General features: G+C 30.7%; 46 protein-coding genes and 3 tRNA genes (1 of these 49 running past the window's edge). 23 read left to right on the top strand and 26 right to left on the bottom strand.

The features are described from left to right. The 5 genes from DIS07_RS11430 to DIS07_RS11410 all read left to right on the top strand — a co-directional run. Positions 1 to 189, top strand: partial view of a SusC/RagA family TonB-linked outer membrane protein gene (locus DIS07_RS11430; protein WP_109405392.1) — the 3' portion only. The gene continues 2826 nt to the left of window position 1, outside the view; 189 of the gene's 3015 nt are visible here — the last part of the coding sequence; its start codon lies beyond the left edge, outside the window; it ends in the stop codon at positions 187 to 189. Between the two features lie 33 nt (positions 190 to 222). Beyond that, positions 223 to 1731 carry a RagB/SusD family nutrient uptake outer membrane protein gene (locus DIS07_RS11425; protein WP_109405391.1) on the top strand — a complete coding sequence of 503 codons (1509 nt, stop codon included), beginning with the start codon at positions 223 to 225 and terminating at the stop codon, positions 1729 to 1731. A 208-nt stretch (positions 1732 to 1939) separates the two neighbouring features. Continuing rightward, positions 1940 to 3103 (top strand): glycoside hydrolase family 88 protein, encoded by a 1164-nt coding sequence (locus DIS07_RS11420; RefSeq protein WP_109405390.1) that lies wholly within the window; start codon positions 1940 to 1942, stop codon positions 3101 to 3103. A 2-nt stretch (positions 3104 to 3105) separates the two neighbouring features. Next, on the top strand, positions 3106 to 5529 hold the full coding sequence (locus DIS07_RS11415) for a glycoside hydrolase family 2 protein (RefSeq protein ID WP_109405389.1): 2424 nt from the start codon (positions 3106 to 3108) through the stop codon (positions 5527 to 5529). Positions 5530 to 5577: 48 nt separating this feature from the next. After that, positions 5578 to 6735, top strand: coding sequence for an alginate lyase family protein (locus tag DIS07_RS11410; RefSeq protein WP_109405388.1), 1158 nt, complete (start codon positions 5578 to 5580; stop codon positions 6733 to 6735). Between the two features lie 6 nt (positions 6736 to 6741). On the opposite strand, the gene DIS07_RS11405 is transcribed toward DIS07_RS11410, so the two are convergent. Further along, positions 6742 to 9129, bottom strand: a complete 2388-nt coding sequence (locus tag DIS07_RS11405) for a polysaccharide lyase 6 family protein (RefSeq protein ID WP_109405387.1) — start codon at positions 9127 to 9129, stop codon at positions 6742 to 6744. A gap of 307 nt (positions 9130 to 9436) precedes the next feature. On the opposite strand from DIS07_RS11405, the gene DIS07_RS11400 reads away from it, so the two are divergent. The 4 genes from DIS07_RS11400 to DIS07_RS11385 all read left to right on the top strand — a co-directional run bounded on the left by DIS07_RS11400 (position 9437) and on the right by DIS07_RS11385 (position 12416). Beyond that, positions 9437 to 9508, top strand: a tRNA-Gly gene (locus DIS07_RS11400). 19 nt (positions 9509 to 9527) lie between these two features. Next, positions 9528 to 9613 (top strand) — tRNA-Leu (locus tag DIS07_RS11395). A gap of 208 nt (positions 9614 to 9821) precedes the next feature. Continuing rightward, positions 9822 to 11213, top strand: a complete 1392-nt coding sequence (locus tag DIS07_RS11390) for a DUF1800 domain-containing protein (RefSeq protein ID WP_109405386.1) — start codon at positions 9822 to 9824, stop codon at positions 11211 to 11213. Between the two features lie 12 nt (positions 11214 to 11225). After that, on the top strand, positions 11226 to 12416 hold the full coding sequence (locus DIS07_RS11385; RefSeq protein ID WP_109405385.1) for a DUF1501 domain-containing protein: 1191 nt from the start codon (positions 11226 to 11228) through the stop codon (positions 12414 to 12416). A 206-nt stretch (positions 12417 to 12622) separates the two neighbouring features. Here DIS07_RS11385 and DIS07_RS11380 read toward each other — a convergent pair whose 3' ends face one another. The 10 genes from DIS07_RS11380 to pdxA all read right to left on the bottom strand — a co-directional run bounded on the left by DIS07_RS11380 (position 12623) and on the right by pdxA (position 19665). Next, positions 12623 to 13327, bottom strand: a complete 705-nt coding sequence (locus DIS07_RS11380) for a LytR/AlgR family response regulator transcription factor (RefSeq protein ID WP_109405384.1) — start codon at positions 13325 to 13327, stop codon at positions 12623 to 12625. A gap of 18 nt (positions 13328 to 13345) precedes the next feature. After that, on the bottom strand, positions 13346 to 13660 hold the full coding sequence (locus DIS07_RS11375; protein ID WP_109405383.1) for an Hpt domain-containing protein: 315 nt from the start codon (positions 13658 to 13660) through the stop codon (positions 13346 to 13348). Positions 13661 to 13680: 20 nt separating this feature from the next. Continuing rightward, entirely contained in the window at positions 13681 to 14088 is a 408-nt protein-coding gene (locus DIS07_RS11370; RefSeq protein WP_109405382.1) for a response regulator, read from the bottom strand. Positions 14089 to 14211: 123 nt separating this feature from the next. Continuing rightward, on the bottom strand, positions 14212 to 14661 hold the full coding sequence (locus DIS07_RS11365) for an Lrp/AsnC family transcriptional regulator (RefSeq protein ID WP_109405381.1): 450 nt from the start codon (positions 14659 to 14661) through the stop codon (positions 14212 to 14214). Positions 14662 to 14750: 89 nt separating this feature from the next. Then, a complete protein-coding gene (gene accC, locus DIS07_RS11360; RefSeq protein WP_109405380.1) occupies positions 14751 to 16091 on the bottom strand; it encodes an acetyl-CoA carboxylase biotin carboxylase subunit in 1341 nt (446 codons plus the stop codon). Between the two features lie 81 nt (positions 16092 to 16172). Continuing rightward, on the bottom strand, positions 16173 to 16652 hold the full coding sequence (gene accB / locus DIS07_RS11355) for an acetyl-CoA carboxylase biotin carboxyl carrier protein (protein WP_109405379.1): 480 nt from the start codon (positions 16650 to 16652) through the stop codon (positions 16173 to 16175). Positions 16653 to 16677: 25 nt separating this feature from the next. Then, complete coding sequence (locus tag DIS07_RS11350) at positions 16678 to 17673, bottom strand: beta-ketoacyl-ACP synthase III (protein WP_109405378.1); 996 nt, start codon at positions 17671 to 17673, stop codon at positions 16678 to 16680. A 153-nt stretch (positions 17674 to 17826) separates the two neighbouring features. Next, positions 17827 to 18021: a 50S ribosomal protein L32 gene (gene rpmF / locus DIS07_RS11345; protein WP_068361688.1), complete on the bottom strand. Its 195-nt coding sequence runs from the start codon at positions 18019 to 18021 to the stop codon at positions 17827 to 17829. 1 nt (position 18022) lies between these two features. After that, entirely contained in the window at positions 18023 to 18559 is a 537-nt protein-coding gene (locus DIS07_RS11340; RefSeq protein WP_109405377.1) for a YceD family protein, read from the bottom strand. A 71-nt stretch (positions 18560 to 18630) separates the two neighbouring features. After that, a complete protein-coding gene (gene pdxA, locus DIS07_RS11335; RefSeq protein ID WP_109405376.1) occupies positions 18631 to 19665 on the bottom strand; it encodes a 4-hydroxythreonine-4-phosphate dehydrogenase PdxA in 1035 nt (344 codons plus the stop codon). Positions 19666 to 19724: 59 nt separating this feature from the next. On the opposite strand from pdxA, the gene DIS07_RS11330 reads away from it, so the two are divergent. After that, the gene (locus DIS07_RS11330) at positions 19725 to 20309 is read left to right on the top strand and encodes a riboflavin synthase (RefSeq protein ID WP_109405375.1); all 585 of its coding nucleotides are present in this window, start codon (positions 19725 to 19727) and stop codon (positions 20307 to 20309) included. Here DIS07_RS11330 and DIS07_RS15215 read toward each other — a convergent pair. From DIS07_RS15215 to DIS07_RS11315, 3 genes are all read right to left on the bottom strand, one after another. Beyond that, entirely contained in the window at positions 20295 to 20423 is a 129-nt protein-coding gene (locus tag DIS07_RS15215) for a PID-CTERM protein-sorting domain-containing protein (protein ID WP_262503139.1), read from the bottom strand. The genes DIS07_RS11330 and DIS07_RS15215 overlap by 15 nt on opposite strands. Before the next feature lie 316 nt (positions 20424 to 20739). Beyond that, a tRNA-Ile gene (locus DIS07_RS11320) sits at positions 20740 to 20813 on the bottom strand. A 97-nt stretch (positions 20814 to 20910) separates the two neighbouring features. Beyond that, complete coding sequence (locus DIS07_RS11315) at positions 20911 to 21882, bottom strand: polyprenyl synthetase family protein (protein ID WP_109405577.1); 972 nt, start codon at positions 21880 to 21882, stop codon at positions 20911 to 20913. A gap of 127 nt (positions 21883 to 22009) precedes the next feature. Between DIS07_RS11315 and DIS07_RS11310 the strand changes: the two genes are divergently transcribed. The 5 genes from DIS07_RS11310 (at position 22010) to DIS07_RS11290 (ending at position 29194) form a co-directional block, all read left to right on the top strand. Beyond that, positions 22010 to 22606, top strand: coding sequence for a TetR/AcrR family transcriptional regulator (locus DIS07_RS11310; RefSeq protein WP_109405373.1), 597 nt, complete (start codon positions 22010 to 22012; stop codon positions 22604 to 22606). Then, positions 22607 to 23938: a TolC family protein gene (locus DIS07_RS11305; protein ID WP_109405372.1), complete on the top strand. Its 1332-nt coding sequence runs from the start codon at positions 22607 to 22609 to the stop codon at positions 23936 to 23938. It abuts the gene before it with no gap. A 9-nt stretch (positions 23939 to 23947) separates the two neighbouring features. Beyond that, positions 23948 to 25120 (top strand): efflux RND transporter periplasmic adaptor subunit, encoded by a 1173-nt coding sequence (locus DIS07_RS11300; RefSeq protein ID WP_109405371.1) that lies wholly within the window; start codon positions 23948 to 23950, stop codon positions 25118 to 25120. Between the two features lie 8 nt (positions 25121 to 25128). Continuing rightward, entirely contained in the window at positions 25129 to 28656 is a 3528-nt protein-coding gene (locus tag DIS07_RS11295; protein WP_109405370.1) for an efflux RND transporter permease subunit, read from the top strand. Between the two features lie 64 nt (positions 28657 to 28720). Then, a complete protein-coding gene (locus DIS07_RS11290; protein ID WP_109405369.1) occupies positions 28721 to 29194 on the top strand; it encodes a regulatory protein RecX in 474 nt (157 codons plus the stop codon). Position 29195: 1 nt separating this feature from the next. Here DIS07_RS11290 and DIS07_RS11285 read toward each other — a convergent pair whose 3' ends face one another. Continuing rightward, on the bottom strand, positions 29196 to 29714 hold the full coding sequence (locus DIS07_RS11285) for a nuclear transport factor 2 family protein (RefSeq protein WP_109405368.1): 519 nt from the start codon (positions 29712 to 29714) through the stop codon (positions 29196 to 29198). Next, positions 29715 to 30314, bottom strand: a complete 600-nt coding sequence (locus DIS07_RS11280) for a hypothetical protein (protein ID WP_146190729.1) — start codon at positions 30312 to 30314, stop codon at positions 29715 to 29717. It abuts the gene before it with no gap. A gap of 205 nt (positions 30315 to 30519) precedes the next feature. Between DIS07_RS11280 and DIS07_RS11275 the strand changes: the two genes are divergently transcribed. From DIS07_RS11275 to DIS07_RS11260, 4 genes are all read left to right on the top strand, one after another. Beyond that, entirely contained in the window at positions 30520 to 31482 is a 963-nt protein-coding gene (locus DIS07_RS11275; RefSeq protein ID WP_109405366.1) for an NAD-dependent epimerase/dehydratase family protein, read from the top strand. A 108-nt stretch (positions 31483 to 31590) separates the two neighbouring features. Next, positions 31591 to 32202, top strand: a complete 612-nt coding sequence (locus DIS07_RS11270) for a thioredoxin family protein (RefSeq protein WP_109405365.1) — start codon at positions 31591 to 31593, stop codon at positions 32200 to 32202. A 94-nt stretch (positions 32203 to 32296) separates the two neighbouring features. After that, the gene (locus DIS07_RS11265; RefSeq protein WP_109405364.1) at positions 32297 to 32779 is read left to right on the top strand and encodes an ABC transporter ATPase; all 483 of its coding nucleotides are present in this window, start codon (positions 32297 to 32299) and stop codon (positions 32777 to 32779) included. A gap of 20 nt (positions 32780 to 32799) precedes the next feature. Then, on the top strand, positions 32800 to 34470 hold the full coding sequence (locus DIS07_RS11260; RefSeq protein WP_109405576.1) for an RluA family pseudouridine synthase: 1671 nt from the start codon (positions 32800 to 32802) through the stop codon (positions 34468 to 34470). Here DIS07_RS11260 and DIS07_RS11255 read toward each other — a convergent pair whose 3' ends face one another. From DIS07_RS11255 to DIS07_RS11215, 9 genes are all read right to left on the bottom strand, one after another. Further along, positions 34471 to 35007 carry a hypothetical protein gene (locus DIS07_RS11255; protein ID WP_109405363.1) on the bottom strand — a complete coding sequence of 179 codons (537 nt, stop codon included), beginning with the start codon at positions 35005 to 35007 and terminating at the stop codon, positions 34471 to 34473. A gap of 110 nt (positions 35008 to 35117) precedes the next feature. Next, positions 35118 to 36710 (bottom strand): NADP-dependent glyceraldehyde-3-phosphate dehydrogenase, encoded by a 1593-nt coding sequence (locus tag DIS07_RS11250; RefSeq protein WP_109405362.1) that lies wholly within the window; start codon positions 36708 to 36710, stop codon positions 35118 to 35120. Between the two features lie 125 nt (positions 36711 to 36835). Then, entirely contained in the window at positions 36836 to 38095 is a 1260-nt protein-coding gene (gene ilvA / locus DIS07_RS11245; protein ID WP_109405361.1) for a threonine ammonia-lyase IlvA, read from the bottom strand. A 72-nt stretch (positions 38096 to 38167) separates the two neighbouring features. Beyond that, positions 38168 to 39643 (bottom strand): ketol-acid reductoisomerase, encoded by a 1476-nt coding sequence (gene ilvC, locus DIS07_RS11240; protein ID WP_109405360.1) that lies wholly within the window; start codon positions 39641 to 39643, stop codon positions 38168 to 38170. Positions 39644 to 39653: 10 nt separating this feature from the next. Continuing rightward, entirely contained in the window at positions 39654 to 40184 is a 531-nt protein-coding gene (gene ilvN / locus DIS07_RS11235) for an acetolactate synthase small subunit (protein ID WP_109405359.1), read from the bottom strand. Further along, the gene (ilvB, locus tag DIS07_RS11230; RefSeq protein ID WP_109405358.1) at positions 40184 to 41917 is read right to left on the bottom strand and encodes a biosynthetic-type acetolactate synthase large subunit; all 1734 of its coding nucleotides are present in this window, start codon (positions 41915 to 41917) and stop codon (positions 40184 to 40186) included. The genes ilvN and ilvB overlap by 1 nt, the downstream gene beginning before the upstream one ends. Positions 41918 to 41929: 12 nt before the next feature. Next, positions 41930 to 43606: a dihydroxy-acid dehydratase gene (gene ilvD, locus DIS07_RS11225; protein WP_109405357.1), complete on the bottom strand. Its 1677-nt coding sequence runs from the start codon at positions 43604 to 43606 to the stop codon at positions 41930 to 41932. Positions 43607 to 43953: 347 nt separating this feature from the next. Continuing rightward, on the bottom strand, positions 43954 to 45075 hold the full coding sequence (gene leuB / locus DIS07_RS11220; RefSeq protein WP_109405356.1) for a 3-isopropylmalate dehydrogenase: 1122 nt from the start codon (positions 45073 to 45075) through the stop codon (positions 43954 to 43956). A gap of 110 nt (positions 45076 to 45185) precedes the next feature. Beyond that, positions 45186 to 46361, bottom strand: coding sequence for a 2-isopropylmalate synthase (locus tag DIS07_RS11215; protein WP_109405355.1), 1176 nt, complete (start codon positions 46359 to 46361; stop codon positions 45186 to 45188). Between the two features lie 132 nt (positions 46362 to 46493). Here DIS07_RS11215 and DIS07_RS11210 point away from each other — a divergent pair, with 132 nt between their 5' ends. The 4 genes from DIS07_RS11210 to thrC all read left to right on the top strand — a co-directional run bounded on the left by DIS07_RS11210 (position 46494) and on the right by thrC (position 53024). After that, on the top strand, positions 46494 to 48053 hold the full coding sequence (locus tag DIS07_RS11210; protein ID WP_109405354.1) for a hypothetical protein: 1560 nt from the start codon (positions 46494 to 46496) through the stop codon (positions 48051 to 48053). Positions 48054 to 48371: 318 nt separating this feature from the next. Continuing rightward, the gene (gene thrA, locus DIS07_RS11205; protein WP_109405353.1) at positions 48372 to 50813 is read left to right on the top strand and encodes a bifunctional aspartate kinase/homoserine dehydrogenase I; all 2442 of its coding nucleotides are present in this window, start codon (positions 48372 to 48374) and stop codon (positions 50811 to 50813) included. Positions 50814 to 50817: 4 nt separating this feature from the next. After that, positions 50818 to 51741 (top strand): homoserine kinase, encoded by a 924-nt coding sequence (locus DIS07_RS11200; protein WP_109405352.1) that lies wholly within the window; start codon positions 50818 to 50820, stop codon positions 51739 to 51741. Continuing rightward, complete coding sequence (gene thrC / locus DIS07_RS11195; protein ID WP_109405351.1) at positions 51741 to 53024, top strand: threonine synthase; 1284 nt, start codon at positions 51741 to 51743, stop codon at positions 53022 to 53024. Before DIS07_RS11200 ends, thrC begins: the two co-directional genes overlap by 1 nt. A 147-nt stretch (positions 53025 to 53171) precedes the next feature. On the opposite strand, the gene DIS07_RS11190 is transcribed toward thrC, so the two are convergent. Further along, positions 53172 to 57671: T9SS type A sorting domain-containing protein (locus DIS07_RS11190; RefSeq protein WP_146190728.1), on the bottom strand; the 4500-nt coding region annotated here is incomplete at its 5' end.

Raw genomic sequence — 57671 nt, 5'->3', positions numbered from 1 at the left:
AATGTTAGGCTTTCTATAAGTGGTCAAAACTTATTAACTTTTACAAACTATTCTGGATTAGACCCTGAAGTTAGCTATTTTGGTTCAGGTGGAGGAAACAGCTCTGATAATAATACTTTTAATGGATTTGACTTTGGTAATTACCCTACAGTAAAATCTGTTAACTTTAGTCTTAATATTAGATTCTAAAAATTTAAGTAAACAAAATAAAAATACAAAACGATGAAAAAATATAAATATTTGTTTTTATTAGTTATAACATCTATAATTGGATGTTCTAATTTAGAAGAACAACCTATTGGATTATTAGCTCCTGAAGGCTTTTTCCAAACCACAAAAGATATTCAAACAGCAGTTAATGGTGCTTATGGACATATGACTCATGAAGATTTTTGGGGAAGAAAAATGTCACTAACCCTTTTACTAAGAAGTGATATGGTTGATATCGGAGATCCAACTACTTCTTCTCGTAGAATTGAGCATAATGATTTTAATGTTCCTGCAGATAATGGTATGATTTCAGGATATTGGAATAGAGTTTATCAGATTATTGCAGCGGCTAATCAAGCCATTGCAGGAGCTGAATTGGTAAATGTTCCAGATAACCAAAAAAACCCGATAACTGCGCAAGCATATTTTGTAAGAGCTTTTGCTTATTTCCATTTGGTAAGACAGTTTGGTGACATTCCATACTTAGACAAACCTGTAACTGATGCAGCCGCAGCAGGTTCAATTAGTAAAACTTCGACAGCAGATGTATACACAAAAATCATTGCAGATTTAGAGTTTGCAAAAGAATGGCTACCAAATACACAAGATTCAAGAACGATTCCTGCTAAATCTGCCGCTCATTCATACTTAGCCTTAGTACATCTTACATTAGGCGATTATCAAAAAGCATATAACGAAGCTAAAGGTGTAATTGATAATGAAGGAGTTTACAAACTTGGTTTAGAGTCTGATTACCAAAATTTATTTAATGCAGGAAAAATAGACAGTTCTTTAGAGCCAATTTTTGCATTAGATTTTAATGGCTTTAGAGATGGTGATAATGGACAAGATTACCAAGCGGCATTAACTGGTATTAGAGCTGATGAACAATATGGAATCGGTGGTGGTTGGTCTGTTGCTGTTCCTTCTTTAGCGGTTTATAATTCTTGGGATAATAGAGATTATAGAAAAGATGTTAGTTTTGATGCAACAGGAGTTTTTAAAGGTAATGTAGAACCTTTTACAAAATTTAGAACTTTCCATAGTAGAGCTGTAAATAGACCACATATTGCAAAATATACAAGATTTACTGGAGTAACTGCTAATAATAATGGTAGAGCATCTCAACACAATCATAGTATGATGCGTTATGCAGAAGTTTTACTTATAGCTGCTGAAGCACTAAACGAAATACAAGCAAACTCTGCAGAAGCTCATGGCTATGTAAACAGAGTAAGAGGTAGAGCAAGAAATGGGACTGCTTTTCCTGCAGATATTTCTGGCTTATCGCAAGATGCTTTTAGAACTCAAGTTTTAGAAGAACGTAAATGGGAACTTGCTTTTGAGTTTAAAAGATGGTATGACATTGCAAGAAGAAAACTTGGTAATCAAGTATTTAATGCTTCTGGTTTAGAAGGAGCTAAAACTAATTTTGATCCAAATCAAGATTATTTATTTCCTTTACCTGCTGATGAGTTGGCAAGAAACCCTAATTTATTACCACAAAACCCCGGATATTAAAAATTTATTTTTGAATTAGTTTTTTATTTATTATTGGGTTTACAACAATTATTAGTTTGTAAACCCAATTTTAATAAAATAAAGAAACAATTTAAGCTCATATTATATATTGCTTATCCAGTTTACTTATTCAAGTGTAAATACAAATTATTTAAATAATTAAAATTTTAAATAAAAGTTATTTCTATAACTAAAGAACTTAAAATTTATGCGTAATATTTTTAAATCATTCTTACTTTTTTCCCTTTTTTTCTTAGGATGTAAATCAGAAAAAAAGGAACAATTTAACCCTGATAAAGCTTTAGAAAAAAGATTTTCTAATTTATTAGAATATCAAGCAGATTCTTTAAGTTTTCCTAGAAGTTACTCTTTTGAAAAAAAACAGGTAAACAAAGTTCCGTCTAAGGATTGGACTAGCGGTTTTTATGCTGGTAATTTATGGCAACTCTTTGAAATCACAAATAATACTAAATACAAAGATTTGGCAAAAAAATGGACTTCTTTTATAGAAAAAGAAAAGTACAATAATAGAACACATGATATGGGTTTTAAAGTCTTTTGCAGTTTTGGACAAGGATTAAAACATATAGAAAATCAAAATTATAAAGACATTATTATTAAGAGTTCTCAAACCTTAATTACAAGATATAATGATACAATAAAAAGTATTCGTTCTTGGGATTTTAATAAAGAGATATGGAAATTCCCTGTTATAATAGACAATATGATGAACCTAGAAATGTTATTCGAAGCTACAAAAATTTCTGGCGACAGTGTGTATCATAAAATTGCGGTAACTCATGCTAATACAACACTAAAAAATCATTTTAGAAAAGATAATAGCACTTTTCATGTTTTAGATTACAGTCCAAAAACTGGTAAAGTTAGAATGAAAGTTACGCACCAAGGGTATAACGATAATTCTGTTTGGGCAAGAGGTCAAGGTTGGGCTATTTACGGTTATACGATGGCATATAGATACACCAAAGACAAAAAGTATTTAAACCAAGCAGAAGCAACAGCAAACTTTTATTTGAGTCATAAAAATTTACCTGAAGATGGAATTCCTTTTTGGGATTTTAATGCTCCCAATATACCTAATGAGCCAAGAGATGTTTCTGCCGGAACAGTAATATCTTCTGCTTTAGTAGAACTTTACAAACACACAAATAATACAAAATATTTAGAGTACAGCAAAAAGGTTATCAACACTTTAAAAAGTGAAAATTATATCTTACCAGAAAGCTTAAATGCTCCTTTTATTCTAAATCATAGCACAGGAAATTGGCCTAAAAATGATGAAATAGATGAACCTATTGTTTATGGAGATTATTACTTTTTAGAAACACTATTACGCCTAAAATCACTTTAAATATGAAAAAACCAACTTTAAATCTATCAATTATAAACACAATTTTTGTAGGTTTTTTACTTGTTATAATCACTTCATGCGATTCAAATAATAAAACAACTGGAACAAGAACAAAAATAAACATCAATAAAAATTGGAAGTATTTAGAAAATGATACTCAAAAAATTTCTGATGCTCTAACTCAAAAAGATTGGCAAGAGGTTAACTTACCCCATTCTTGGAATAGCTTAGATGCTACAGATACACAACCTGGATACAGAAGAAGTGGAAGTTGGTATAAAAAAAAGATAGATGTTTCTTTTAATCCAAACCTAATTTATGAGATATATTTTGAAGGTGTAAACATTACATCAGAAGTTTATGTTAATGGAATCAAAGTAGGTGGCCATATTGGTGGTTATATTGGTTTTACCATTGATATTTCTAATGCAATAAAAGATGGAAAAAACGAAATTATAGTAAGAGCAGATAATAGTTATAATCCAGAAGTTATTCCTTCACAAAAAAGTGATTTCTTTATTTTTGGAGGTATTACACGAGATGTTTTCTTACAAACAAAACCTAAAACTTATTTAGCAAACTTAAAATACACAACTCCTAACGTTTCAAAAAAAAATGCAACATTAGAAGGGTCTGTTTCTGTAATAAATGCAAATTCTGAATCAAAAGTAAACGTTTCGCTAATAGATGCTGATGGGAAAACAGTAATAGAAAATGATTTTAATATTGTAAATAAATCAGCAAAAATCACTTTTGATAAAATTGCAAACCCAAAATTGTGGGATACTGAAAATCCAAATTTATACACTATAAAAGTTTCTTTAGTAAACGAAGATATTAAAATCGATGAAATTTCTGATAGAGTAGGTTTTAGATGGTTTGAGTTTAAAGATTATGGAGCTTTCTTTTTAAATGGAAAAAGAGTATTGCTTAGAGGAACTCACAGGCATGAAGAACATGCTGGTGTTGGTGCGGCAATGAGCAATAAACAGCATAGAGCAGACATGGAATTGATTAAAGAAATGGGAGCTAATTTTGTGCGTCTAGCGCACTACCCACAAGATCCTGAAATTTACAAAGCATGTGACGAGTTAGGATTATTAGTTTGGGATGAATTGCCTTGGTGTAGAGGTGGCGTAGGTAATGATAATTGGAAAAAGAACACCAAAAATATGCTATCAGAAATTATTGAACAAAACTACAATCATCCTAGTATTGTTATTTGGTCTTTAGGAAATGAAATGTACTGGTTACCAGATTTTGAAGATGGTGGAAGCGAAGAAAAAATGACAGGATTTTTATCAGAAATTAACGATTTAGCACACCAATTAGATCCAACAAGAAAAACTGCCATCAGAAAGTATTATGAAGGTGCAGATATCGTAGATGTTTTTTCGCCATCAATTTGGTCTGGTTGGTATTCTGGTAGTTACAAAAGTTATCAAAAAGCAGTAAATAAATATAAAAAAGAATACAAATCTTTTTTACATGCGGAGTATGGAGGCTCGAGCCATTTAGGACGTCACACAGAAAATCCGATTACGGGCGAAGGTAAAATTCAATCTGACGGTTGGGAAGAAGCAATTGTACAAACAGGTGTTGCTAATATTGCTCAAATTGGAGACTGGAGTGAAAACTACATTGTAGATTTATTTGATTGGCACTTAAGAATATCTGAAAACGATCCAAACTTTGTAGGTAACATACAATGGGCTTTTAAAGATTTTGGAACACCCTTAAGACCTGAAAACGCAATCCCATATATGAATCAAAAAGGTTTGGTTGACAGATCAGGGAACAAAAAAGATGCATTTTATGTATTTAAAAGCTATTGGAGTAAAAAACCTTTTACTTACATCGAATCACATACTTGGACCGAAAGACAAGGCCCAAAAGGGTTAGCAAGAAATATTAGCGTTTATAGTAATTGCCCTGAAGTAGAATTATCTGTAAACGGAAAAAGTCTAGGCACAAAAACCAGAAACACCAAAGCATTTCCTGCTTCAGGTTTAAATTGGTCTATTAAATTTAAAGAAGGGGAAAATATATTAGTTTCTAAAGGGAAAACAGTTGATGGAAAAATAGTTAAAGACCAACTAAAAGTTAACTATAGATTTACTAAAAACAGTAAAGCAAAAAGCCTTAAATTATCTTATACTAAACTAGAAAACAGTAATTATTTAGTTACTGCAATTGCTCAAGACGCTAAAGGATTAAGATGTTTAGATTATGAAAATAGAGTTTATTTTCAATGTATGTCTGGTGGAAAAACTATGAAAAGCTTAGGAACACCAACAGGAAGCGAATCTATTCAAATGGCCAATGGTAAAGCATCTATTGAGGTAGAAAGAAATAATAAAGAAAAACCAATAGTTATGATGGTATTAAACCAAAATTTTAAGGGTACATACTTAACAATAGAATAATAACACATATCTAATTTAAAAAAAATAGGATTATTAAAAAATTTCATAATGAACAAAAAAATATTTCTATTCAGTTTTATTTTGATAGGATTTTGTTGTAAAAAAACTAATACTTTTAATTTAATCGATTTAGAAAAAGATACTATTTTAACAAAAGCGACCTCATCATTAAATAAAAACCCAATTACTGTTACTTCTTACATTGCAGAAAGAAGTGCTGGTAGTAAACATGACTTTTATTCAGAAGGTGATTATTGGTGGCCAAATCCTAATGATAAAGAGGGAGCTTATATTAGAAAAGATGGATTATCTAACCCTGGTAATTTTATTGCCCATAGAAAAGCTATGATTCGCTTATGTGAAATATCTGGGAACTTGGCGTCTGCGTACAAGATTACTAAAGATGAAAAATATATTACTGCACTTTTACCTCATTTAAATGCTTGGTTTGTAAATGATAGTACTAAAATGAATCCTAGCTTATTGTATGCTCAGGCAATTAAAGGTAAAGTTACAGGACGTGGAATTGGAATTATAGATACACTCCATTTAATTGAAGTAGCCCTAGGCATAAAAGCTATCGAAAATTCTACAACTATAAATAAAAGTGAGTTATTCATCATAAAAAAATGGTTTTCAGATTATTTAAATTGGTTAATCACACATCCTTTTGGAAAAAAAGAAAAAAATAATGGTAATAACCATAGCACCTGTTGGGCATTGCAAGTAGCGGCATTTGCTTATTTGGTTGATAATAAAATTCAATTAAAAAAATGTCAAGACTTTTACAAAAATACTCTATTACCTGATCAAATGGCAACAGATGGGAGTTTCCCAAAAGAAACAGCAAGAACGAAACCTTATGGATACTCTTTGTTTAATCTAGACGCTATGGTTAGCTTGTGTCAAATTCTATCAAAAGATGATGATAATCTTTATAACTACAAGACTAAAGATGGCAAAAGTATACAATTAGGAATGGAATTTTTATATCCCTACATCAAAAATAAAAAGGATTGGAAATTTCAAAAAGATGTAATGTACTGGAATAATTGGCCAATAAAACAAGCTTCTCTATTATTTATTGGACTAGAATCAAATGATCAAAGATATTTGGATTTATGGAAAACGTTATCTTACAATAATACTCCAGAAATTATTAGAAACACCATTGTTAAAAATCCTGTTTTATGGATTTCTAATTAAAAAACATCACTGTTTTAAACCAATATTTCCAACACCATTTTTTTCTTTTAACAGTGGTGACTTTTTACTTGGTATAAATAGGTCGTCGTCTTGCCATTTCGGGTTTTTAAAAAGTATATTATCTTGTTTAGCTCCTTGAGATACTTTTATAAATCCACTAGCGTAAACCAAACAATTCGATATAAAATTAAACCTACCTTTTAGGTCTACAAAATTTTTTATATCATAACTATTACTAAAGACAGAATTTGTTATTTCAACAGCATGAATTCCTGTTGTTCTTAAAACCTTTCCTTTTTCAGTATTGTAAACATTACTGAATATACAATTTTTAACAACTAATTTTCCTCCAGGTAAATCTACAGCTGGAGTTTTACGAATATAATTAACTGCTGCCTCCTTTATATCTTTAAATACAGAGTTTTCTAAAACAATTACATTTGCATTGAAAAAACCCATTACATCTTTATCATATGACAAATTTAGACCTCTATAACTATTCATAAACCTTGAGTTTTTGAAACTTAAAGTATCTGCTTTTGTACCATTATATGCTTTAAAAATTGAACCTCCATCGGTATTATTAAAATTTTTAAATATTACATTATCAACAAATAAATCATAGACCCCAATTTTATTTTTATCAGGTGATACAATTGCATATTTAGGTTTTGAATTTTCACCATCGATGATAAGGTGTTTTAAATTAAGTTTAGATCCTTCATTTAATCTAAATATATACGTAAAATATTTTTTAAGATCTTTCTTAACCGTTAAAATAGATGCTCCACCCTTATCTCCAATTATGGTGATGTTTTTTGAAATTTTTATACTTTTTTCTAAAATATATTCTCCAGTTTTTAATCGAAGTATAGATCCCGATGCAGCTTTATCAATAGCTTTTCTCAAAGTCTCTAACCCGGGTTCTACTGTAACATCGGATGGTTTAATAATTGGAGCAATTATTTTTGGTTTCCAACCTGGTCCTGCTCTTAAGGTTAACGCTTTTGGCAACTTATTAGCATCTAAGTTAAACGCCCCAGCATTAAAAATTTGTCTGACAACTTTATTTATATCTGTTTTAGGACTATTTACATTCTTAGAAACAAATAATAAATCTGGATTTTGAGCTGTTGGAATAGGAAAAGATTTTATCTCTTTCCAATTAATTATTGTGCTCTTAAATCCTTTTTCAGTTGATGCATTTGCATCAATATAATTACTATTAAATTTAATATCAGAGGCTTCATCAACAAAAATAAGATTTTTTGTAGATGAATTATGATAAACTAAATTGTTTGAAAAATTAACATTTTTTGGCGCCAAACTTTTTTCAGTATCTTTTCCTTCTCCAAAAGAGATTGGTCCAGAATTAATAATGGTATTGTTTTGAATATCTACATTTCTAACTTGCTCATATCTATTTAAAGGAGAATTTGGAACTCCATTCATTAACACAATAGCCCCCCTGTAACCGTCTCCCTGTAAACCTATCATTAAATTATTTCTGATAATATGACCAGAATTAATTACTCTAATCCCACCTGTTTTAGAAACTCCATTTCCTAAAAAAACATTTCTTTCTACTAGAGCATTATCTCCATGCCTTAAGGTTAATGCACCTTTACTACCAACAAATAAATTGTCTCTGAAAATATTATCTCCAGATTTATTTGAAATTATTTCTATTTCTCCATTACATCCTGCAAAAACATTTCTTTCTACAAGCGTTTTAGAAGTTTTTTTAGAATTTGTACTTGTTCCTATTCTAATAGTCTCCCCTCCATTTTTACCTAAATCTGGTCTTTGTCCAAAGATATTATTATCAATGCTATGGTTATTATTTATATGCTTATCCCCTTTTAACCAAACCACAAGAGTTGTTCCTTCACTAGTTTTTCCTGTAAAATTATTATGATCTACTCTATTATTTTTACCCCAAATATCAACCCAATGATCTTTTATGCCATTCTTTACATTGTAATAAGAGATTGTAGAATTGGTAAAACGACAATGATTAGCAAAAGTTTTAGAATCTTTTCTAAACTGAACAACCGATTTATAAGACGATTCTCCATCTTTAAACCACAAGCCACTTACTATAATATGTTCTCCGTAAATGTTTAATGTTGAATTTCCTGAAACTATAACTTTACCAGCTGTTTCTGCTTTTACAATTATAGGATTCCCTTCTTCACCTTTACCATAGGCGTTCAATTTAACATCTTTCCAAATACCATTTTTTAATACAATAACATCTCCTGGATTAGCTTTTTTAATATATGAATTATACTCTGTAATGTTGCTTGCGATCTTTTCTTGAGATAAAATACTATTCATAGATAACAAGAAAATTAATGATATAAATAATCTAAAAAAAAGGAAATTTTTCATTGATTTAAAAAATTGGTTTACCAGTTTGGTTTACCAAAAATAGAAAAGATTTTTAACATAAAAAAACATTTGAAATATAAATATTGAAATACTATTTAAATTATTAACCACATAACTTACTGATTTTCATAAATAATTACTGTAATAATAAATCAATAGACATAACAAAATGGTCTTTATTTTTTTCTTTAAAAAAGAGCAAAAGTATTTGTTGAATAAACAAATCTTTATATATTTGCACCGCTCTAATAATTAGATATTGTTTTTAATATATCTAAAAGCATAAAAGTTCATACAAATAATGACTGCGAAAGTAGCTCAGGGGTAGAGCATCACCTTGCCAAGGTGAGGGTCGCGGGTTCAAATCCCGTCTTTCGCTCTATTTTTATAATACCAATGCTGAAGTGGTGGAATTGGTAGACACGCTGGACTTAAAATCCAGTGGGCAGTAATGCCCGTATGGGTTCAAGTCCCATCTTCAGTACAAAAACCGTAACATTTATTTGTTACGGTTTTTTTTATGAATGTTCTCTAGATTTTAAACAACATCTTCTTATAAAAATCTATCCTAAACTTTTAATTTACAGAACACTAAATTTACATATAAATTAAATCTTAATTTTATATTTTTTTAAACCTTTTCTTTAAAAAATTGTCAAATAATAAACTTTAGAGTTTGGAAAAATAATCTTATGAAAAAAATACACTTACAACATCTATATTGGCGCTCTGGTTTTGGATTAAGCAATAAAGAATTTCAAGAGATAAAATCTTTTTCAAAGTCCAAGCTAATACTTCAATTATTTAAACAAGCAAGCCATTATAACCCTTTAGAGTTAGATTTATCTGAATTTTTAATATTTTTAGATCAACCTACAAAAAGTATAAAAAAAGAATTAGGAGAAAAACAATATAGAGAACTTAAGAGAAAAAGTCAGAGAAAGGTTAGAGATTTAAACCAAGCCTGGATAGAAAGATTATGTGAGCACAACAATACCTTTAGAGAGAAAATGACTCTTTTTTGGGCAAATGTTTTTGTGTGTAGAGACAATAATATTTTTTTTATCCAACAATATAACAATACATTAAGAAAACATGCCTTAGGAAATTTTAGAGAATTTGTAAAAGCTATTGCCAAAGAGCCTTCTATGAGCAAATACCTGAACAATAGACAGAATAAAAAAAAGAGTCCTAATGAAAATTTTGCGAGAGAATTAATGGAGTTATTTACCTTAGGAGTTGGAAATTATACAGAAAAAGATATAAAAGAGTCAGCTAGAGCTTTTACAGGTTGGTCGTTTAATAAGAAAGGAAAATTTTATCTTAGAAAAAAACATCATGATTATGGTAAAAAAACTTTTTTTGGGAAAACGGGTAATTTTGATGGTGACGAAATAATAGATATTATTCTGAATCAAAAGCAATGTGCTAAATATATATGTGAAAAAATATACACCTATTTTATAAATCCTAGAATTGATAAAAAAAGATTAGAAGAAATCACAACAATCTTTTATAAAGATTATGATATAGAAAAAGTAATGAAGCACATTTTTTTATCAAAGTGGTTTTATGATGATAAAAATATTGGTGTAAAAATTAAATCACCAATAGAGTTGATTGTAGGTATTAACACTATTGTGCCTGTAACTTTTCAAAAGAAAAAACAATTAAACTATTTACAGAAAATGATGGGACAGGTATTACTCTACCCAAATAATGTTTCTGGCTGGAAAGGCGGTAGATTTTGGATAGACTCTAACACACTAATGTTTAGAATGAAATTACCCTCGTTAATTCTAAATAATGCAATTATTAATTTAGAGGAAAAAGGTGAGTTTGAAGATGATTTTAATATGTACTACAAGCAAGTAAAAAAAAGAACTAGGTATCTTAAAATTTCGAAAAACTGGAATTTTTTTTTAAGTGAATATAGTAACCTAACTTATACAGAGTTAAAAGAACAATTAATTATTTCTAAAATTGATGAGGATACAAATCAGTTTTTAAATAACTTGAATATCAAATCGAAAAAAAATTATTGTATTCAGTTAATGTCAATTCCAGAATATCAATTATGCTAAACATCTTTTAAAATGAAAAGAAGAGATTTTTTAAAACATAGTACACTAGCTAGTAGTTTATTTTTTGTACCTAATTTTGTGAAAGCTTTTGAAAATGTAACTAAAAATAGTTTAGGTCATAAAAAATTAGTTATCATACAATTATCAGGTGGAAATGATGGATTAAATTCTATTATACCTTACACAAATGACTTATATTATAAAAATAGGCCTCAAATATCTATCAAGCAAAACAACCTTATAAAAGCAACAAGTGAATTAGGTTTTCATAAAAATTTAGCTCCACTTAAAAATTTATATGACCAAGGGTATTTATCTATTATTAATAATGTAGGATACCCAAACCCTAATAGATCACATTTTAGATCTACAGATATTTGGCATACCGCAAGTAATTCTGAAGAATATTTAAGTTCTGGTTGGTTAGGTAGATTTATAGAAGCTTACGGAAAAAATTCTTATTCAGGAATTGAAATTGATGATAGCTTATCCTTAATAATGAAAGGAAAATCAATTAACGGCATTGCAACTAAAAATGCTAAAATTTTATACAATAATGTAAGAACCCCTTATTTTAAAAAAATTTTACAGAAACAAACAAATGAACATCTAAGCGAGCATAACCTAGGGTATTTATACAAAACAATGATAGAGGCAAATTCATCAGCCAAATATATTTACGATACTTCTAAAACATATCAAAGCAAATCTAACTATCCGAATAACCCTTTTGGAAAGCAGTTAAAAACTATAGCAGAATTTATAAACTCTCATCTAGACACAAAAGTTTACTATGTTTCTATGGGTGGTTTTGATACTCATGCTGGACAAATAAATAGGCAAAAAGCCCTTTTAAAAACATATTCCGAATCTTTAGAGATCTTTGTTAAAGACTTACAGAAAAATGATACTTTTAAAGATACCTTAATTCTTACTTTTTCTGAATTTGGGAGAAGAGTAAAACAAAATGCTGCTGGAGGTACTGATCATGGAGCTGCTAATAATGTTTTTATAGTTGGAAAAAACTTAAATAAAAAAGGATTTTATAACGATGCTCCTAACCTTTCTAATTTAGATAAAAATGGAGATTTAATACATACTGTAGATTTTAGATCTATTTATGCAACTATTTTAGACAAATGGCTAAAAGTAGAAGACGCTTCTATTTTAAACAAATCATACAGTAAACTTCATTTTATATAAAAAAAGAGTTGGTAGTTTCTACCAACTCTTTCTATTCAATCTATAAATCCCCCAACTTATGATTGTAATATAATTAACCTAAACTTTAATTAACTATTACCATTAATTATATATCAAAGATACTACGCTAATAGAAGTAATTTTAATAAGTTTCGACGAATGGGATTTTAATAAAGGTGAATGGGATTTTTCTGTCGGTGAAGGTTTTATAAAAGATTTAATCTTTTCATTAATTCTCCCTTATTAGATCTGCTAATAGGGATAACACTTTTCTGAATTACAACACTGTTATCTTCTATATCTACGATTTCTGAAATATTAATCACAAAAGAACGGTGAATTCTAATAAATAAAGAAGAAGGTAATTTATCTTCAATTTTTTTTAGTGTCGAGTGAACAATGTAATTTTTCTGTGCAGTTTTAATGCTAATATAATCTCCTTTAGCTTCTATATAATAAATATCAGGTATATTAATTTTAACTAGCCTTCTATCTACACTCACATAGATAAAACTATTCTCATCTTTAGAAGTAGTTTCTTTAGCAGAAACTTTAACTGTCTCAAAATTTGATAGTTTGTGTAGTGATTTTTCAAACCTTTCCTTAGTAATAGGTTTCACTAAATAATCAACTACACATTCATACTCAAAAGCTTCTAAGGCAAAGTTTTTGTCAGATGTAGTAAGTACTATTTTAGGTGGAGATTTTAGGGTCTGAATAAAATCGAAACCAGAAAAACTTGGCATATGAATATCTAAAAATATAACATCGATATCATTAGAATTTAAATATTTAATTGCATTAATTGCAGATTCAAATTCCTCTATAACAGTAACCTGATTAGAGTTATTACATAACTGCCTTATAATTAGTCTAGCAGTAGCATCATCATCTATTATTATACAATCCATAGTAATTTAGAGGTAAATTTAACTCCCTAAATATACATGAATTTTATCAAGAATATTTAAAAAGTTAGAATTTAGTTTGGTTTTTCCATTTCTTAACTCTTTTTCAAATGCAGAAGCTACTTTTAAGCTTTTAGTCATTCCAAGAATGCTAATTTTATGTTTTATTTTATGAACATTATTAGCCGCTTCTTGGTAGTTTTTGGCTTGAAAGTTATTTTTAAAGAGGGTGAACTCTTCTGGAAACTCTTTTTTTAAAACCAATAAAATACTTTCTTCAAAAGCTAAATCACCTCCTGAGAGTTCTTTTATGTAATTTAAATTAGGAGATTCCATCTTAGTAAATCGAATATAAATTATGAAATAAGTTCATTTCTTTTCCAATATTTAAGCAATGATACAACTTTCTTCGAATATTTAGAAAAACTAGCTGGTTTTGTAAAGTAACCAGAAATTCCATATTCGTAACATTTTTTTAAATGATTTTTGTCTTGAGAGTTAGACATAATAATCATTGGAATATTTTTTATCCTATTGATATTTCTAACACTTTTAAGAAGCTCTAAACCATCCATTTTTGGCATTTGCAAATCTGATATTACTATATCAAAAGAATTTTCAGTGTTATTTAAAAACTCTAAGGCTTCATTACCATTTTCGGCTTCCAAAATAGAACAAGAAAAATTATTCTTTTCACAAACCTGTTTAAACTTCATTCTTTCTATAGCATCATCATCAATTAGTAAAATAGAGAGGGATTTCATTTATTACAACAATTATTTCTTTTACAATGTAAAAATGAACTAAAAAAAAGAAGTAGAGATAAAACTTAGTTTATCTGTTTAAAAAACTCGTTAAACGGTAAAATAATTATGGTTAACTTTATTTTATATATGTATTTGTCTATCAATTTGTTGCTCTAAAGAAATAAAAGTTTCAATTTTAGATACTCCTTTTATCTGTTGAATTTTAGTTTCTAAAATGCGTATTAAATCTTGATTATTCTTACACATTATTTTTATAAAAATTGAATAATCACCAGTGGTATAATGACTTTCAAGTACTTCTGGAATTTCTTTTAGCCTTTTAATTATTGATGATAAAACTGCTACTGGCTCTAAATGAATCCCTACAAAAGAAGTTGTATCATAACCAATTGATGAATGATTAATTTTCATATGATACCCATGAATCAACTTTGCTTTCTCTAATTTTCTTAACCTCTGATGAATTGCAGCCCCAGATATACCCACTTCTCTAGCAATTGTTAAAATAGGAATTCTAGCATCTTTTACTAAACTTCTGATTATTTTCTTGTCGATTCCGTCTATTTTCATCTTTCTATCTTTAACCTTAAAGATAAAAAAAATAGAGAACACTTAACGTATTCTCTATTTTTAATATAATTTTAAAACTAAATCTTTACTTAAGATTGCATTTCGAAATCTTCCATAAACTTAGTCGTATAATTTCCAGAAACATAATCTGGGTGATCCATTAATTGTCTATGAAAAGGTATAGTTGTTTTTATTCCTTCAATTACAAATTCATCTAAAGCTCGTTTCATTTTATTAATTGCTTCTTCTCTAGTTTGAGCAGTAGTAATCAATTTAGCAATCATAGAATCATAATTTGGAGGTATCATATATCCTGCATAAACATGCGTATCTATTCTAACTCCATGACCTCCTGGGGCATGAAAAGTAGTTATTTTTCCAGGTGCTGGTCTAAAATTATTATAAGGATCTTCTGCATTAATTCTACATTCTATAGAGTGCATTTGCGGGTAATAATTCTTTCCTGAAATTGGAACTCCAGCAGCAACTAGAATTTGCTCTCTAATCAAATCATAGTTTACAACTTCTTCTGTAATTGGGTGCTCTACTTGAATACGAGTATTCATTTCCATAAAGTAGAAGTTTCTATGTTTATCAACTAAAAACTCTACTGTTCCAGCACCTTCATATTTAATATATTCAGCAGCTTTTACAGCAGCTTCTCCCATTTTATCTCTTAGATTATCCGTCATAAAAGGAGAAGGTGTTTCTTCTGTTAATTTTTGATGACGTCTCTGAACAGAACAATCTCTTTCTGATAAATGGCAAGCTTTTCCGAATGAATCCCCTACAATTTGAATCTCAATATGTCTAGGCTCTTCAATCAGCTTTTCCATATACATATCATTATTACCAAAAGCAGCTTTACTCTCTTGTCTTGCAGATTCCCATGCATCTTTTAAATCTTCTGGCTTCCATACAGCACGCATTCCTTTACCACCACCACCAGCAGAAGCTTTTAACATCACAGGATAACCTGTTTCTATTGCTAATTTTTCACATTCTTCAAAATCGGCAATAACACCTTCAGACCCTGGTACACATGGCACTCCAGCTGCAATCATAGTAGATTTTGCATTGGCTTTGTCTCCCATTTGGTCTATCATTTTTCCGGATGCACCAATAAATTTAATATTATGCTCTTCACACAAATTAGAAAATTTAGCATTTTCAGATAAAAATCCGTAACCAGGATGAATTGCATCTGCATTAGTAATTTCTGCAGCGGCAATAATATTAGGCATTTTCAAATACGATTCAGAACTTGGAGCGGGGCCAATACAAACCGCTTCGTCTGCAAATCTAACATGCAAACTTTCTTCATCTGCTTTAGAATAAACAGCTACAGTTTTTATGCCCATTTCTCTACAGGTTCTAATAACACGAAGTGCTATTTCACCTCTATTGGCAATTAATATTTTTTTGAACATAATTTAAGAGTATTAAATGATGAGTTTTGAGTTTTGAGCTAGAAAATCTAAAATCTGAACTCTAAAAATATAAACTCTTTATTATGAAGGATCAACTAAAAATAAAGGTTGATCAAACTCTACTGGAGAAGAATCATCTACTAAAACTTTAACAATTTTACCAGAAACTTCAGATTCTATCTCATTAAATAATTTCATTGCTTCGATAACACATACTGTATCACCAACACTAATATCTGAACCTACTTCTACAAAATTTGGTTTATCTGGAGATGGTTTTCTATAAAAAGTACCAATGATTGGAGACTTTACAGTAATATACTTAGAATCATCATTCTCTACTTTTGGAGCAGCTGGCTCAACCGGAGTTGCTACTTGTGTAGGTGCTACAGGTGCTGCTTGTGGCATATTAGCTATTGGTGCAGCTTGAACAATAGTTGTTTCTGTTTTTCCAGAACCCGTTCTAATTGTAATTTTTACATCTTCCATTTCTAACTTAACCTCGCTTGCGCCAGATTTTGCTACAAATTTTATAAGATTTTGAATTTCTTTAATATCCATGTTTCTTATTATTTAGTTGTTGAATTTATGAATTATATGCCCATTTAACGAAAGCAGCTCCCCAAGTAAAACCACCGCCAAATGCAGCAAAAATTAAATTATCTCCTTTTTTTAATTGATTTTCGTAATCTGCCAATAAAAGTGGTAAAGTTGCTGAAGTTGTATTTCCATATTTATGGATATTCATCATTACTTTTTCACCAGAAACTCCTACTCTATTTGCGGTAGCTTCAATTATTCTTTTATTTGCCTGATGGGCTACTAACCATTGTATGTCTGCTTCTGTAAGATTATTTCTAGTTAACATTTTTTCTGCAACATCCGCCATATTAGAAACCGCATATTTAAATACTGTTCTACCTTCTTGGTAAACATAATGCTTTTTCTGCTCAACAGTTTTAATGGTTGGTGGCATTAAAGAACCTCCAGCTTCTATTCTTAAAAAATCTCTACCAATTCCATCACTTCTTAAAAATTCATCTTGCAAACCTAAACCTTCTGTATTAGGTTCAAATAATGCAGCTCCTGCTCCATCTCCAAAAATAATACAAGTTGCTCTATCTTTATAATCGATAATTGATGACATTTTATCGGCACCAATTAACAACACTTTCTTATATCTACCTGACTCAATATAGCTTGCTGCCGTAGACATTCCATACAAAAAGCTTGAACATGCAGCTTGTAAATCATAACCAAAAGCATTTGTAGCTCCTATTTCCGATGCTACATAAGCTGCTGTAGAAGCAACTGGTAAATCAGGCGTTGCAGTAGCAACTATTACCAAATCTATTTCTGATGCTTGTGTTGAAGATTTCTGAAGCAATTCTTCAGCTGCTTTAATAGCCATATAAGAAGTACCTAAACCTTCTCCTTTTAAAATTCTTCTTTCTTTGATCCCTGTTCTTGTGGTAATCCACTCATCATTTGTATCTACAAAGGTTTCCAACTCTTTGTTGGTTAATACATACTCAGGAACATATTTCCCTACTGCTGTAATTGCTGCAGTGATTTTAGTCATAATAGTGGTTTAATATCTAAAAATTTAGAATAGTCAAAAGTAATGAAAATTATTTCACCTTTTACGGCAAAATTAACCTATTCGTGTAAGTTTTGCCTAAAAAACGCAAAAAAACCCTCAAAAATGAGGGTTTTTTACAATCTTTTTAATTGTTTATGCTTCTGCTGCTGCTGATTCTAATACTACCTGACCTCTGTAGTATAATTTACCTTCATGCCAGTGAGCTCTGTGGTATAAATGCGCTTCTCCTGTAGTTGGATCTGTAGCAATTTGTTGAGCTGATGCTTTATAATGTGTTCTCCTTTTATCTCTTCTTGTTTTAGATATCTTTCTTTTAGGATGTGCCATTTTATGTCTTTTTTTCTGTTATTAAATTCTTTAATTTATCCCATCTAGGGTCTGTTTCTTCAACAGCTTTTTTTTCTTTTATTTCTAATTCTTTTAACTTATTTAATGCTTTCGACTCCATTGTCCCATCTAATACACCTGGATGAACTCTTTTATTTGGTACTGATAAAACTATCATTTCATAAATAAACTGAGCCACATTAAATTCATAAGCTTCATGAGGTAAAATTAAAATTTCCTCATTATCATCATTAAATTCTGGTCCAAATTTTACAACTAAAGGTAAATTTGAATCTATTTCTTGATTATAAAATTCACTAGTAACATCACATGGCACTTCTACAAAACCTTTAGCTGTAAAAGTTAACTCGAATAATGTACTCTTTTTTATAAAATCTAATGATACTTTAATTGATGAACTATTATACTCATCAAAATTGTAAGTTTCAAAGAACGCATTGTCAATTTCATATTCAAATAAATGACTTCCTTCTTTTAATCCTACAAACTGTATGTTGAATTGCTTTAAGTCTTTCATTACCAAACATCAATTGAGCGTGCAAAGATATAAAAAAATATTATTTTACAATCTTTTCTTTAAAAAGAATTTTACTTCACTAAAAGCCGATTTTTTGTGAGTTCTATATATTCTTTTCTAACATTAAAAACTTGAATAGCAGTAAATAATGCTTCTTTAAAAGATGATGGGTTTGCTAAGTTTTTACCAGCAATATCAAAACCAGTTCCATGATCTGGAGAAGTTCTAACCTCTTTAAGTCCTGCGGTATAATTTACACCGTTTCCAAAAGACAAAGCCTTAAAAGGTGCTAAACCTTGATCGTGATAAGTTGCTAAAACACCATCAAACTGTTTGTATGTTTCTGAACCAAAAAAACCATCAGCCGCGTAAGGTCCATACACTAACTTACCTGATGCTGCAATTTCTTCTATTGTTGGTTTTATTATTTCATCGTCCTCTTTACCAATTACCCCCTTATCTCCACAGTGAGGATTCAAAGCTAAAACAGCAATTTTTGGTTTATTAATTCCAAAATCTTGACACAATGAATTATGCATTGTAAATACTTTTTCCTTGATTAACTCTGGAGTTATAGATTCTGCAACTTTAGAAATAGGAATATGACCTGTTATTAAACCAATTCTTAATTTATTAGTCATTAAAATCATTAAGCTTTTTCCTTCTAAATTTGCTTCTAAGTACTCGGTATGTCCTGGAAAATTAAAATCCTCTGATTGGATTGTTTCTTTATTAATTGGCCCCGTTAATAAAACATCTACTTTACCCTCTTTTAGACTCTTAACTGAAGAAGTTAAAGATTTAGCTGCATATAATCCAGATACTTTAGTGGCTTTCCCTAAGTCTATTTCAACTTCTTCTTTCCAAATATTCATAATATTTATTTTATTACGATTTATTTGATTAAGAGAAGTAATCCCATGTACAGGAACCTCTAATTTTAAGGCTTTTTTATGATATGAAACTACTTTAGTACTTCCAAATATAACAGGAGTACAAAAATCCAACATTCTCTTATCTTGGAAGGTTTTAAGAATTACCTCTACTCCAATTCCATTTAAATCTCCAATTGAAATACCAACTATAATTTTATCAGATTTATCCATAGTAACTCTTGTATTATTCTTATTTTTGAATAGCACAAAAGTAATTAAAATTTACACATATGTTTACTGGAATTATAGAAACGATTGGGACAATAACAAATATTATAAAAGAAGATAGTAATATACATTTAACTGTTAAAAGTAATTTTACAAACGAGTTAAAAATAGATCAAAGTATTGCGCACAATGGCGTCTGTTTAACAGTTGTTAATATTAAAAATGACAAATACACTGTTACGGCAATAAAAGAGACAATTGACAAGACTAATATTGGAAATCTTTCTATTTCAAATTCTATAAATTTAGAAAGAGGAATGAAATTAGGAGATCGTTTGGACGGCCATATTGTCCAAGGACATGTAGATCAAACTGCAGTTTGTACAGAAATTTCCCCACAAAATGGAAGTACTTTTTTTACTTTTAAATACGATTTTTCGCACAAGAATATCACGATAGAAAAAGGATCAATTACGGTTAACGGAGTAAGCTTAACTGTAGTAAACTCGAAAATTAACGAATTTAGTGTAGCTATAATACCTTATACTTTAGAAAATACAACATTCAAAAACATCAAAGTGGGAGATAATGTTAATTTAGAATTCGATGTAATTGGTAAATATGTTAGCAGATTAGCTACTCTTTAATTTTCTGTAACCGTAAAGAATTCCTGAAAATAACAACAAAGCTATTCCCCCGTCAATAGGAAGACCAGGTGGTGGTGGTGGTGGTACAGGTGGTGGTACCACTTGACTACTCATAACACTAGTAAATATAAGCATTATAAAAAATGCTAAATAATTTCTTTTCTTCATTTTATATCCCCCCAGATTAAAATTTTGAAATCTTTTTTATTTATTTTTGCAAATATAAGGTTATTATATTAAAAATAAATATCTATTTTGGTAAAGCAGTACAAAATTCGCTTCAGTTTACAAATATAGAGTAAAAAGCCTTTACGTTAAAAAATTAATCCTTTTTTAATAAAAAATGTTCTCAATTTAGAACAGATTTATCCAAATGCAGTTTTTAAATAATTAAAAAAACCTTGATAATTTTAAATTATCAAGGTTTTAGTGGTCCCACATGGACTCGAACCATGGACCACCTGATTATGAGTCAGGTGCTCTAACCAACTGAGCTATAGGACCTTTATTAATTAATAATTCTATAAAAAATTATAATTAATATTGTGGCTGCAAATGTACTATTTATTTTAAATTATTTGCAAATAAATTATAACAATAATTACACCGATCTATTCATTAACCAAAGTCCAAAGTTTTTTAAACCTGCTTTGTTTTCTTTTGATAGATTCATGGTTGAAAGTGTATCAAAAGCTTTTTCAGTATAAATTTTAATTTGTTCTTTTATTAAAAGAGGAATATCGTTTAACTCAAAAATTCGAGTTACTTCAGAAACTTTAACAGAGTTATCTTCTAATTTTTGATTGTAAAAAAATTGCAACTTTTCTTTATCATCTTTATTAGCAACCTCTAAAGCCTTTATATATAAAAATGTTTTTTTATTTTCAATAATATCTCCTCCTACTTGTTTTCCAAAGGTTTCTGGGTTTCCAAAAGTATCTAAATAGTCATCTTGTAATTGAAATGCCAAACCTAAATTTAAGCCAAAATCATAAATTAAATTTGCATTTTCATCAGATGTTTTTGCTACTATTGCTCCCATCTTTAATGCTGCTGCTACTAAAACTGATGTTTTTAAGCGAATCATATTAATATATTCATCAATAGTAACATCTTTTCTAGTTTCAAAATCGACATCTAGCTGTTGACCATCACATACTTCTAAAGCTGTCTTACTAAATAATTGTGCTAATTTTTGAAAAACCTTTGGCTCATAGTTCTCAAAATATTGGTATGCTAAAATCAACATAGCGTCGCCAGAGAGAATACCGGTATTTATGTCCCATTTTTCATGCACAGTTTCTTTCCCTCTCCTTAAAGGAGCATCATCCATAATATCATCATGGATTAAAGTGAAATTATGAAAAACTTCAATAGCAAGTGCTGCTGGCATCGCTTTGCTATAATCATCAGAAAAAATATCTGATGCCATTAAAGTTAAAATAGGTCGCATTCGCTTACCTCCTAATTTAATAATATAATCAATAGGTTGGTACAAGTTTTTAGGTTCGCGCACCCATTTCTTTGATTCTAAATAGTCTATAAAGTCCTTTTGATAATTTAAAATGTCCAAATCTGTATTTTTTTGTAAAAATAATGCAATACTTTTTCTCTTTTTCAAAGAAATGTTAAAAAATCGATAAAACTATGGAAACTTTTATTGTTTCTTGAGTTTCCGTTTGTACATTTGCATTATAATTATGAAAGAAAAAATAATAAAAAAGGCAAGCGAGTTATTCTTAAACTTAGGTTTTAAGAGTGTAACAATGGATGATATTGCAAAAGAATTAGGTATTTCAAAAAAAACATTGTACAAGTATTTTAATAACAAACAGAGTTTAGTAGAGGAAACTACATCAACAATCCATAACTCTTGTTTTTTAGCTATAGAAACAATTACTGAACAAGGTTTTAACGCTATTAAAGAAAATTTTGAAATTAAAAAAATGTTTAGAGAAATGTTTCAAAATGCATCATCATCACCAATTTATCAGTTAAAAAAATATTACCCAAAGATTCATGAAAAAACAATGCAAAAAGAAATGGTGATGTTTTCAGAATGCTTAAAAAAAAATGTTGAAAAAGGGATAGTTGAAGGATATTATAGAAATGACATTAATATTGAGTTAGTGACAAAATTTTATTTTTCACTAGTATTTAGCATTCATGAAAACACTATAGAAAACTACAAAATTCCAAAATTAGAACAAGATGTTTTGGCTTACCATACTAGAGCAATTGCTACTAAAAGAGGATTATTAGAATTAGAAAAACAATTAAAAAACAACCAAATATAAATGAATAAATATTTATACTTTTTTTGTTTTTTCTTAATATCTGCTAAAATTACTGCACAAGAAAAAACAATTAAACTCTCGCTAAAAGAAGCTATAAATTATGCCCTTGAGAACAGTTACAATACCAAAGCAGCTAGAAAAGATATTTCTTCTGCAAAAGAGAAAGTTTGGGAAACTACCACTATTGGCTTACCTCAAATAAATGCTAAAGTAGATTACCAAAACTTCTTAAAACAACCAATAAGTGTTGCAGACATTAATGGAGATGGTATTGATGAAGAGTTTGTTTTTGGAACAAAACAAAACCTAAATGCTTCTATTACTTTAAGTCAATTATTATTTGATGGTTCTTACCTAGTAGGTTTACAAGCCTCTAGAACATATCTGAAGATTTCTAAGCAAGCTCAAGAAAAAACAGAACTATTAACTCGAGAGGCTGTTATTAATGCATATGGTAATGTTCTCGTATCAGAAAACAGTATAGCAATACTTGAAGGGAACGTTAAAATACTTCAAAAAAATTATAATGATGCTAAGAAAATTTATGAGAATGGATTGAATGAAGAAGAAGATGTAGAACAGTTAGAAATTACATTAGGAAATTTAAAAAGTCAATTAAATAGCGTAAAGCGAATGAAAGATATTGCATATCAAATGTTAAATCTCGCTTTAGGAAACCCTATCAATACTAAATTAATTTTAACAGATTCGTTAGATTCGTTAGCTATTGGAAATATTAATTTGAATTTAATTTCAACTGCTTTTAATGTAGACAATCATATTGATTACAAAATCGCTGAAAACGATAGAGAGTCTAAAAGGTTAATGATGCGTTTGGAGCAAAGTAAAGCGTTACCAAGTTTAACCGCTTTTATCAACTATGGAACGCAGGCTTTCTCTAATTCATTTACTTTTTTTGAAAACGAACAACGTTGGTTTCAGTCTTCTCTTTTTGGTGTAAGTCTAAATGTTCCTATTTTTAGTAGCTTAGGAAGAACTGCAAAAACAACACAAGCAAAAATTGCTCTTGAAACAGCAGATTTACGCTTAGAAGAAACCAAACAAAGACTAAATCTTCAAGTAAAAAAGGCTAAAAGCGATTATCAATTAAGTATTGAAAATTATAACACAGCAAAGAAAAATGTAAAACTTGCTGAGCGTATCGAAAAAAAGCAACGAATAAAGTTTTTTGAAGGAATTTCATCAAGCTTCGATTTATTACAAGCTCAAAACCAATTATACACACAGCAGCAAAGTTATATTCAATCTATGTTAGATGTTATTGCAAAAAAAGCTGCTTTAGAAAACGCACTAAACCTACCAATTAAATAATCAACAACAATGAGAACATTATATTCAATATTAATCATCACCCTAGTTTTTATCTCATGTGGAGAGAAAAAAGAAACTTCTCTAGAAGATTTAGTGATTTCTGGAACCCTGAAAGAGCTAAATGCTAAAAAGAAAGAAATTAGTAAAAAACTAGAAACTATTACTAAAGATTTAGAAACTATTAACCAAGCAATCTCTAAAAAAGACACCGTTAAGAAACTTCCACTGATTACAACTTTTACAGCTAAATCAGAAGTTTTTACACATTTTTTAGAAGTACAAGGAAATGTGAAAACGAAACAAAATATCTTAATTTATCCTGAAATGCCGGGGGTTTTGCAAAGCATTTATGTAAAAGAAGGGCAAAAAGTAAATAAAGGACAATTGTTAGCTACTATCGATGATGGTGGCTTAAGCAATCAAGTAGCACAATTAGAAGCAACTTCTCAATTAGCAAAAACCACTTACGAACGCCAAAAACGTTTGTGGGAACAAAAAATTGGTTCAGAAATTCAATTTTTACAAGCAAAAACCAATTACGAAGCACAAAAAAACACACTTAAACAATTAAAAAAGCAACAAGCAAAAGCATCTATTATCGCCCCTTTTACAGGAGTTATAGATGATGTAATTAAAGAACCAGGAACGGTAATAGCCCCTGGGCAAGGTTCTGAAATATTTAGAATTGTAAACTTGAATAATATGTATGTAGAGGCAGAAATTCCTGAAAGGTATATTTCAAGTATTACAAAAAACAAAAAAGTGAACGTAAAATTTCCTGTTTTAGGAGAATCGGTAACAAGTTCTATAAGACAAGTAGGTAGCTTTATTAACCCAAACAATAGATCATTTAAAGTAGAAATCCCTGTTTCAAACAAAAGTGGAAATGTAAAACCAAACTTAACTGCTAAACTCCAAATTAACGATTACACCAACAAAAGTGCAATTTTAATTCCACAAAGTATTATTTCTGAAAACTCAAAAGGAGAGCAGTTTGTATATATCATTAAAGATAAAAACCACAACAATGAAGCAATTTCAGAAAAACTGGTTATTAAAACTGGTAAAACACAAGGAAACTTAATTGAAGTTTTAGAAAATTTACCTGCAGGAACAGAAATTATTGAAGAAGGAGCACGTAGCGTAAACAATGGGCAAACTGTAAAAGTTATCAATAAATAAACCTTACAATGGCAAAACAACAAAAGAAAGTAGATAAAGAGTTTAAACTATCTTCTTGGGCAATTGGTAACAAAACTACCATATACGTAATAATGGCAGTGTTATTTTTCTATGGTATTAGTGCTTATTTTAGTATGGCTAGAGAAAATTTTCCAGAAGTAAAAGAGACTAAAATATATATTAGCACATTATACCCTGGCAATACTGCCGAGGATATTGAAAAACTAATTACTGACCCTTTAGAGGATAAGGTTAAAACTGTTAGTAATGTCGTTGAAGTTACCTCTACCTCTCAAGAAGATTATTCTATGGTGATTGTAGAATTTGACGAAAACATTACTGTAGAATTAGCAAAACAAAAGATTAAAGACGAAATAGATACTGAAACCTCAAGTGAAGATTGGCCAACATTTAACGGTGCAAAAGTAGAACCAAATGTATTTGACTTAAGCCTTTCTGAAGAAATGCCAATCTTAAACATAAATATATCTGGTGATTATCCTGTTTATAAACTTAAAGAATTTGGAGAATATCTTCAAGATGAAATTGAAGATTTAACAGAAATTAAAAAGGCTGATATTAGAGGAGCACAAGATAAAGAAGTTGAAGTTGCTGTTGATGTCTATAAAATGATGGCTAACAAAGTAAGTTTTAACGATATCACTTCAGCCATCGGTAATGGAAATGTTACAATGTCTGCAGGTAACTTTATTGCAAGCGGACAAAGGAGAACGATAAGAATTTTAGGAGAAATTGAAAAACCAAATGCACTAAATAATTTTGTAATCAAATCAGAATTTAATAATCCTATTTACCTTAAAGATGTTGCTACTGTTACTTTTAAAGATAAAGACAAAACCACTTATGCAAGAGAATTTAACACAAAATCTCAGAAATATGAAGCGGTAGTAATGCTAGATGTAAAAAAGCGAGCAGGAAAAAACATGGTAGCTGCTGCTGAGAAAATTCAAAAAATTGTTGATGATGCAGTAAAAAATTATTTCCCAAAAGATTTAAAAGTTACAATTACCAACGACCAATCTCCAAAAACAATTGGACAAGTGGATGATTTAGTAAATAACATCATTTTTGGAGTAATTTTAGTGGTAACCGTTTTAATGTTTTTCTTAGGATTCAAAAACGCCGTTTTTGTAGGTTTTGCAATACCAATGTCTATGTTTATGTCTTTGATGATCTTAAATATGTTAGGCTATACAATGAACACAATGATTCTTTTCGGATTAATTATGGGACTTGGAATGTTGGTGGATAATGGAATTGTGGTCGTCGAAAACGTCTACCGTTTGATGGATGAGGAAGGAATGAACAGAATTGAAGCTGCAAAAAAAGGAATTAGTGAAATTGCTTTTCCAATTATCATTTCTACAGCAACAACAGTTGCTGCTTTTATCCCTTTAGGGTTATGGCCAGGAATGATGGGTGATTTTATGATTCTATTACCTATAACTTTATCTACAGTATTAGGTTCATCTTTACTAGTTGCTATTTTTTTTAACTCTGTATTGGTATCACAATTTATGAGTGTAGAAGATAAAAATATGCCTGCAAAACGAATCATAATTATGACAATTATTATGGTTGGCTTAGGTCTCATAGTATACTTTACAGCAGGTTCATATAGTGCTTTAGGTACTTTAATGATTTTTACAACAATATTGCTTTGGATATATCGATTATTTCTAAGAAATTGGGCAAATGGTTTCCAAAATAAAATTTTACCACTTTTAGAAAATTGGTATGAAAAACGATTAAAAAGTGCTTTAACAGGTTGGACACCTTATATCTTAATTGGGTTAACCTTTGGGTTGTTATTTGCAGCATTTGCCAGTTTTGGATGGTCTTTGAAAGAGCAAAGAACAAAAGTTGAGTTTTTCCCAGACAATAAACCAAATCAAATTATTGTTTATATCGAATATCCAGAAGGGACAGATATCGAGAAAACCAACGAAATCACGAAACAAATAGAGAAAAAAGTATCTACTATCCTATACGATAATGATTACATGGACGGAAATCACAATTTTATGATAGAAAGTGTGGTATCTCAAGTTGGTGAAGGCGCAGGAAACCCACAAACAGATGGAGGTTCGGCTGCTGAAATGCCTCATAAAGGTAAAATTACTGCCTCTATGAGAGAATATAAATATAGAAGAGGGTTAGATAGTGAATTAATGCGCCAAAGAGTTCAAGCTGGTTTGGTAGGAATTTATCCTGGAGTTTTAATTTCTGTCGAAAAAGACGCAAATGGGCCACCTGTTGGAGCCCCTATTAATATCGAAATTCAGGGTAATGATTATGCAGAATTAATAACTACTGCCCAAAGAATGCGAGATTTCATCAACACAAAAAGTATCTCTGGAATTGATGAATTAAAAATTGATGTAAACAGAGATAAACCTGGAATGCAAGTTATTGTTGACCGTAAAAAAGCTGGAGAATTAGGAGTCTCTACTGGTCAAGTCGGACAACAATTAAGAGCTTCAATTTTCGGAAACAAAGCGGGTGTTTACAAAGAATCTGGTGAAGATTATGACATTTATGTTCGCTTTAAAAAAGAAGATAGATACAACAAAAGTGCTGTATTTAATCAGAATATAATCTTTAGAGATATGGCTTCTGGTAAGATAAAAGAAATTCCAGTTTCTACAGTAGCTACTCAAAAAAATAACTCGGGTTTTAGTGCAATTAAGCATAAAAAACTAAAAAGAGTCGTTACCGTCTATTCTGCATTATCTCCAGGAGAAACAGATGCCGGAGCTGTAGTAAATAAGATTAGAGATGAGATGAAAAACTTTAAAAACCTGCCTAAAGGAATTAAAATTGATTATACTGGTCAGTTAGAAGAACAAGAGAAACAAATGAAATTCTTAGTGGGTGCTTTTTTCTCAGGGCTAGCCCTAATTTTCTTTATTTTAATTTTCCAGTTTAATTCGGTTTCTAAACCTGGAATTATAATGTTGGCTATCTTTTTAAGTTTCATAGGAGTTTTTGGTGGATTAGTAATTTCTGGAGCACCTTTTGTAATTATGATGACCATGATGGGAATAATTTCATTAGCAGGAATTGTAGTAAACAATGGCGTAGTACTTTTAGATTATGCACAACTATTAATAGATAGAAAAAAAATAGAATTCAATTTAAGTGAAGATGAGTATTTACCAAGAAAAGAATTGTTTGATAGTATTGTAAAAGCTGGTAGAGCACGTTTACGCCCAGTATTGTTGACAGCAATTACAACTATTTTGGGATTAATTCCATTAGCAATTGGTTTAAACATTAATTTCTTCACTTTGTTTAGTGAATTTAACCCTCATATCTATTTTGGAGGAGACAATGTTATTTTCTGGGGTCCATTAGCTTGGACAGTTATTTATGGACTATTTATTGCCACTTTTTTAACATTAATAGTGGTTCCAATATTATTTTATCTAATTACTAGGTTTAAAATGTGGTTAAAAGGAAACAAAAGTGAGGAAAAACAAACATTAACCAAACAAATTCAAGAAATTGGATAATAATTATTCTTATAATAAAGGGATGAACTTCTTAAGGTTTCATCCCTTTTTGTATTTTTGATATATGCTACAAAAACCTTCTTTTACTGTTGATGAAATTAAACGAAAATTAGAACAATATTGCGTTTATCAAGACAGATGTCATAAAGAAGTGGAGCAGAAAATGAGAGAATACAACCTTATTCCCGAAGCAAAAGAAATGATTCTTTTGAGTTTATTAAAAGACAATTTCTTAAATGAAGAACGCTTTGCTAAAAGTTTTGCACGTGGAAAATTCAGAATAAAAAACTGGGGAAAACAACGTATTGTTAGAGAACTGAAATTTAGAGACATTTCTGCTTACAATATAAAAACCGCGCTTAAGGAAATAGAAGAAGATGAGTATTTAAAAACTATTTATAGAATTACAGAAAATAGAAACGAAATAATTTCTGATACCAATCAATTTAAAAGAAAGAAAAAGTTAATTGATTTTTTAATGAGAAAAGGATATGAATCTGAATTGATTTACAAAACCGTAAATGAAATTGTTTCTTAACTTATTTGAATTGACTTCTAAAGATAGAATCGTTTTTATGTGTAATTCTAACTACTTCATTCATATTATCATTCGGAATTGGAACCGACAAAACGTAATGCTTAATTTTCCATTGGTTTCCTTTCTTTTCTAAAACTCCAGATCCTCTAAACGTACCCCTTTTGGTATCTAAATTCTCATCGAACCATGCAAAATCTCTAGAATCTGATATATATAAATTTCTTTCTAGGACTTTAAAATTCCAAGCTTTACCATTATCAAAATGAGGTTTGCTATAGGTTTCAAATTTTTTTTTATTCCAATTTTCAGTAGCATCAGTACCTATAAAAACTGATATACTGTCCATTACACCAAAATAATCACTAAAGTTCGCTTTAGATGCCGCTTCATGCCAATGGTCTAAAACAGCATTAACATTTTCTTTTACTAACACTTTTGTTTGAATTGATGCAACAATTTTATCTTGTTTACAACTTGTAAACAAAAATAAAGTTATTAAAACGAGTGCTAAATTTTTCATTTATTGCTTTGTTTTAATGGGTACTTTTTTTTGCTTTTTAATTTTTTCTATGCTATTATTTTTTATAGATTTTTTGGTAATGGTATCCATCTTGGTACTATCTATCCCAACAAAATCGAAATCTACATCTATTGCAGCTTCAAATCTTTTTTTTGAGTACAAAGTATTTACTTTTGAGTTTATTGCGGAAAAAGCCTGAATCGTTTTATCTACTTGTTCATTAATTTCTTTAGCACTAATTGCAGGAATAAAAGTAATATCTGCTAATCTTAAAGTTTCATTATAAAAAACATTAAGTCTAGCCATAAAAGAAGGAATCAAAAACATTTTTGGTTTTACACTATCTTTTAAACTTTTGGTCAAATCTCTTAGTTGCAGAGCGTTACTTAAAGCTTCGTTAGGAGAAACCTCTTTAAATTTCTCAATAAAATCGGCTACGGAGTTAAACTCTTTCCAATCTTTAATACTGTCTTTAAATTCTGGATGAATTGCTTCTAATTTTACATGTTTCTTAACAATACTCAGCAATGGTTTTTGTTGTTGAATTGCATTAGCTTTTTCTGTTTTATCTAAACCACAGGCGTAGAATAATATGAACACTAAAAAAAAATAAACTAGGTTTTTCACATCTTCAATTAAAGCTCAAAAATACATAAATAAAAGACATTACTTATAGTTTTAAGAAAACACTAACAGAATACGTGTTTTTATTTAAAATTTTAACATATTTTTATTTAAAGTATTTTATTTTACGAATAATAAAAATAAGTACCTTTGTTTTTGATTATACTATAATTTTACTTTTATGAAGGAAACATTATTAATCTTAGGTGCAAGCGGACAAATAGGCATTGAGCTTACTCAGAAACTGCGTAAAATTTATGGTAACAATAATGTTATTGCTTCTGATATTAGAAAAGGTAATGAAGAGATGATGTCTTCTGGTCCTTTTGAGATTATTGATGCTACTGATAAAGAAACCATTTTATCGGTAATTCAAAAATATAAAGCTACACAAATTTATTTATTAGCAGCGATGTTATCTGCCACTGCAGAACAACATCCACAAAAAGCTTGGCATTTAAACATTAACTCTCTTTTAGCTGTCCTAGATTTAGCTAAAGAAAAGCACATAAACAAAGTATATTGGCCAAGTTCTATTGCAGTTTTTGGACCTACAACTCCAAAACTAAACACTCCACAGTTCACTGTAATGGAACCTTCTACTATTTATGGAATCAGTAAATTAGCTGGTGAATTTTGGTGTAATTATTATCACGAAAAATATGGAGTAGATATTAGAAGCTTACGCTACCCTGGTATTATTTCTTGGAAATCTAAACCAGGAGGTGGTACAACAGATTATGCAGTAGATATTTATTTTAAAGCTTTAGAAAAAGGAAGTTATAATTGTTTTTTATCAGAAAACACTCGCTTACCAATGATGTATATAGATGATGCTCTTAATGCTACTGTACAACTGATGCAAGCTAAAAAAGAAGATATTAAAATAAGAACTTCATACAATTTAGCTGCAATTAGTTTTTCTCCTAAAGAAATAGTTTCCGAAATAAAAAAACATATCCCAGATTTTAAAATCTCTTATAATCCAGACTTTAGGCAAGCTATTGCAGATAGTTGGCCTCAATCGATTAATGATGATTATGCTAGAAAAGATTGGAATTGGAAACATCAATTTAATCTATCTTCCATGACGACAGATATCATTAAAAACTTAAAAAAGAATTTGTTAAAAGAGTTCATGTAAGGATTCTAATTTTAAACGTCTATACGTATGTAAAAGCTTACTTTTATGTAACTAAAGTTACTTATAAAAATAGGTTTTAAAAGTATTTTTGTATTAAAAATCAACATGATGAAAAGCATTATAGAAAAGAGCTTAAAAAACACCCTAACATACCAAGAATATATAAACTTAGTAAAAGACCTATTGGCTGAAGGTAAATCTACAGGTCATCAACAATCTGAGGCATTAACCAATTATAGTATGCTTAATGATAGAAGAATGAAACGGTTGGATAAAACCATTAAAATTAACGAAGAAACTTCTAATACAATTAAGGCAATTACCGAACCTCAAACTTGGTTAATAATCACTGAAGGATGGTGTGGTGATGCTGCCCAAAACATACCCGTAATCAATAAAATAGCATCTCTTTCTGATAATATAGACTTACAATTGGTTTTGAGAGATGATCATGAAGAATTGATGAATTTATTTTTAACAAATGGCGGTAGAGCTATCCCAAAATTAATAGCTCTAGATAGCAACAATAATGTCATTGATACTTGGGGACCTAGACCTACAACTGCTACAAAAATGGTTGCAGATTATAAAGCCAAACATGGAAGTTTAGATGCAGACTTTAAACAAAATTTACAAGTTTGGTACAATAAAGATAAAGGGAAAGATGTTCAAAATGATTTCATTGAAATTGTTAAAAACATTGAAATAAAAGAAGTCTAAAACAAACTTCTAGTTACAAAATACAAAACCACAAATTGAAATTCAGTTTGCGGCCTTTTCTTTTCTGTATATTTGCCAAGAAAAATACATTTAAATGTTTGTTGATTATTCCAAAATTCCAGATGATGCTAAAATTTGGATTTATCCTTCTAGCAGAAAATTTTACAACACCGAAATTGAAGTAATAGAAAATAAAATTGCAGCATTTATTACTTCATGGAAATCTAATGATGAAGATTTTAAAGCTTCTTATCAATTTTTGCACAATCGATTTATCATTCTTTTTGCTGATGATGAAAAATCAATTCTTACCAATTCAGATATTGATGCATCTGTTTCTTTTATTCTAAAATTACAAGAAGAATATGAAGTGGAATTACTAGACAAAATGAACGTTTGTTTTAAACAAGGTAAATTTGTTCAGTATAAAGAATTAAAAGATTTTAAAAAACTTTTAAAAGACAAAGCGGTAACAGGAAAAACTATCATTTTTGACAATTTGATAACTACTAAGCAAGATTTTGAAAATTACTGGAAAGTTACTGTAGAGGACAGTTGGTACAACCGATTTTTATAATTTTTATAATCTCTTTTACATTGAACTATTTTCAAGATTTTAAAACCGATGTTTCTAGAGAAACTCTCCCTGAAAAGTTCACTTTTCCTTTTTATTATGAACCACATTTTCTTGCAAAAACTGCTGCAGAAGAGTTGCAAGATTATTTAAAAAAACAAAACGATTTTGCACATAATTTTGGGTTAGATGAAAACAAAAACGGAATTGCAATTGGTAAAATGTTTGGAGTTTTAGTTGTTAAAAGCAAAAAAGGTAAACTAGGGTATCTTGCAGCTTTTTCTGGAAAATTAGCAGATCATAGTTTACCAAAAAAATTTGTTCCTCCCGTTTTTAACATGAGAACAGAAGGTAGTTTTTTTGTAAAAGGTGAAAGTGAAATTGATCAAATTAATGTAAAACTAGCACTTATTAAATCTGATGCAAATTACATCGCTTTAAAAAAATCAGAAAAAAAATTAAGAAAAGAAATTAGCAAAGACTTAAAAGTTCAAAAAAAGAAATTAAAAGCATTTAAAACAGAACGAAAAATTAGAAAAAAAGAAGCCGCTACTATTTTAAATAAAACCGAATTTAAAAAACTAATAAAAAAGTTAGAGCAAGAGAGTTACAACGATCAATTTTTTATGCGAGAACTTCAAGAATATTATGCTCTTAAACTTGAAAAAGTTTCTAAAAAAGTTCAAGTATTTGAGAATGAAATTTTAACCTTAGAAAATAAAAGAAAGCAAAAATCTAATTATTTACAACAAACACTTTTTAGTAAATACACATTTATAAACGCTCAAAAAGAACGCAAAAGTTTATTGGCTATTTTTAATGACCCTAATATAAAACCACCTGCCGGATCAGGTGAATGTGCTGCTCCTAAATTATTAAACTATGCTTTTGCCAACCATTTAAAACCTATAACAATGGCGGAGTTTTGGTGGGGAATTTCTCCAAATTCAGCCGTAAGAAGACATCAAAACTATTACCCCGCTTGCCAAAGTAGGTGTAAACCTATTTTATCGCATATGTTAAGAGGTTTACCAATAGATAAAAATCCTTTATTAGAAAGTTTATCTGAAAAACTAGAACTTCCTATTATTTACGAAGATGATGTTTTAATTGTAATAAACAAACCCGCAGAGTTCTTATCTGTTCCTGGAAAAAAAATTAAAGATTCCGTTTACACAAGAATTCAAGAAAAATATCCACATGCTACAGGACCAATAATTGTACATCGATTAGATATGTCTACCTCTGGAATTTTACTACTGACTAAAACAAAAGAAGCTAACACTTTTTTACAAAATCAGTTTATTAAAAGAACCATAAAAAAGAAATATGTAGCCTTATTAGATGGTGTTTTATCTGAAAAAAGGGGAATAATTAAACTCCCTCTCCGTGTAGATTTAAATGACAGACCTAAACAGTTGGTTGATTATAAATACGGAAAATCAGCCAAAACAAAATGGGAAATTGTTAAAATAGAAAACAACAAAACTCGAATTCATTTTTACCCTATTACCGGTAGAACCCATCAATTACGTATACATTCTGCTCATAAAAACGGATTAAATTTACCTATTATTGGAGATGATTTGTATGGAAAAAAAGCAAATAGATTACATCTTCATGCTTCTTCTATAGAGTTTATACATCCATTAACAGAAAAAAAAATGAGTTTTACAGTTGATGCTGATTTTTAACTAGAAAAAAATAAATCCAACCCCTAAAGAAACACTATCTAATCTATTATTTTCAAAACCCAAAATAGCTTTTCTATGAAAATCTAATCGGATAATTGTATTCCATCTTCCATTTCCAGCTGATTGAGTTCCTATACCAAAACTATAATATTTTCCATCTGAATATCTTGATGATAGACGCCACATTTTACCATAGCTAGTTTCAAGAAAGAAGGCATTATCATTCTTCTCTGAAATATTAAACCGTAAACTACCATATGTTGGAATTGCACTTACAGCATAGTTCCAATGATAATCTAATCCTAGATTAAAACTTAACCCAACTCTTTTCTTAAACTCGTATCCAAAACCTGTTCTAAAAAAAATCCCTGTGGGAATTAAAAAAGGTTCATCATCATCAGTATTTAAGGTATAATACTCATTTATAGCTAAAGTTAAATTTGCGCCACCTGTAAAAAATGGTTTTCCAAATCGTTCCTGTGATAACAACTGTATAGACAACAATAGAGTTATACTTAGTAGTAATGTTTTTTTCATAAAATAGTTTTGGTAAATTGTTATTTCTCAAAAACTATTCCAATTTATTTCATAAAAAAGCCTTGGTTAAATTATATAGCCAAGACTTAGGTATTTCAATGAAGAAAATTTTACAACAAATAATCTGTACTAATAAAATTAGAGGTTTTTTTATCTAATAATTCTTCTAAAATAGCATTATTATAAGGAGTATCTTTAGACGCTACAAAAGTTCTAATCGAAAAAGAACGTAGCGCATCATGAACACTCAAGGTTGAAACCGCTGAATCTTTTCTTCCAGTAAATGGATATACATCTGGCCCTCTCTGTGCAGCACTATTCAAGTTTACTCTACAAACTAAGTTTACTAAAGTATCAATTAAAGGAGCTAGTGTTCTAACTTCACTTCCGAAAACACTTACTTGTTGTCCGTAATTGGATTCAGCCATGTCGTCTAAAGGTTCTTGAATATTTTTAAACGAAACTACTGGAATTACAGGCCCAAATTGCTCTTCTTGATAAACTCTCATATCTTTAGTAACAGGATATAAAACAGCTGGAAAAATATAATTATCTGTAGTTTCTCCCCCTTTTTTATTCATGATTACTGCACCTTTTGCTGTAGCATCATCAATCAATTCTTGAATATATGCTGGTTTTTCAGGTTCAGGTAATGGGGTTAATTTTACACCATCTTCCCAAGGATTCCCATACTTTAAAGCATCTATTCTTTCAGCAAATCTTTTATTAAATTTATCAATAATATGCTCGTGTACATATAACACTTTTAAAGCTGTACAACGTTGTCCGTTAAAAGATGTTGTACCTGTAATACACTCATTTATAGCCAAGTCTAAATCTGCATCTGGCAATACAATTCCAGGATTCTTAGCTTCTAAACCTAACACTAAACGCAATCTATTTTTATAAGGATGATTTGCTTGTATTGCATTTGCAGATTTACTATTACCAATCAAAGCTAAAATATCAACTTTTCCTGTTTTCATAATTGGAGTTGCCAGTACTCTACCTCTACCATAAATAATATTTACCACTCCTTCTGGAAACGAATTTTTAAATGCTTCCAAGAGTGGTGACAGTAACAAAACTCCATGTTTTGCTGGCTTAAAAATAGTTGTATTCCCCATAATTAAAGCCGGAATTAACAATGCAAAAGTTTCATTTAAAGGATAATTATATGGCCCTAAACACAACACAACACCTAAAGGTCCACGTCTAACATGTGCATAAACTCCACTGTTTTTTTGAAACTTGGCAGAGTTTCTATCCATTTGTTTATAATCCTCTATGGTATCATAAATATATTCTACAGTTCTATCAAATTCTTTTTCAGAATCTGGTAGAGATTTTCCAATCTCCCACATCAATAGTTTTACCACCTCATCACGTTTGGTTTTCATTTGCGATGCAAACTCTTCCATACATTCGATTCTATCTGCTACACGCATAGTAGGCCATAAACCTTGTCCTTTATCATAAGCTCGGTAAGCCGAATTTAAAGCTTCTATAGCTTCATAAGCAGTCAAATTAGGAACTGTCCCTAATAAAGTCGGTTTATAATCTTTAGTAGATGAAATTGTAGAATACACATCTGCCATTTCTCCCTTCCATTCTTTTAATTCACCTCCTATTAAATAAGTTTTTTGATATTTTAATTCAGTAATCTGATATTTTGTAGGAATATCTTGAAAATTAGTCTTCATAAATTGTTTATTATCAATTTTATTGCTGTTACCGAACGAAATTAGCAAAATTTAGCTGTTTTTCCTTTCAGATTTAACTTTAATCACGAAAAGGATTTCGAGTTTCTAAGATTATTTTCTAGATTTTAAACTAAAAACTGAAATAAATCTGGTTTATCATTCAAGTAGTCTCCAAAAAAATTATTTGCTTTCATTCTTTTGATTAAAGGCTTTAAATCTTCAGAAGATTGCAACTCTAACCCAACTACAGCGGCACCATTTGTTCTGTTGCTTTTTTTAGTATATTCAAAATGAGTAATATCATCATTTGGACCTAAAATTTCTGCAACAAATTCTTTTAAAGCCCCTGCCCTTTGGGGAAATTTGACAATAAAATAGTGTTTTAAATTGGCATATAATAGAGCGCGTTCTTTAATTTCTGCAGTTCTTGTAATATCATTATTACTTCCACTAACTACACAAACTACATTTTTCCCTTTAATTTCATGAGTGAAAAAATCTAATGCAGCAATACTTAATGCTCCTGCAGGCTCAACAACAATAGCATCTTTGTTATATAGATCTAAAATTGTCTGACAGATTTTTCCCTCTGGAACGGTAATCACTTTTTCTAAATTTTTCTGACAAATGGCTAGGTTTAAATCTCCCACTTTTTTTACTGCAGCACCATCTACAAACGGGTCGATTTTCTCTAAAGTAGTATTCTTTTTATTACTTATGGATGTTAACATAGATGGCGCTCCTTTAGGCTCAACTCCTATAATTTTAGTTGACGGAGAAAGATTTTTAAATACTGTTGAAATTCCCGCAGATAAACCTCCTCCTCCTATGGGTAAAAATAAATAATCAATATTATTATCTACTTGATTGATAATTTCTAAACCAACTGTAGCCTGACCTTCTATAATTTTTTCATCATCAAATGGATGAATGAAAGTTCTACTTTCTGCATCACATTCTTCTTTTGCAGCATTGTACGCATCATCAAAAGTATCTCCCTCTATTCTTATTTCGATAAACTCTTCACCAAACATTTTTACCTGTTCTATCTTTTGATTTGGTGTAGGTGAAGGCATAAAAATTGTACCTTTAATTTTTAATAATTTACAAGATAAAGCCACTCCTTGAGCATGATTTCCAGCACTTGCGCAAACAATTCCTCTTTGTTTTTCAATTTCATTTAACGAAGACATTTTATTATAAGCCCCTCTAATTTTATAAGAACGTACTACTTGCAAATCTTCTCTCTTAAACAAAACATTTGCATTAAACTGTTTTGATAAATGAGTATTTACACTTAAAGGAGTTTTACTTATAACTCCTTTGAGCTCAAAAGCAGCTTGCTTTATGTTATCTATTGAAGGAAAATAAACTTGTTTTTGCATACTCAAAAATACAAAAAGATCCTTCAGATTTCATAAATCTGAAGGATCTAAATAAAAATTTTTTATTATTATTTAGGCAGATTTTATCACTTTCATTGCTGTCATAGAAGCTCTTAATTGCTCTCCAATAATTTCTACCGGGTGATTTCTAATAATCTTATTAATCTTAATCAATTCTTGATTGTCAACTCCATTTTCTGAACTAAAAGTTTTACCAATTACGTTGGTAGAAACTGTTTTCATAAAATCAGCTAGTAAAGGTTTACAAGCATGATCAAATAAATAACATCCATACTCTGCAGTATCAGAAATTACACGATTCATTTCAAATAATTTTTTACGTGCAATTGTGTTTGCAATTAATGGCGTTTCATGTAAAGACTCATAGTAAGCAGACTCATCAATAATACCAGATTCTGTCATTGCTTCGAAAGCTAATTCTACTCCAGCTCTAACAAAAGCAACTAATAAAGTTCCATGATCAAAGTATTCTTGTTCAGGAATTTCTTGATTTGTTATTTGTTGTTTTTCAAATGCTGTTTCTCCAGTTGCTGCTCTCCATTTTAATAGGTTTACATCATCATTTGCCCAATCTTCCATCATTGTTTTAGAAAAATGACCAGTCATAATATCATCCATATGCTTTTGGAATAATGGACGCATGATATCCTTTAATTCTTCTGATAAACGGAAGGCTTCTACCTTAGCTGGATTAGATAATCTATCCATCATATTTGTGATTCCTCCATGCTTTAATGCTTCAGTTACAGTTTCCCAACCATATTGAATTAACTTCGCTGCATAACCAGCATCAATTCCCTCCTCAACCATTTTGTCAAAAGATAAAATTGCACCTGTCTGTAACAAACCACATAAAATTGTTTGCTCTCCCATTAAATCAGATTTCACCTCTGCCACAAATGAAGACGCTAAAACTCCTGCTCTATGACCTCCGGTTGCAACTGCATATGCTTTTGCTTGAGCCCAACCTTTATTTTCTGGATCGTTATTTGGGTGAACAGCAATTAATGTTGGTACTCCAAACCCTCTTTTATATTCTTCACGAACCTCAGAACCTGGGCATTTTGGTGCAACCATTATAACTGTTAAATCTTCACGAATTTGCATTCCTTCTTCAACGATATTAAAACCGTGAGAATAACTTAATGTTGCTCCTTTTTTCATTAAAGGCATTACCGCTTTAACAACATTAGTATGTTGTTTATCTGGCGTTAAGTTAATTACTAAATCTGCTGTTGGCAAAAGTTCTTCATAAGTACCAACTGTAAAGTTATTAGAAGTTGCATTTTTAAAAGAATCTCTCTTTTGATCTATAGCTGTTTGACGAAGCGCATAAGAAATATCTAAACCAGAATCTCTCATATTTAATCCTTGGTTTAATCCTTGAGCTCCACAGCCCACAATAACAATTTTCTTTCCTTTTAATGCATCTACTCCAGCTCCAAATTCTGAAGCATCCATAAATCGACATTGTCCTAATTGCTCTAATTTCTCTCTTAATGTTAATGTGTTAAAATAATTTGACATCTCTGTATATTTAGTTGTTGTATGTTTGTAATAATGTTGATATTTTCATTTCGTCTTTAGTAACTGCTATCCTTCCCGAACGAGTAAATTGCATTATACCAAATTTGCTTAATTGCTGATGTAACTCTATTAATTCTTCTCTTTTTCCTGATTTTTCAAGAACAAAAAACTCTTTATTCACAGTTACAATACGAGCACCACTTTCTTTAATAATGTTCTGAATTTGACGTTCTTCAAATAACAAATCTGACTTAATTTTAAACAACCCTGAAATTTGATAAATGGTGTCATCTTCGTCATGGTAATATGCTTTAATTACCTCTACTTGTTTTTCTATTTGACCGATTACTTTCTTAATATTTACCTCTGTCATATATACAACTATGGTAAATTTAGAAACTCCAACAATTTCCGATGGAGAAGTATTTAAACTCTCTATGTTGATATGTCTTCTTTGAAAGATTGCTGAAATTCTATTCAATAATCCTATATTATTTTCAGTATAAATCGATACTGTAAATAGTTCTTTTTCTGTACTCATTATTCTAATCTTATGTCTGAAACACTAGCTCCTGATGGAATCATAGGAAATACATTATCTTCTTTTTCTACGCAAACTTCTAAAAAATAAGCTTCTTTACTTTGCATCATTTCTGCAACAGCTTCTGCCAATTCTTCTCTTTTTGTAACTTTTCTTGCTTTGATATAATATCCTTCTGCAATTGCTACAAAGTTTGGATTTACCATTTCTGTAGATGCATATCTTTTGTCAAAAAATAATTGTTGCCATTGACGCACCATACCTAAGAAATCGTTATTCAACACCACCACTTTAACCGCTGCTTTTTGCTGAAAAATGGTACCTAATTCTTGCAATGTCATTTGGTAACCTCCATCTCCAGAAATAGAAACTACTTCACGGTCTGGAGCTGCCATTTTAGCACCAATTGCTGCTGGCAAACCAAATCCCATTGTTCCTAATCCGCCTGAGGTAATGTTACTTTTGGTTACATTAAAATCTGCATATCTACAAGCAATCATTTGATGTTGCCCTACATCGCTAACAATAGCAGCTTTACCTTCACTCTGAATGTTAATTTCCTTCAACACTTCAGCCATGGTTAAACCTTCTTTTGTTGGGTATAAATCGTTTTTGATTACCTTATCGTATTCTATTTGATACAAATCTTTGAACTTCTGATGCCAATCGTTATGGAAGCTTTCATTCAATAAAGGTAACAATAGTTCTAAACTTGTTTTGGCATCACCTAAAACTGCAACATCAGTTTTTACATTCTTATCAACTTCTGCAGGGTCAATTTCAAAATGAATTACTTTAGCTTGTTTTGCATAGGTAGATAAGCTTCCTGTAACACGATCGTCAAAACGCATTCCAATAGCAATTAACACATCACATTCATTGGTTAATATATTGGGTGCATAATTACCATGCATACCTACCATTCCAACATTTAAAGGATGTGAAGTTGGAATCGCAGAAGCGCCTAAAATAGTCCACGCAGCTGGTATCCCTGCTTTTTCTACCACTGATTTTAATTGCTCTTCAGCTTTACTTAAAATAACTCCTTGTCCCCAAACAATTAGCGGTTTTTTTGCAGCATTAATTAAAGCTGCAGCTTCAGAAACTTTATTTATGTCTGTTTTAGGGATTGGATTATAACTTCTAATTTTTTCACATTTTTCGTAAGAAAAATCAAATTCATTAAATTGCGCATCTTTAGTAATATCTACCAAAACTGGTCCTGGTCTTCCGCTTTTAGCAATATAAAATGCTTTAGCAATCGCAGAAGGAATATCTTCTGCCCTAGTAACTTGACAATTCCATTTTGTAACTGGGGTTGAAATACCCACAATATCTGTTTCTTGAAATGCGTCTGAACCCAATAAATGAGAAGGTACTTGCCCTGTAATACACACCATTGGTGTAGAATCTATTTGAGCATCTGCAATACCTGTAATTAAATTTGTTGCTCCTGGGCCAGAAGTTGCCATTGCTACTCCTACTTTTCCAGAAATTCTTGCATAACCTTGAGCCGCATGAGTTGCTCCTTGTTCATGTCTTGTTAATACATGATGGATTTTACCTTGATATTTGTACAATTCATCGTACACAGGCATAATTGCTCCTCCAGGATATCCGTAAAGAATATCAACACCTTCTTCAATCAAACATCTAACAATTGCCTCACTACCAGAAATACGCTCTGTAGCTTTGGTAGATTTTTGCTGAGTTTTTATGGTTTGTGTATCCATATTTTTATTTTTTTATAAATCAGTTACACATCCTTTAGATGCTGACGCTACTGATTTCGCGTATTTATATAAAATTCCTTTTTTGTGTTTTGGCTCAGGAGCAGTCCATTTTGCTTTCCTTTCTGCCATTTCTTCATCAGAAATTAACACATTGATAGAGTTATCTTCTGCACTAATTCTAATTTTATCTCCTGTTTCAATCAATCCTATAGCACCCCCGTTTATTGCTTCAGGTGTAATATGACCAACAACAAAACCATGAGTACCTCCAGAAAAACGACCATCCGTAATTAACGCTACAGATTTTCCTAAACCTGCTCCCATAATTAAAGAAGTTGGCTTTAACATTTCTGGCATTCCAGGACCTCCTTTTGGACCTACATATCTAATGACGACTACGTCACCTCTTTCTACTTCTCCGTTAGAAATTCCTGTATTAGCATCTTGCTCACTATTATACACTACTGCCTTTCCTTCAAATAATAAACCTTCATTTCCAGAAATTTTTGCTACAGCACCTTCTTCTGCAAGGTTACCGTACAAAATCTGTAAATTCCCAGATTTTTTTAAGGCATTTTCTTTTTGATATACAATATCTTGTTCTTCAAATTCAATAGCCTCTACATCTGCTAAGTTTTCTGCTAATGTTTTACCTGTAACTGTCATACAGTCTCCATGTAAATACCCATTTTCTAATAAGTACTTCATGATTGCAGGAATTCCTCCAATACTATGAACATCTTCCATTAAATATTTACCAGAAGGCTTCAAATCTCCAATTAAAGGTGTTCTATCGCTAACTCTTTGAAAGTCTTCTAACTTAAAATCGATATCTGCTGCATGTGCAATAGCTAAAAAGTGTAATACTGCATTAGTAGAACCCCCCAAAGCATTTACCAATGTGACTGCATTTTCTAGAGATTTTTTAGAGATAATATCTAATGGTTTTAAATCTAATTCTAATAAGTTTTTTATTGCTCTAGCCGTTCTTTCCGCTTCAGATAATTTATTTGGATTTTCAGCTGGAATTGATGAATTATAAGGCAATGCAAACCCCATACATTCAATAGCTGAAGCCATTGTGTTTGCGGTGTACATTCCTCCACAAGCTCCAGCTCCTGGGATTGAACGTTTAATAATTTCTTTATATTCTGCTTCGTCTATTTCTCCTGCTACTTTTTGCCCTAAAGCTTCAAAAGCAGAAACAATATTTAATTTTTTTCCCTTGTATTCTCCTGATGCAGTTGAACCACCATACATCATTATTGATGGACGATTTAAACGCAACATTGCCATAATTGCTCCAGGCATGTTTTTATCGCAACCAACAATAGCGACCAATGCATCATAACTTTGTGCATTCATTACAGTTTCGATTGAATCTGCTATAATATCTCTAGAAACCAACGAGTAATTCATACCAGAAGTTCCCATAGAAATTCCATCAGAAACACCAATTGTATTGAATCCTAAACCAACCATATCTGCAATATTACATTCCACTTTGACTTCGTCTTTCAAACGATTCAAATGCATGTTACAAGGATTACCATCGTACCCAGTACTAGCAATACCAATTTGTGCTTTTTGCATGTCCTCATCAGTTAATCCTGCAGCATACAGCATTGCTTGAGATGCTGGTTGAGATTCGTCTTGTGTTAATCTACTACTATGTTTGTTAAGTTTCATTTAATGATTTCTTAATTTTGTTGACTAAATTATTCTATTTCTAGATTTTTGTTGCATAAAACTCAATTATGTTCTTTACTTTCAGATGTTAAAAAAATATCACAAAACCTTTATTATCAATTATTTAACCCCTTTTTAATATGATATCCAATTGTAAAAAAAATGCAATAAAAAACCTTCCGTTTATGAGGAAGGTTTCAATTTAAATTTTATATATAAATATCACTCCTTCGTCATGTAATAATCAATGACAAGGACAATAGAAATAATCTTTACAATTTGTTTTTTCATAATGCTTTAAATATTTGAAAAATATATCTGATTTTCCAAACAAAATTTCTAAAATTTTAAATAATTGTACTTTGCCCCATATGAATATTTTTAAAATTCATATTACTATCCTCTTGGTTTTCAATATAATCTGCAATAAAATCACCTACTTTTGAGGTTGTTGTAAAAGTTTGATTTTTACTTCTTAAATCTTTGGTTGTAATTCCTAAATCCAAAGATTTTTCCACTGCTCTTTGAATCGCATCTGCTTCATCTTGTAAACCTAAATGCTCTAATAATAAAGACGCAGATAAAATCGATGCTAAAGGATTTGCAATATCTTTACCCTTAGCTTGTGGATAAGAGCCATGAATTGGCTCGAATAATGCGTTTTCTTTACCTATTGAACTTGAAGCCAACATACCGATAGAACCACCTATAACACAGGCGACATCAGAAATAATATCGCCAAATAAATTTTCGGTTAAAACAACATCAAACTGTTTAGGATTAAGAACAATTTGCATGGTTGCATTGTCTACAAACATAAAATTTAAATCTACATCTTTGTAATCTTTAGCAACTTCTGCAACAGTTTTTCTCCACAAGCGAGATGTTTCTAAAACATTTGCTTTATCTATTAATGTTAGTTTCTTTTTTCTATTTTGAGCCGCTTTAAAAGCTAAATGTGCAATTCTTATAATTTCATCAACTGAATATTGACATCCATCGAAAGCAACTTTTCCATCTTTACTTAATTCTTTTCTACCAAAATAAATACCACCAGATAACTCTCTAAAAATAGCTACATCTGTTCCGGAAATAATTTCTTTTTTTAAAGGAGAATTTTTAAGCAGATGATGATACGCTTTAACTGGTCTTACATTACAAAACAAATCTAATTCTTGTCTAAGTTGTAATAAACCTTGTTCTGGTCTAATTTTAGCAGTTGGATCATTATCAAATCTTGGATCACCAACTGCGCCAAACAAGATTGCATCTGCTTCTTTACAAACCTTGATAGTTTCTTCTGGTAATGGGACTCCGGTTTTATCGATTGCACAAGCTCCCATTTGAACTTCCTTATATAAAAAAATATGGTCATACACCTCAGCAACGGCATCTAATGCTTTTTTTGCTTGATTGGTTACTTCTGGTCCAATTCCATCTCCTGGGATAACTGCAATAGTATACTTCATTAAGTAATTCTCTAAATTCTGTCTTATCAAAGGTAGCTATTTATTTCAATAGTTGACTAGAAACGCGTAGCTACCAATGAAGACAAAGTTTAAGGTTGATTTTTTATATTTTAAGCTGTTGCTATTTTTGAAGTTTTGTTAACTTCACTCATAATTTGATGAATATCTTCATCTTTTACTTCTTTTTGTTGATCTGCTTTATTTAAAAAAGCAGTATAAGCAATATCTAACTGAACTTTAGTTAATTCGTATCCAATCTTTTTTGCTCTATATGCTAAAGCTGCTCTACCGCTTCTTGCGGTTAATACTATTGCACTTTCTGTAACGCCTACGTCTTCAGGATCCATAATTTCGTATGTTTCTCTGTTTTTAATCACTCCATCTTGATGAATTCCAGAACTATGTGCAAATGCATTTGCTCCAACAATGGCTTTATTGGGTTGCACTGGCATCCCCATACTTTCACGAACCATTATCGAAGTATCATATAATAACTTTGTATTAATACTTGTTTCTAAGTTTAAGTATGGATGTTGTTTTAGTACCATAACTACTTCTTCTAATGCAGTATTTCCTGCTCTTTCTCCAATTCCGTTTATAGTACACTCTATTTGACGCGCCCCATTGATTACACCTGAAATTGAATTTGCAGTTGCCATACCTAAATCGTTGTGACAATGGCAAGAAAGAATAACATTATCTATACCTTTTACGTTTTCACGCAAATATTTCATTTTAGCACCATATTCTTCAGGTAAACAATACCCTGTTGTATCTGGAATATTTAAAACTGTAGCTCCAGCTTTAATAACTGCTTCACATACCCTTGCTAAATATTCATTGTCTGTTCTACCAGCATCTTCTGCATAAAACTCTACATCTTCTACAAATGATTTTGCGTAAGAAACAGCTTTTACTGCTCGTTCTATTACAGCTTCTCTAGAAGATTTAAATTTAAATTGAATATGAGAATCGCTAGTACCTATACCAGTATGAATTCTTGGATGTTTAGCATATTTTAAAGCTTCTGATGCTACTTTAATATCATTCTCAACTGCTCTTGTTAAACCACAAACCGTTGCATTTTTTACGATTTTTGCTATTTCTGTAACTGAATTAAAATCTCCAGGACTCGATACAGGGAAACCAGCTTCAATAACATTTACACCTAGTAAATCTAATCTTTCAGCAATTACTAATTTTTGTTTAGTATCTAACTTACAACCAGGCACTTGCTCTCCATCTCTCAATGTTGTATCAAAAATTTGAACCTTATTATCTTGCATAATTTCTGTAAAGATTATCTTATTATATATTCAAATGTATGTATAGAGATTAAAATAAATAGTTATTTTTACCATTCTGTACGATTTCTAATTTCGTCAAAAAAAACATAAAAACCTGATTATCATAGGTATATGAGTAAAAGTGTTACATCAGCCAATCAACAAAATGATGCTCTTTTTGTTTTAATCAAGTCATTGACTAAATCCGAAAAGAGACAATTTAACTTATATGTAGGTAGGTTAGATGGTAACGTAGATGCTAAATTCTTCTCTTTATTTAAGTTTTTAGAAAAACTTAAGGTCTATGATGAAAAGGTAATTATTGGAAGTGGAATTGTTTCTAAACAACAATTATCTAACCTAAAAGCACATTTGTACAAACAAATTCTTATTAGTTTACGTCTAAATCCAGCTCACAAAAATGTACGAATTCAGATTAGAGAACAGTTAGATTTTGCAACTGTTTTGTACCAAAAAGGATTATATAAACAAAGTTTGAAACTATTAGATAAAGCTAAAAATATGGCTTTAGATAATGAAGAAAAAAATATTGCCTACGAAATTGTTGAACTAGAAAAAGTAATTGAAACTCAGTACATTACCAGAAGTTTAAGCAATAGAGCTGATCAACTTTCTGTGCAAGCAAAAGAACTCAGCCAGCAAAATGTAATTGCCAGTAAATTATCTAATTTATCATTACAATTATACAGTCATTTATTACAAAACGGCTATGTAAAAAACGAAGAAGAATTAAGGTTTATCGATAAATATTTTAATGATAGAATGCCTAAATATGAATATCAAAAATTGGGTTTTCGTGAGAGATTATGGTTAAACAAGGCACATTTATGGCATAGTTTTTTGATACAAGACTTTTTATTAAGCTATAAATACGCCAGAAAATGTGTGGATTTATTTGAAAGCTCTAAACTGATAAATCTCCATCCTGTTTTTTACCTAAAATCTAAAAATTACCTATTAGAAGCTTCATTTTTGGTAAAAAACGTTACTGTTTTTAAACAAGAATTGAATCATTTTGAATCAGAAATTGATCAGAAATCAATTCCAATGAACACCAATACCGAGTTGTTAATTTTCTTGTATTTCTATTCGAACAAATTGCATTTACACTTTTTAGAGGGCTCTTTTGAGAAAGGAGAATACTTAGTAGATGTTATTAATAACAAAATTGATAAATATAAAAATAGATTAGACAATCATTATGTAGTTCTACTCTATTATAAGATAGCTTGTTTGTATTTTGGAATGGGCAAGAACAGAGAATGTATAGCTTATTTACAAAAAATCATAAAATCAAAGAACTTAAGTTCTGCGGAAGATTTACAATGTTTTGCTCGAATTTTAAATTTAATCGCTCATTATGAATGTGGTTTAGATTATGACTTGGAAAGACAATTTGTAGACACTTATAAATTCTTATTAAAAATGCAGAATTTACAAGAGGTTCAGAAAGTATTTTTAGAATCTATTAGAGATTTAAGTGATGTTTTTCCACACGAAATTAAAAACGAGTTCAAGAAAATTCACGCGAAATTAAAAGTGTTCGAAAATCATCCTTATGAAAAAAGAGCTTTCTTGTATTTAGATATTTTATCTTGGTTAGAAAGTAAAATTCAGAATAAACCTATTGCTTTAATTATTAAAGAAAAGACAAATCAATTAGGTAAATAATAAAAGATTAGTATTTGAGGTGATTGATTTTTAACAATTCTATATAAATCAGTTAAAATCATAAAATAATCAGTACTTCAGAGCAAAAATTTAAATAATACTTCTATTTTTGTCTCGTGGATTTATTAAACACATACAATAATTTTACTGCAACTACTTCTGTAGCTGGTTTTTCTATGCGCACAATTACTCGCTCAACTACAACAATTACCCTTTAGGGGTTATACTATATTCATATTATCAAAGGTTATCTATTGTTTCACATCAAACTGAAACAAAATCAATAAAAAATAAAATTACACAAACTATTCATTACCAATGAAAGTATTAAAATTTGGCGGTTCGTCTGTCGCGAGTTCAGAAAACATAAAAAAAGTCTTAGCAATTGTTGAGCAAGCATCTAAAAACCAAAAAATAGCAGTCGTAGTTTCTGCTTTTGGCAAAACAACGAATGCATTAATAGAAGGTGCAAATTTAGCTTCCAATAAAAATGAAGGCTATAAAGAAGTTCTTAAAAAATTAGAAGAACATCATTTTGGTGTGATTAAAGATTTAATTCCTGTTCAAAATCAAAGTGCTATTATTAGCTATGTAAAACAGTTATTTAATCATTTAGAAACTATTTATGAAGGCTGTTTTTTATTGCAAGAATTAACTCCAAAAACCTTGGCTAAAATTTCAAGTTTTGGGGAGTTACTTTCTTCTTACATTATTGCAAAAGCGGCTAATTTATCATTTGAAACAGATTATAAAGACAGTAGAGAATTATTAGTTGCTTCCGATAATTATTTAGGAGCTATTGTAGATTTTTCTACAACCAACCAAAATTTACAGAATTATTTTAATGGAGATAACAAGCAAGTTATTTTATTACCTGGTTTTGTTGCTAGAACTCCAGAAGGAAAAACTACCACTTTAGGACGTGGTGGTTCAGATTACACTGCTGCCATTATTGCTGCTGCTGTAAATGCTGATGAATTACAAATCTGGACAGATGTAAGCGGAATGTTTACTGCTAACCCAAGTGTGGTAAAACAAGCTTTTCCAATTCCACATATTTCATATCAAGAAGCTATGGAATTGTCGCATTTTGGAGCGAAAGTAATTTATCCTCCAACAATTCAACCTGTATTAAAAAAGGAAATTCCTATTTTAATTAAAAACACTTTTAAGCCAGAAGAAGAAGGAACTTTAATTGCCAAAGAAACTAGTAATAAAAAGCCCGTTAAGGGAATTAGCCATATAGAGAATATCACTTTAATCACTTTAGAAGGAAGCGGGATGGTAGGTATTCCTGGTTTTTCTAAGCGTTTATTTGAGGCGCTTTCTTTTCATAATATTAACATCATTTTAATTACTCAGGCTTCTTCAGAATTGTCCATTTGTATTGGTATTTCTGATGAAGATGCTGCTAAAGCAAAAGATGTGATTGATGAGACTTTCGAGTTTGAAATTCATCAACAAAAAGTAAATCCAACTGTTTTAGAGCAAGATTTATGTATCATAGCTTTAGTGGGTGATAATATGAAAAACCACCAAGGTTTAAGCGGACAAATGTTTAGCGCCTTAGGTAAAAACAATGTAAATATTAGAGCAATTGCTCAAGGTTCTACAGAAAAAAATATATCTGCAGTTATTAATAAAAGTGATGCAAAAAAAGCATTAAACACGCTTCACGAACAATTTTTTGAAGAAAAAACTAAACAATTAAACTTGTTTGTAACGGGTGTTGGAAATGTTGGTGAACGATTCTTAGCACAATTAGAGCAACAAAAAAAGTTCTTAAAAAAGAATTTAAAATTGAATGTTCGCGTTATCGGATTATCAAACTCTAGAAAAATGGTTTTTGATGAATCAGGAATCGATTTAAAAAACTGGAAAGAAGCGCTAGAAAACGGAGAACCAACTAGTTTAGAAGCATTTTTTAATAAAACAAAAGATTTAAATCAAAGAAATAGTGTTTTTGTAGATAATACTGCAAATCAAGCAGTTTCTGAGGTTTACGAAAGCTATTTACGACAAAGTATTGGTGTAGTAACTTGTAATAAAATTGCCTGTGCATCTTTATTAGATAATTACAAAACCTTGAAAGCTGTTTCAAGAAAATACAACGCACCATTTTTATTTGAAACCAATGTAGGTGCTGGTTTACCAATTATTGATACGTTGAAAAACTTAATCAATTCTGGTGATCAAGTGCATAAAATTCAAGCAGTTTTATCTGGAAGTTTAAATTTCGTTTTTAATAATTTTAATGAGAACTCAACATTTCACGATGTTGTTGAACAAGCTCAAAAAGAAGGATACACAGAACCAGATCCTAAGATTGATTTAAGTGGTGTTGATGTGGCTCGTAAAATCTTAATTCTTGCAAGAGAAAGTGGTTACGACTTAGAATTGGAAGACATTGCAAAAAACGCTTTTCTACCTGAAGAAAGTTTAAATACTACGAATAATGATGATTTTTACGCATCATTAACTAAAAACGAAGCACATTTTCAAAGTATTTTTAAAGAAGCAAATGACAAAAATTGCAGGTTAAAATATGTGGCTGAATTTGTTGATGGAAAAGCAAATGTTGGTTTGCAACACATTCCATCTGATCATCCTTTTTATAATTTAGAAGGAAGTGACAATATTGTATTATTCTTTACAGACAGATATCCAGAAAATCCTTTATTAATAAAAGGTGCTGGTGCTGGTGCAGATGTCACAGCTTCTGGTATTTTCGCTGATATTATTAGAATAGGAAATATTTAAAACTATGGATTCAATAAAAATTTTTGCTCCTGGAACTATTGCCAATGTTTCATGTGGTTTTGATATTTTGGGTCTTTGTTTAGATTCAGTTGGTGATGAAATGATCATCAGAAAAACAGCAAAAAAAGGAGTTACAATTAGCAAAATTGTGGGTCAGATTTTACCTTTGGAAACAAAAAAAAATGTAGCTGGTGTAGCTGCTTTGGCTTTGTTAGAAAAAGTAGATTCAGATTGTGGTTTTGATATTGAAATTTATAAAAACATAAAACCTGGAAGCGGAATTGGAAGTTCTGCAGCGAGTTCTGCTGGTGCTGTTTTTGGTATCAACAAATTGTTAGGAGAACCTTTTTCTTTAGCAGAATTAGTTCCTTTTGCTATGGAAGGTGAAAAACTAGCAAGTGGTTCTGCACACGCAGATAATGTTGCTCCTGCTATTTTAGGCGGATTTACTTTGGTAAGAAGTTATACTCCTTTAGATGTGATTAAAATCAATTCTCCAAAAGAATTGTTCGCAACTGTTATTCATCCTCAGATAGAAATTAAAACAGCGGATTCTCGTTCTGTGCTAAAACAACAAGTCACTTTAAAATTGGCCGTAAAACAAATGGGGAATTTAGGTGGATTGATTAGTGGATTATACACAGAAAACTACGATTTAATCAGTAATTCTTTACACGATGAAATTGTAGAACCAAACCGTTCTATCTTAATCCCTGGTTTTGATGATGTTAAAAAATCCTGCTTAAAAGCTGGAGCATTAGGAAGTGGAATATCTGGTTCTGGGCCTTCTATTTTTGCATTAAGTAAAGGTGAGGAAACTGCAAAAGAAGTTGCTAAAAGTATGGGCGAAATTTATAAAAATATTGGAATTGATTTTGATATTCACGTGTCAAAAATCAATCAAGAAGGAATAAAAATTTTAAAATAATGAACTATTATAGTTTACATCATAAATCACCAAAAACAACTTTTAAAAACGCAGTTATTGAAGGTTTAGCGAAAGACAGAGGAATTTACTTTCCAGAATCTATTACTCCGTTATCAAAAGATTTTATTGAAAATATTTCTGAATACTCAAATCACGAAATTGCTTTTGAAGCGATTAAACAATTTGTGGGTGATGAAATTCCTGAAACGAAGTTGAAAGAGATTATTGCAGAAACTGTTTCTTTTGATTTCCCTGTTGTTCCTGTTGATGAAAATATTGGAACTTTAGAGTTATTTCATGGACCAACAATGGCTTTTAAAGATGTTGGAGCTAAGTTTATGGCAAAATGCTTAGAGTATTTTAACAATGATAATGATGATGAAGTTACGGTTTTAGTAGCCACTTCTGGAGATACTGGTGGTGCAGTTGCAAATGGTTTTTTAGGTGCAAAAGGCGTAAATGTTGTAATTTTATATCCTTCAGGAAAAGTAAGTGATATACAAGAAAAGCAATTGACAACTTTAGGTCAGAACATTACGGCTTTAGAAGTTGATGGTGTTTTTGATGACTGCCAAGACATGGTGAAAACTGCTTTTTTAGATGAAGAAATAGAAAGAACATTAACTTCTGCAAATTCTATAAATGTAGCACGTTGGTTGCCACAAATGTTCTATTTTTTCTTTGCTTACAAACAATTACACAAACAACATAAGGATATTATTTTTTCTGTACCAAGTGGGAATTTTGGAAATATTTGTGCGGGAATTATGGCACAAAAATTAGGTTTACCTGTAAAACATTTTGTGGCTTCTACAAATGTAAATGATACTGTTCCTAACTTTTTAGTAGATGGAGTTTATAAACCAAAACCATCTAAAGCAACAATTTCTAATGCTATGGATGTTGGAAATCCGAGTAATTTTATCAGAATCCAAGAATTATTTAATAATAATTTAGAAACTTTAAAAAGTGCTTTTTCATCATATAGTTTTACCGATGACGAAACTCGTGAAACAATGAAAAAAATCTACAACAATTCTGGTTACATAGCAGATCCTCATGGGGCAGTAGGTTATTTAGGATTGAAAAAACACGGTTTATTAGAAAACGAATATGGTGTGTTTTTAGAAACTGCGCATCCTGTAAAGTTTTTAGATATTGTAGAAGAAACTTTACCTGTAAAGGTTGAAATTCCTGAGCAAATTCAAAAAGTGATTAACAACAAAAAAGTAGCTACAAAAATAGCTACTTATAAAGATTTAAAATCTTTTTTAGAACGTTAGAACTTTTGGTAATTGATAAAAAAGAAATGTTTTTAATTTGTGGGGAAACTAAAATAAAGTAAAATGTTGTAAAACTTTATCCAACCTTTCTTTTATAAACTTTTCTTAAAAAACTATCTCAACCATCATAATTGAGATAGTTTTTTATTATTCTATTACAATTTTCTTATTAATATCTCCTTTATCAGAGTTTAATTTTACGATATAGACACCTGTTGGTAATTTTCTGGTAATCTTAAGTTCAAAATTTTCTTTTTGCTCTTTGATATTCCAAGAAGAAACTGTTTTTCCTAAAAGATTAATTAGTTTTACTTTACGAATATCAATTTCTTGATTTTTCTTAATATTCACAAAATCGTTTTTATTATCAACGTATATGTTTGTGTATGCATTTGCTATAGCATCAGTTACAGATAAAGCGCTTGAAGGCTTAAATGCCAATACAAATCGATCTGTGTAAGTACCTTGGTCTAATAATAATGTTGCAGTTTCTTTAATTAATTCTTGTGAAACTCCAGTTACTTTGTCTGTAAGATATATTGGTTGATTAATATTTTTTATTTCATCTACCTTAATGGTTATCATCCCAGAATATCCCATTGTAATTTCTAGCGGAACTTCTAAATCTCTATAGATAGACTGTACTCCAGCGATTACATACTTTCTATCATCAGTTGGAAATTTCCAATAAAAATCTGTATTACCTACATCGTATATTTCTGAATCGTATCCTTTATCATAACTAAATGAGGTGTAAGGACTAAAACCAACCGCTATTTGTCTATGATATTGTTCGTTCTTATTAGCTATTGAATTAAAATCCATTCCTAATTTGATAACAGGTAGGCTTAAAATAGTTTTATCTCCAGATTTCTTTCCTGTTGATTTAAAAAATACTGAGGAGCCGGTAATTTCTGTTTTATATTCCCTTTGACTATTGTTAAATACTATAGTACCTCCATCTATGTTATCTCCTTGAACAAAGAACCCTTGTCCAATTGCAATATAAGGTTCTGGTTCTGTAAAATCAAATACAAAATCATCTCCTCCTAAACTAGGTGCACAAGCTATTTGCCCATCTACATCAAATAAATTAACATAGTCTATAAGTAATGGATCTATTAATATTGAATCTTGTGTTATAGGGTTATTCGAATCAATAATAATAGAGATATCATCAAATGGTTCAAAACATTCTTCAATTTCGTAGATTTCATACTTATTATCTGCTGTAGCAGGCAATGCAATTGGATAATCTATATCAAATTCTCCTTTTATTTTTAAAATAATGTTTACGTCAGCAGCTGCTTTATAACGTATTCTCAAAGTATCTGCACCTCTTGCAATATTTTCATATTTTATTAACCCTCCTATGGTATCTAATCGAACAACATTGATATTAGTTATATCATCATTATCTAAAACTTGTAAAGATGTTGCGGTATTCCCATCACTAGCATCAGCAGTTTCTGCTTCTAAAGTAATATTTACTGCCCCTCCTGTAGCGACTTTAGCATTAACTCCACCCAATAGGTTTCTTGTTGCATAACCCCCAATATAACCTGCAAAATTATGACCTGCAGAACCTTCATCTACTGTTGTTTCACTTGCATGTTCCCAAAAGTAAAGTGTTCCTGAAATAGAATTGATATTATCTTCTATAAACTCTTTAACGCTAATTGCTGAACTATAAGGATTCGCTACTAAATACGACTCGTCTTTACCAATTGTAGTTGTTAAATTCCCATCTTTTGGAGTCCCCATAAATGTATAATTTTGCGCTCTTCCAGGGCCTTTAAATATAAAACCATCTGTGTTTGGTATAGGTCCAGTGCTAAATTTTTGTTGCCAAGAAGCTCTAGTTCCTCCATTTGCTGCATAGGTGTAAATCCAATAATGTGCTAAATCTATGGCAAAATTTGAACCACTGCTTTTACTACCAAATCCGCCTCCAGGATTAGGTGGAGGGCTTTTTGAGAAATTCCCATCATAACCACTAATCCAATTTATACTTTTTGCAATTCCAGTAGCAGCATTGTCATCTATATCGCTCACAAAATCTGTTAGGTTTGTTCCATCCTTTAAAACACTTGCAACAGTGTAAGCAGAAGAACCAGCACTTGATGTTACTGGCGAACCTATATAATTGTATCTGTACTTACTTGGAACTGGTGAATTTTGATCGACTAATAATCTTCCTGTTCCTGTGACTAAACTAGCAGAGGTATGCGTTTGAATTAATTGTGCTTTACTCTCACCAGTTGCATCTATCAAACGGATATCTCCATTTAAAATTACATCATTGGTTACAACTAAAAGATTATCCGTAATTCCTAATTTTCTAGTGGCATTTACCGTTAACCTTCTTGCGCTTAATCGAGAACTAGTATGGTTGTAATTTTCATCAATAACAACATGTCTAGATCTATCTGGAACACCATTATTCCAATCACCACCTGTTCTTGTGGTAATGTTAATTCTATGAAGCCCTAACAAAGTATTAGCATCAGTATTTGAATTGATAACCTCAGAAACTAAAGGGTCGTGTGGATGACGTGCCGCACCTCCTGCTCCTAATAATCTATATGGATCTAAATAATCTGGATCTGATTGAATATCATTCACAAATACAACCCATTCTGCTGGTGTATATGTAGCATTTGGTACTAAAGCCTCGTCAATTCTAACAAATGATGTCTTATTTGTTACTCCGCTAACAACATCGTATCTGTTTGACCAAGAAGTAGCATCTGAAGAAGTTGAAAGTGTAATAATATCATCACCATTTTCAATTCTTGTAGCTTGATTATTAGTTACTACTTCTGCAGTTGTAACAATCCCTGCAACAATATTTGTAATAGAATTATTTGAGTTTTTTATTAAAACCGATTGCCCGGGACTTAAGGCAGTATTTATGACAATATTTGTGTCTGGTACAACATTTGATTGATCTCCAGATTTATCTTTGTACAACTGAACTTGAATAAAGTTGGCATCAATTGAACTCGTAGTGCTAATATTTGTAATTTCAATCCATCTTTCGTTACCAAATTGATACACTTGTGTAATCATTGGTGTACCCTGACCTTCGGAAGTATCTCTGTAATCTACATCTCCAAAAGGACTATTAAAATCATTATCTGTATCTCCTAAATTACCCACTGCTGGAGGACTGTGATTGTCATTTACGGTATATCCTGCACCAGCTGCATCTGTATTATCATCAAAGTTATCATCCAATCCGTCGCCATCTGCATCAGCATTCGCTAAAGCATTGTCTGTATCTCCATTTTCATTGATATCGGTAGTTCCATCGTTATCAGAATCAGCATCTAAATAATCTGGGGTGTCAGTTCCGTCTGTATTTTCAGGATTTATTCCTACAAAACCACCTGTTTCATATGTATCGTCAAGACCATTATTATTCGCATCAGTTATTCCGTTTCCAACTCCACTTGGTGCATCATAACCTTTTGTAGGTTGTCCTTCTACGTTATCTGGAATACCATCATTGTCTGCATCTATATCTAAATAATTATCTAAACCATCACCATCTGCATTTGTAGGTGTATTACCTGTACTTGCAGAACTTGGAATACCTCTTGTAGTAGGCGTTGTTCCTACAACACCATCTGCTCTACCATCATTATCAGCATCTGTCCCTCCTGTTTCTACAACATCTGTAATACCATCGTTATCGGAATCGATATCTAAGTGATTTGGAACACCATCTCCATCTGCATCATATACATCTGGAATACCATCACCATTGGAATCTGTATAGTTTGTGGTAGAACCATCACCAGAATTTCCACCATCTGTATTATCTAAATAATTTTGTGTACCATCTCCATCTTCATCACCATTTGGATTATTACCACCGGATTCAACAGTATCTAGAATTCCATCATTGTCATCATCTAAATCTGTGGTATCTAAAACACCATCATTATCAGAATCAACACCTGTGATATCTCTGTAATCTAAATCTCCTCCTGTATTAATGTCTCCATCTACATCTCCTAAATTTCCAGCATTTGGTGGAGTGTGGTTGTCGTTTACAGTTGCCGCTGCTATTGCAGAGTCGTTATTGTCATCAAAATTATCATCTAACCCATCACTATCTGTGTCTGTTCCAGACAAAGAATTGTCTGTATCTCCATTTTCGTTAATATCTGTAATTCCGTCGTTATCAGAATCTGCGTCTTTGTAGTCTGGTGTATCAGTATTGTCTGTGTTAGTTGGGTTTAAACCAATAATTGCACCGTTTTCGTAATTGTCATCTACACCATTGTTATTGGCATCTGTAATCCCTGAACCTACACCACTTGGAGCAACATAACCAGCAGTTGTTTGCCCTTCTATATTATCCGGAATACCATCGTTATCTGCATCAATATCTAAATAATCTGGTATTATGTCTCCATCTACATTTGTTGGTGTATTCCCAGTACCTGCAGAACTTGGTACCCCTTCTGTATTCCCAGAAGTACCAACGGTACCATCTGCTCTACCATCTCTATTGGTATCTGTACCTCCAGATTCGATTACATCTGGAATACCATCGTTATCTGAATCTAAATCTAATGAATTTGGAATTCCATCACCATCTGCATCACAAAATATGAGTCCTGGACTAAACGTTAT

The sequence above is a fragment of the Polaribacter aquimarinus genome (assembly GCF_003129485.1).
Lineage (GTDB): Bacteria > Bacteroidota > Bacteroidia > Flavobacteriales > Flavobacteriaceae > Polaribacter > Polaribacter aquimarinus.
Note: the sequence above shows the minus strand (reverse complement) of the source record. Positions and strands in the feature narration are given on the sequence as shown.

What these genes read in the sequence shown, in the direction of transcription:
- DIS07_RS11425 (WP_109405391.1), top strand. Translation starts at nt 223, where the DNA reads ATGAAAAAATATAAATATTTGTTTTTATTAGTTATAACATCTATAATT.
- DIS07_RS11420 (WP_109405390.1), top strand. Translation starts at nt 1,940, where the DNA reads ATGCGTAATATTTTTAAATCATTCTTACTTTTTTCCCTTTTTTTCTTA.
- DIS07_RS11415 (WP_109405389.1), top strand. Translation starts at nt 3,106, where the DNA reads ATGAAAAAACCAACTTTAAATCTATCAATTATAAACACAATTTTTGTA.
- DIS07_RS11410 (WP_109405388.1), top strand. Translation starts at nt 5,578, where the DNA reads ATGAACAAAAAAATATTTCTATTCAGTTTTATTTTGATAGGATTTTGT.
- DIS07_RS11405 (WP_109405387.1), bottom strand. Translation starts at nt 9,129, where the DNA reads ATGAAAAATTTCCTTTTTTTTAGATTATTTATATCATTAATTTTCTTG.
- DIS07_RS11390 (WP_109405386.1), top strand. Translation starts at nt 9,822, where the DNA reads ATGAAAAAAATACACTTACAACATCTATATTGGCGCTCTGGTTTTGGA.
- DIS07_RS11385 (WP_109405385.1), top strand. Translation starts at nt 11,226, where the DNA reads ATGAAAAGAAGAGATTTTTTAAAACATAGTACACTAGCTAGTAGTTTA.
- DIS07_RS11380 (WP_109405384.1), bottom strand. Translation starts at nt 13,327, where the DNA reads ATGGATTGTATAATAATAGATGATGATGCTACTGCTAGACTAATTATA.
- DIS07_RS11375 (WP_109405383.1), bottom strand. Translation starts at nt 13,660, where the DNA reads ATGGAATCTCCTAATTTAAATTACATAAAAGAACTCTCAGGAGGTGAT.
- DIS07_RS11370 (WP_109405382.1), bottom strand. Translation starts at nt 14,088, where the DNA reads ATGAAATCCCTCTCTATTTTACTAATTGATGATGATGCTATAGAAAGA.
- DIS07_RS11365 (WP_109405381.1), bottom strand. Translation starts at nt 14,661, where the DNA reads ATGAAAATAGACGGAATCGACAAGAAAATAATCAGAAGTTTAGTAAAA.
- accC (WP_109405380.1), bottom strand. Translation starts at nt 16,091, where the DNA reads ATGTTCAAAAAAATATTAATTGCCAATAGAGGTGAAATAGCACTTCGT.
- accB (WP_109405379.1), bottom strand. Translation starts at nt 16,652, where the DNA reads ATGGATATTAAAGAAATTCAAAATCTTATAAAATTTGTAGCAAAATCT.
- DIS07_RS11350 (WP_109405378.1), bottom strand. Translation starts at nt 17,673, where the DNA reads ATGACTAAAATCACTGCAGCAATTACAGCAGTAGGGAAATATGTTCCT.
- rpmF (WP_068361688.1), bottom strand. Translation starts at nt 18,021, where the DNA reads ATGGCACATCCTAAAAGAAAGATATCTAAAACAAGAAGAGATAAAAGG.
- DIS07_RS11340 (WP_109405377.1), bottom strand. Translation starts at nt 18,559, where the DNA reads ATGAAAGACTTAAAGCAATTCAACATACAGTTTGTAGGATTAAAAGAA.
- pdxA (WP_109405376.1), bottom strand. Translation starts at nt 19,665, where the DNA reads ATGGATAAATCTGATAAAATTATAGTTGGTATTTCAATTGGAGATTTA.
- DIS07_RS11330 (WP_109405375.1), top strand. Translation starts at nt 19,725, where the DNA reads ATGTTTACTGGAATTATAGAAACGATTGGGACAATAACAAATATTATA.
- DIS07_RS15215 (WP_262503139.1), bottom strand. Translation starts at nt 20,423, where the DNA reads ATGAGTAGTCAAGTGGTACCACCACCTGTACCACCACCACCACCACCT.
- DIS07_RS11310 (WP_109405373.1), top strand. Translation starts at nt 22,010, where the DNA reads ATGAAAGAAAAAATAATAAAAAAGGCAAGCGAGTTATTCTTAAACTTA.
- DIS07_RS11305 (WP_109405372.1), top strand. Translation starts at nt 22,607, where the DNA reads ATGAATAAATATTTATACTTTTTTTGTTTTTTCTTAATATCTGCTAAA.
- DIS07_RS11300 (WP_109405371.1), top strand. Translation starts at nt 23,948, where the DNA reads ATGAGAACATTATATTCAATATTAATCATCACCCTAGTTTTTATCTCA.
- DIS07_RS11295 (WP_109405370.1), top strand. Translation starts at nt 25,129, where the DNA reads ATGGCAAAACAACAAAAGAAAGTAGATAAAGAGTTTAAACTATCTTCT.
- DIS07_RS11290 (WP_109405369.1), top strand. Translation starts at nt 28,721, where the DNA reads ATGCTACAAAAACCTTCTTTTACTGTTGATGAAATTAAACGAAAATTA.
- DIS07_RS11285 (WP_109405368.1), bottom strand. Translation starts at nt 29,714, where the DNA reads ATGAAAAATTTAGCACTCGTTTTAATAACTTTATTTTTGTTTACAAGT.
- DIS07_RS11275 (WP_109405366.1), top strand. Translation starts at nt 30,520, where the DNA reads ATGAAGGAAACATTATTAATCTTAGGTGCAAGCGGACAAATAGGCATT.
- DIS07_RS11270 (WP_109405365.1), top strand. Translation starts at nt 31,591, where the DNA reads ATGAAAAGCATTATAGAAAAGAGCTTAAAAAACACCCTAACATACCAA.
- DIS07_RS11265 (WP_109405364.1), top strand. Translation starts at nt 32,297, where the DNA reads ATGTTTGTTGATTATTCCAAAATTCCAGATGATGCTAAAATTTGGATT.
- DIS07_RS11255 (WP_109405363.1), bottom strand. Translation starts at nt 35,007, where the DNA reads ATGAAAAAAACATTACTACTAAGTATAACTCTATTGTTGTCTATACAG.
- DIS07_RS11250 (WP_109405362.1), bottom strand. Translation starts at nt 36,710, where the DNA reads ATGAAGACTAATTTTCAAGATATTCCTACAAAATATCAGATTACTGAA.
- ilvA (WP_109405361.1), bottom strand. Translation starts at nt 38,095, where the DNA reads ATGCAAAAACAAGTTTATTTTCCTTCAATAGATAACATAAAGCAAGCT.
- ilvC (WP_109405360.1), bottom strand. Translation starts at nt 39,643, where the DNA reads ATGTCAAATTATTTTAACACATTAACATTAAGAGAGAAATTAGAGCAA.
- ilvN (WP_109405359.1), bottom strand. Translation starts at nt 40,184, where the DNA reads ATGAGTACAGAAAAAGAACTATTTACAGTATCGATTTATACTGAAAAT.
- ilvB (WP_109405358.1), bottom strand. Translation starts at nt 41,917, where the DNA reads ATGGATACACAAACCATAAAAACTCAGCAAAAATCTACCAAAGCTACA.
- ilvD (WP_109405357.1), bottom strand. Translation starts at nt 43,606, where the DNA reads ATGAAACTTAACAAACATAGTAGTAGATTAACACAAGACGAATCTCAA.
- leuB (WP_109405356.1), bottom strand. Translation starts at nt 45,075, where the DNA reads ATGAAGTATACTATTGCAGTTATCCCAGGAGATGGAATTGGACCAGAA.
- DIS07_RS11215 (WP_109405355.1), bottom strand. Translation starts at nt 46,361, where the DNA reads ATGCAAGATAATAAGGTTCAAATTTTTGATACAACATTGAGAGATGGA.
- DIS07_RS11210 (WP_109405354.1), top strand. Translation starts at nt 46,494, where the DNA reads ATGAGTAAAAGTGTTACATCAGCCAATCAACAAAATGATGCTCTTTTT.
- thrA (WP_109405353.1), top strand. Translation starts at nt 48,372, where the DNA reads ATGAAAGTATTAAAATTTGGCGGTTCGTCTGTCGCGAGTTCAGAAAAC.
- DIS07_RS11200 (WP_109405352.1), top strand. Translation starts at nt 50,818, where the DNA reads ATGGATTCAATAAAAATTTTTGCTCCTGGAACTATTGCCAATGTTTCA.
- thrC (WP_109405351.1), top strand. Translation starts at nt 51,741, where the DNA reads ATGAACTATTATAGTTTACATCATAAATCACCAAAAACAACTTTTAAA.